The sequence below is a fragment of the Photobacterium sp. CCB-ST2H9 genome, assembly GCF_023151555.2.
GTDB lineage: Bacteria > Pseudomonadota > Gammaproteobacteria > Enterobacterales > Vibrionaceae > Photobacterium.
In genome coordinates, this window is sequence record NZ_CP100425.1 from 2,418,369 (window position 1) to 2,476,039 (window position 57,671).

50 protein-coding genes (2 of these 50 cut by a window edge) are annotated in these 57,671 nt (G+C 51.3%); 26 read left to right on the forward strand and 24 right to left on the reverse strand.

Translation table 11 applies throughout. From position 1 onward, the window contains the following. The 3 genes in view from plsX to yceD are tightly spaced (at most 9 nt apart) and all read right to left on the reverse strand, a layout consistent with a single transcriptional unit that may run on beyond the window. A protein-coding gene (gene plsX / locus L4174_RS11260) for a phosphate acyltransferase PlsX (protein ID WP_248140944.1) crosses the window boundary here: on the reverse strand, positions 1 to 487 show its start. It extends 542 nt beyond the left edge of the window; 487 of the gene's 1,029 nt are visible here — the first part of the coding sequence; the start codon lies at positions 485 to 487; the stop codon falls past the left edge of the window. 9 nt (positions 488 to 496) lie between these two features. Further along, positions 497 to 667, reverse strand: coding sequence for a 50S ribosomal protein L32 (rpmF, locus tag L4174_RS11265; protein ID WP_248140945.1), 171 nt, complete (start codon positions 665 to 667; stop codon positions 497 to 499). 5 nt (positions 668 to 672) lie between these two features. Next, positions 673 to 1,203 carry a 23S rRNA accumulation protein YceD gene (yceD, locus tag L4174_RS11270; RefSeq protein WP_248140946.1) on the reverse strand — a complete coding sequence of 177 codons (531 nt, stop codon included), beginning with the start codon at positions 1,201 to 1,203 and terminating at the stop codon, positions 673 to 675. A 213-nt stretch (positions 1,204 to 1,416) separates the two neighbouring features. Between yceD and L4174_RS11275 the strand changes: the two genes are divergently transcribed. From L4174_RS11275 to L4174_RS11285, 3 genes are all read left to right on the forward strand, one after another. Continuing rightward, entirely contained in the window at positions 1,417 to 1,998 is a 582-nt protein-coding gene (locus tag L4174_RS11275; protein WP_248140947.1) for a nucleoside triphosphate pyrophosphatase, read from the forward strand. A gap of 224 nt (positions 1,999 to 2,222) precedes the next feature. Then, positions 2,223 to 2,396 carry a hypothetical protein gene (locus L4174_RS11280; protein WP_248140948.1) on the forward strand — a complete coding sequence of 58 codons (174 nt, stop codon included), beginning with the start codon at positions 2,223 to 2,225 and terminating at the stop codon, positions 2,394 to 2,396. Between the two features lie 193 nt (positions 2,397 to 2,589). Beyond that, positions 2,590 to 2,829, forward strand: a complete 240-nt coding sequence (locus L4174_RS11285; protein WP_248140949.1) for a ribonuclease E/G — start codon at positions 2,590 to 2,592, stop codon at positions 2,827 to 2,829. Positions 2,830 to 2,937: 108 nt separating this feature from the next. Here the strand turns inward: L4174_RS11285 and rluC are convergent, their stop codons facing one another. Continuing rightward, positions 2,938 to 3,882, reverse strand: coding sequence for a 23S rRNA pseudouridine(955/2504/2580) synthase RluC (rluC, locus tag L4174_RS11290; protein ID WP_248140950.1), 945 nt, complete (start codon positions 3,880 to 3,882; stop codon positions 2,938 to 2,940). A gap of 441 nt (positions 3,883 to 4,323) precedes the next feature. Here rluC and rne point away from each other — a divergent pair, with 441 nt between their 5' ends. Together rne and L4174_RS11300 are read left to right on the forward strand one after the other, a co-directional pair. Next, positions 4,324 to 7,524 (forward strand): ribonuclease E, encoded by a 3,201-nt coding sequence (gene rne, locus L4174_RS11295; protein WP_248140951.1) that lies wholly within the window; start codon positions 4,324 to 4,326, stop codon positions 7,522 to 7,524. A gap of 169 nt (positions 7,525 to 7,693) precedes the next feature. Beyond that, positions 7,694 to 9,250 (forward strand): SulP family inorganic anion transporter, encoded by a 1,557-nt coding sequence (locus tag L4174_RS11300; protein WP_248140953.1) that lies wholly within the window; start codon positions 7,694 to 7,696, stop codon positions 9,248 to 9,250. An 80-nt stretch (positions 9,251 to 9,330) separates the two neighbouring features. Here L4174_RS11300 and L4174_RS11305 read toward each other — a convergent pair whose 3' ends face one another. Then, positions 9,331 to 9,789, reverse strand: coding sequence for a low molecular weight protein-tyrosine-phosphatase (locus L4174_RS11305; RefSeq protein WP_248141692.1), 459 nt, complete (start codon positions 9,787 to 9,789; stop codon positions 9,331 to 9,333). Between the two features lie 252 nt (positions 9,790 to 10,041). Between L4174_RS11305 and L4174_RS11310 the strand changes: the two genes are divergently transcribed. Both L4174_RS11310 and L4174_RS11315 read left to right on the forward strand, forming a co-directional pair. Beyond that, positions 10,042 to 10,353 carry a hypothetical protein gene (locus L4174_RS11310; RefSeq protein ID WP_248140955.1) on the forward strand — a complete coding sequence of 104 codons (312 nt, stop codon included), beginning with the start codon at positions 10,042 to 10,044 and terminating at the stop codon, positions 10,351 to 10,353. Positions 10,354 to 10,367: 14 nt separating this feature from the next. Next, entirely contained in the window at positions 10,368 to 10,574 is a 207-nt protein-coding gene (locus L4174_RS11315) for a hypothetical protein (protein WP_248140957.1), read from the forward strand. A 77-nt stretch (positions 10,575 to 10,651) separates the two neighbouring features. Here the strand turns inward: L4174_RS11315 and L4174_RS11320 are convergent, their stop codons facing one another. Continuing rightward, positions 10,652 to 11,113, reverse strand: a complete 462-nt coding sequence (locus L4174_RS11320) for a hypothetical protein (RefSeq protein ID WP_248140959.1) — start codon at positions 11,111 to 11,113, stop codon at positions 10,652 to 10,654. 5 nt (positions 11,114 to 11,118) lie between these two features. After that, positions 11,119 to 11,523, reverse strand: coding sequence for a hypothetical protein (locus L4174_RS11325; RefSeq protein ID WP_248140960.1), 405 nt, complete (start codon positions 11,521 to 11,523; stop codon positions 11,119 to 11,121). A 344-nt stretch (positions 11,524 to 11,867) separates the two neighbouring features. On the opposite strand from L4174_RS11325, the gene L4174_RS11330 reads away from it, so the two are divergent. Beyond that, positions 11,868 to 12,428, forward strand: coding sequence for an NADPH-dependent FMN reductase (locus L4174_RS11330; RefSeq protein WP_248140961.1), 561 nt, complete (start codon positions 11,868 to 11,870; stop codon positions 12,426 to 12,428). A 40-nt stretch (positions 12,429 to 12,468) separates the two neighbouring features. On the opposite strand, the gene L4174_RS11335 is transcribed toward L4174_RS11330, so the two are convergent. After that, the gene (locus tag L4174_RS11335) at positions 12,469 to 12,900 is read right to left on the reverse strand and encodes a glycine zipper 2TM domain-containing protein (protein WP_248141693.1); all 432 of its coding nucleotides are present in this window, start codon (positions 12,898 to 12,900) and stop codon (positions 12,469 to 12,471) included. Between the two features lie 336 nt (positions 12,901 to 13,236). On the opposite strand from L4174_RS11335, the gene L4174_RS11340 reads away from it, so the two are divergent. Both L4174_RS11340 and cobO read left to right on the forward strand, forming a co-directional pair. Beyond that, positions 13,237 to 15,675 (forward strand): arylsulfatase, encoded by a 2,439-nt coding sequence (locus L4174_RS11340; protein ID WP_248140963.1) that lies wholly within the window; start codon positions 13,237 to 13,239, stop codon positions 15,673 to 15,675. 197 nt (positions 15,676 to 15,872) lie between these two features. Beyond that, positions 15,873 to 16,478, forward strand: a complete 606-nt coding sequence (gene cobO, locus L4174_RS11345) for a cob(I)yrinic acid a,c-diamide adenosyltransferase (protein WP_248140966.1) — start codon at positions 15,873 to 15,875, stop codon at positions 16,476 to 16,478. Here cobO and L4174_RS11350 read toward each other — a convergent pair whose 3' ends face one another. From L4174_RS11350 to apbC, 5 genes are all read right to left on the reverse strand, one after another. Continuing rightward, a complete protein-coding gene (locus L4174_RS11350) occupies positions 16,479 to 17,531 on the reverse strand; it encodes a metal-dependent hydrolase (protein WP_248140967.1) in 1,053 nt (350 codons plus the stop codon). It lies immediately after the preceding gene. 133 nt (positions 17,532 to 17,664) lie between these two features. Continuing rightward, on the reverse strand, positions 17,665 to 19,902 hold the full coding sequence (locus L4174_RS11355) for an AsmA family protein (protein WP_248140968.1): 2,238 nt from the start codon (positions 19,900 to 19,902) through the stop codon (positions 17,665 to 17,667). A gap of 166 nt (positions 19,903 to 20,068) precedes the next feature. Further along, entirely contained in the window at positions 20,069 to 20,665 is a 597-nt protein-coding gene (gene dcd / locus L4174_RS11360; RefSeq protein WP_248140970.1) for a dCTP deaminase, read from the reverse strand. 213 nt (positions 20,666 to 20,878) lie between these two features. Beyond that, a complete protein-coding gene (udk, locus tag L4174_RS11365; RefSeq protein WP_248140971.1) occupies positions 20,879 to 21,523 on the reverse strand; it encodes a uridine kinase in 645 nt (214 codons plus the stop codon). A 213-nt stretch (positions 21,524 to 21,736) separates the two neighbouring features. Beyond that, positions 21,737 to 22,825: an iron-sulfur cluster carrier protein ApbC gene (apbC, locus tag L4174_RS11370; RefSeq protein ID WP_248140973.1), complete on the reverse strand. Its 1,089-nt coding sequence runs from the start codon at positions 22,823 to 22,825 to the stop codon at positions 21,737 to 21,739. Positions 22,826 to 22,979: 154 nt separating this feature from the next. On the opposite strand from apbC, the gene metG reads away from it, so the two are divergent. Then, a complete protein-coding gene (gene metG, locus L4174_RS11375; protein ID WP_248140975.1) occupies positions 22,980 to 25,019 on the forward strand; it encodes a methionine--tRNA ligase in 2,040 nt (679 codons plus the stop codon). 405 nt (positions 25,020 to 25,424) lie between these two features. Beyond that, the gene (locus L4174_RS11380; RefSeq protein ID WP_248140977.1) at positions 25,425 to 26,726 is read left to right on the forward strand and encodes a dicarboxylate/amino acid:cation symporter; all 1,302 of its coding nucleotides are present in this window, start codon (positions 25,425 to 25,427) and stop codon (positions 26,724 to 26,726) included. Positions 26,727 to 26,850: 124 nt separating this feature from the next. Here L4174_RS11380 and L4174_RS11385 read toward each other — a convergent pair whose 3' ends face one another. Continuing rightward, on the reverse strand, positions 26,851 to 29,118 hold the full coding sequence (locus L4174_RS11385; protein ID WP_248140979.1) for a tetratricopeptide repeat protein: 2,268 nt from the start codon (positions 29,116 to 29,118) through the stop codon (positions 26,851 to 26,853). Positions 29,119 to 29,637: 519 nt separating this feature from the next. On the opposite strand from L4174_RS11385, the gene L4174_RS11390 reads away from it, so the two are divergent. Further along, positions 29,638 to 30,525 (forward strand): hypothetical protein, encoded by an 888-nt coding sequence (locus tag L4174_RS11390; RefSeq protein WP_248140980.1) that lies wholly within the window; start codon positions 29,638 to 29,640, stop codon positions 30,523 to 30,525. 65 nt (positions 30,526 to 30,590) lie between these two features. Here L4174_RS11390 and serS read toward each other — a convergent pair whose 3' ends face one another. From serS to lrp, 5 genes are all read right to left on the reverse strand, one after another. Then, positions 30,591 to 31,883, reverse strand: a complete 1,293-nt coding sequence (serS, locus tag L4174_RS11395; protein WP_248140981.1) for a serine--tRNA ligase — start codon at positions 31,881 to 31,883, stop codon at positions 30,591 to 30,593. Between the two features lie 124 nt (positions 31,884 to 32,007). Then, entirely contained in the window at positions 32,008 to 33,345 is a 1,338-nt protein-coding gene (locus L4174_RS11400; RefSeq protein ID WP_248140982.1) for a replication-associated recombination protein A, read from the reverse strand. Between the two features lie 70 nt (positions 33,346 to 33,415). Further along, a complete protein-coding gene (lolA, locus tag L4174_RS11405) occupies positions 33,416 to 34,012 on the reverse strand; it encodes an outer membrane lipoprotein chaperone LolA (RefSeq protein ID WP_371929407.1) in 597 nt (198 codons plus the stop codon). A 33-nt stretch (positions 34,013 to 34,045) separates the two neighbouring features. After that, positions 34,046 to 37,048 carry a DNA translocase FtsK gene (locus L4174_RS11410; protein WP_248140983.1) on the reverse strand — a complete coding sequence of 1,001 codons (3,003 nt, stop codon included), beginning with the start codon at positions 37,046 to 37,048 and terminating at the stop codon, positions 34,046 to 34,048. A gap of 384 nt (positions 37,049 to 37,432) precedes the next feature. Beyond that, a complete protein-coding gene (gene lrp, locus L4174_RS11415; protein WP_027252761.1) occupies positions 37,433 to 37,927 on the reverse strand; it encodes a leucine-responsive transcriptional regulator Lrp in 495 nt (164 codons plus the stop codon). A gap of 156 nt (positions 37,928 to 38,083) precedes the next feature. On the opposite strand from lrp, the gene ald reads away from it, so the two are divergent. The 4 genes from ald (at position 38,084) to cydC (ending at position 43,911) form a co-directional block, all read left to right on the forward strand. Next, positions 38,084 to 39,205 (forward strand): alanine dehydrogenase, encoded by a 1,122-nt coding sequence (ald, locus tag L4174_RS11420; protein WP_248140984.1) that lies wholly within the window; start codon positions 38,084 to 38,086, stop codon positions 39,203 to 39,205. A gap of 166 nt (positions 39,206 to 39,371) precedes the next feature. After that, positions 39,372 to 40,328 carry a thioredoxin-disulfide reductase gene (gene trxB, locus L4174_RS11425; protein WP_248140985.1) on the forward strand — a complete coding sequence of 319 codons (957 nt, stop codon included), beginning with the start codon at positions 39,372 to 39,374 and terminating at the stop codon, positions 40,326 to 40,328. 96 nt (positions 40,329 to 40,424) lie between these two features. After that, positions 40,425 to 42,197 (forward strand): cysteine/glutathione ABC transporter permease/ATP-binding protein CydD, encoded by a 1,773-nt coding sequence (cydD, locus tag L4174_RS11430; protein WP_248140986.1) that lies wholly within the window; start codon positions 40,425 to 40,427, stop codon positions 42,195 to 42,197. Next, entirely contained in the window at positions 42,190 to 43,911 is a 1,722-nt protein-coding gene (gene cydC / locus L4174_RS11435) for a cysteine/glutathione ABC transporter ATP-binding protein/permease CydC (RefSeq protein WP_248140988.1), read from the forward strand. Before cydD ends, cydC begins: the two co-directional genes overlap by 8 nt. Before the next feature lie 60 nt (positions 43,912 to 43,971). On the opposite strand, the gene L4174_RS11440 is transcribed toward cydC, so the two are convergent. After that, the gene (locus L4174_RS11440) at positions 43,972 to 44,436 is read right to left on the reverse strand and encodes a glycine zipper 2TM domain-containing protein (RefSeq protein WP_248140990.1); all 465 of its coding nucleotides are present in this window, start codon (positions 44,434 to 44,436) and stop codon (positions 43,972 to 43,974) included. 30 nt (positions 44,437 to 44,466) lie between these two features. Between L4174_RS11440 and aat the strand changes: the two genes are divergently transcribed. The 3 genes from aat to infA all read left to right on the forward strand — a co-directional run bounded on the left by aat (position 44,467) and on the right by infA (position 46,262). After that, positions 44,467 to 45,171 carry a leucyl/phenylalanyl-tRNA--protein transferase gene (gene aat, locus L4174_RS11445; protein WP_248140993.1) on the forward strand — a complete coding sequence of 235 codons (705 nt, stop codon included), beginning with the start codon at positions 44,467 to 44,469 and terminating at the stop codon, positions 45,169 to 45,171. Between the two features lie 7 nt (positions 45,172 to 45,178). Beyond that, positions 45,179 to 45,868: an arginyltransferase gene (locus tag L4174_RS11450; protein WP_248140994.1), complete on the forward strand. Its 690-nt coding sequence runs from the start codon at positions 45,179 to 45,181 to the stop codon at positions 45,866 to 45,868. 175 nt (positions 45,869 to 46,043) lie between these two features. Next, the gene (gene infA, locus L4174_RS11455) at positions 46,044 to 46,262 is read left to right on the forward strand and encodes a translation initiation factor IF-1 (protein WP_027252769.1); all 219 of its coding nucleotides are present in this window, start codon (positions 46,044 to 46,046) and stop codon (positions 46,260 to 46,262) included. Positions 46,263 to 46,405: 143 nt separating this feature from the next. On the opposite strand, the gene clpA is transcribed toward infA, so the two are convergent. Continuing rightward, positions 46,406 to 48,670, reverse strand: a complete 2,265-nt coding sequence (clpA, locus tag L4174_RS11460) for an ATP-dependent Clp protease ATP-binding subunit ClpA (RefSeq protein WP_248140995.1) — start codon at positions 48,668 to 48,670, stop codon at positions 46,406 to 46,408. 46 nt (positions 48,671 to 48,716) lie between these two features. Next, complete coding sequence (gene clpS, locus L4174_RS11465) at positions 48,717 to 49,037, reverse strand: ATP-dependent Clp protease adapter ClpS (protein WP_248140997.1); 321 nt, start codon at positions 49,035 to 49,037, stop codon at positions 48,717 to 48,719. Positions 49,038 to 49,262: 225 nt separating this feature from the next. On the opposite strand from clpS, the gene cspD reads away from it, so the two are divergent. After that, positions 49,263 to 49,487, forward strand: a complete 225-nt coding sequence (gene cspD, locus L4174_RS11470; RefSeq protein WP_248140998.1) for a cold shock domain-containing protein CspD — start codon at positions 49,263 to 49,265, stop codon at positions 49,485 to 49,487. 387 nt (positions 49,488 to 49,874) lie between these two features. Here the strand turns inward: cspD and icd are convergent, their stop codons facing one another. Next, positions 49,875 to 51,125: an NADP-dependent isocitrate dehydrogenase gene (gene icd / locus L4174_RS11475; RefSeq protein ID WP_248140999.1), complete on the reverse strand. Its 1,251-nt coding sequence runs from the start codon at positions 51,123 to 51,125 to the stop codon at positions 49,875 to 49,877. Positions 51,126 to 51,363: 238 nt separating this feature from the next. Between icd and L4174_RS11480 the strand changes: the two genes are divergently transcribed. The 5 genes from L4174_RS11480 to L4174_RS11500 all read left to right on the forward strand — a co-directional run bounded on the left by L4174_RS11480 (position 51,364) and on the right by L4174_RS11500 (position 56,615). Further along, positions 51,364 to 51,933 (forward strand): pseudouridine synthase, encoded by a 570-nt coding sequence (locus L4174_RS11480; RefSeq protein WP_371929340.1) that lies wholly within the window; start codon positions 51,364 to 51,366, stop codon positions 51,931 to 51,933. Positions 51,934 to 52,187: 254 nt separating this feature from the next. Then, the gene (gene mnmA, locus L4174_RS11485; RefSeq protein ID WP_248141001.1) at positions 52,188 to 53,297 is read left to right on the forward strand and encodes a tRNA 2-thiouridine(34) synthase MnmA; all 1,110 of its coding nucleotides are present in this window, start codon (positions 52,188 to 52,190) and stop codon (positions 53,295 to 53,297) included. 8 nt (positions 53,298 to 53,305) lie between these two features. Then, complete coding sequence (gene hflD, locus L4174_RS11490) at positions 53,306 to 53,923, forward strand: high frequency lysogenization protein HflD (protein WP_248141002.1); 618 nt, start codon at positions 53,306 to 53,308, stop codon at positions 53,921 to 53,923. A gap of 73 nt (positions 53,924 to 53,996) precedes the next feature. Further along, complete coding sequence (purB, locus tag L4174_RS11495) at positions 53,997 to 55,364, forward strand: adenylosuccinate lyase (protein WP_248141003.1); 1,368 nt, start codon at positions 53,997 to 53,999, stop codon at positions 55,362 to 55,364. Positions 55,365 to 55,481: 117 nt separating this feature from the next. Then, positions 55,482 to 56,615, forward strand: a complete 1,134-nt coding sequence (locus L4174_RS11500; RefSeq protein WP_248141004.1) for a cupin domain-containing protein — start codon at positions 55,482 to 55,484, stop codon at positions 56,613 to 56,615. Between the two features lie 59 nt (positions 56,616 to 56,674). On the opposite strand, the gene L4174_RS11505 is transcribed toward L4174_RS11500, so the two are convergent. Next, positions 56,675 to 57,671, reverse strand: partial view of a methyl-accepting chemotaxis protein gene (locus L4174_RS11505; RefSeq protein ID WP_248141006.1) — the final stretch only. Its footprint extends 1,118 nt past the window's final position; 997 of the gene's 2,115 nt are visible here — the last part of the coding sequence; its start codon lies beyond the right edge, outside the window — the gene reads right to left on this strand; the stop codon is at positions 56,675 to 56,677.

Below are 57,671 nucleotides of genomic sequence, written 5' to 3' on the forward strand. Positions count from 1 at the left end.
CGGCGAATTGAAACAAAGTATCAGCATCACAGGACACATTCGCCCCTAAGTCGAGCAACCAGGTTTTACCGCCGTTACGGCTTGGAATGGCTGAAACCAGCGCCGGGCGCTCGACGCCGGGTAATTGCTTCAAGGTATAGCGCGCTAATGCCATCAGTGCGCCGGTATTGCCTGCACTGACACAAGCATCGGCTTCACCTTCCGCCACGGCATCCAGTGCGCGACGCATCGATGAGCCCTGACTTTGACGTAATGCATGTGACGGACGTGTGTGATCCGCGATAGCACGATCGCAGTGAATGATACTTAAACGGGGATGATGGGTATGATCGAGCGATGAGAGTTGGGCGGTGATTGCACTTTGATCACCAAATAGCAGCAGTTTTAGCGACGGGTATTGCAACAGTGCCTGCACGGCGGCAGGCACTGTTACCTGGGGACCGAAGTCCCCACCCATTGCATCAAGTGCAACGGTTAGACCAGTCAAGGTTCAACCTTATTTGTTGATAACCTTGCGGCCACGGTAGAAACCGTCAGCAGTCACATGGTGACGCAGATGGGTTTCACCGCTAGTCTGATCGACAGAAACAGCAGCGGTAGTCAGGGCATCGTGTGAACGACGCATACCACGTGCTGAACGTGATTTTTTGCTCTTTTGTACGGCCATTAACCCTACTCCTTATTACTTTTACTCAAGTTTTTCAATACTGCAAACGGATTCGGACGCTCATCAGCAACAGGGATCTCACCGAAGCTCATACCTGACGCAGAGACCGGACAGTCTGCTTCGTCATGCATTGGCACTTGCGGTAACTCCAGAATCAACTCATCTTCGATGATCTGAAGCAAATTGATCTCACCATTTTCGTCGACTTCAGCCGGCTCATAAGCTTCCGGAAATTCATCTGCTTCCTCGGGTCTGAGGAGCGGACTGTAACAGAAATCCACACCATAATGGTGTTGGAATTCTTCCTGGCATCGCTGACAGGTTAACATCACATCGACTTCTGCATGCCCACGCATGTACGCCATGTGACGCTGGTCAAAGTCAAATGATAAGGTGACGTTTGCATCACTTAATACGCTGGAAGCCGATTCAGCCAGACGCTCTAAAAGCCCGGTTTTGATGATGCCATCATAGTCGAGCTTTTTCTGAGCGGCGCGGACCGGATCAACCGTCAGCGGCAATTTTACCTTTTGCATAGGGCGCGAATATTAGCCTTCTAATTGGTTTGAGTCAAAGGAAATGTGTCCGAAATCCCAGCTTTTGGCCATTTCATCTTCAGTGGTTTTACTTCACCGTTTGGGTCAATGGCACCAAGGGTATAATAAGGTTGGTTCTGAGTTAAAACTAGCGTAGATTTCACTCGCACGCCCGTTCGATTACCTCACAACCAAACAAGACAGAGTCACCTCATGAAACAAGCTTTACTTCTGGCCTCCACATCGCCGTTTCGCCGCAGCCTGCTGGAAAAATTCGGCTTACCGTTTTCCTGTGCCGCGCCAGATATCGACGAAAGCCCGCTTCCTGGTGAAAATGCCGAAGCGCTGGTCAAACGACTGGCTGAAGCCAAAGCCAGAGCCTGCCGTCCCGGACACCCGAATCATCTGATCATCGGCTCGGATCAGGTCTGTGTCATCAACGGGAGCATCGTAGGTAAACCCCACACCACGGAAAATGCCTGCACACAACTCATGGCAGCAAGCGGACAAACCGTCACTTTCTATACAGGTTTATGTCTGTATAACGCCGCAAATGATACAGCTGAAGTCATCTGTGAACCCTTCCATGTGCATTTCCGTGAACTCACCGAGAATGAAATCCGGCAATATGTCCTGCGCGAACAGCCATTACAGTGTGCCGGCAGCTTTAAAAGTGAAGGACTGGGGATTACCCTGTTTGATCGCCTGGATGGCCGGGATCCCAATACACTGGTTGGGTTACCGCTCATCACACTGAGAGAGATGCTTTCCCGACAAGGTGTCAGCGTTCTCTGAGCCCGCCTGAACCACCCTTGCTTTCGTCATGGGTGGTCTCTGCTTTTGCATTTACCCTCCCTTCGGATCTCTCACGATTCTGAAAAGATATGTTTTTTATGACCTCTCTCCACAGAACATATTCAACAGATCACTTAGTGCGTCGCCTGTTACAGTCAAAACATATATTGCTATAAGCAGACCCGTGACAGCCTTCTGACTGTCAAAAACACTGAGTTAATGGAATGATTGGACAAATATTATCGCTGCTGAAAACTTATACCAGCGGATTAAAACGCAAGCCCTTGTACGCAGCTTTCCGGGAAGACCATGTATTTTGTCTGACCGAAATGAAAGAACAGTCCCACAGCCCCCAACAGCACAGCATCTACAAAGGAAAAGTCGTCCAACAGCTTTGAAGCCGCTTTTATCGACATCGGTGCACTGGAACCTGGTTTCCTTCCCCTTCGAAAAATTGCGCTTCATTATTATCCCCAAAGTTATGCTTATCAGGGGCGTCCACAGATTCGCGATGTCGTTCGAATCGGGCAGGAAGTTCTGATTCAGGTTGAAAAGCTGGATCAGAGGTATTGTCACGCCCATCTCACAACATTGATTGCCATTCCAGGTCAGTATCTGACCTTAAGACCCAATACGCCAGGGGGCGTTGATGTGTCTCATCCGCTGGATACCGATGCCATGTCGGCACTGACAACATTGTTACGCACGCAATCGGAACAAGAAGAGATGAGCGTGGTGGTGTCTTTGGCGGCTTCCAAGCAGCCCGTTGAAACACTCACCGCGGACCTGCAATCATTGCTCAATATCTGGGATTCCGTGAAAGCAATGTAAGCCAAGCAATGTAAATTAATGACTGACTCAATTAATAATTAGTCCGGTTTCACTCAACGGCTGGCGAGTTGAATCACCTGTGCCAGCCGCTGAGTGTCTGAAAATGCTTCAGCCTTTTCTCAAAGATTCCAGCGTGCGATTCAGCATCGCATCCATTGGGGCATTGATCTCCATCCGCTCTTCTGTCCCCGGATGTTCAAAGCAGATGTTGGCCGCGTGCAGGAACAAGCGGTTGAGACCTGCTTTTTTCGTGTAGGCATCAAACCGCGGATCACCGTATCTGTCATCCCAGGCAATAGGATGGCCTGTATACTGACAATGCACGCGGATCTGGTGTGTCCGCCCGGTCACCGGGCTCGCCTGCACCAGTGTTGCCTCTTTGAAACACTCAAGGACCTTAAAGCGTGTATCTGAAGGCTTCCCGTTCGGGTTCACCCGCACAATACTGTTCACTTCATTTTTCAGCAGTGGCGCGGTGACCTTATTGCAACCTTTTGGCCACTGCCCCATGACCAGTGCGAAATAGTATTTATGAACCGTCTTCTGCCTGAACTGCTCCTGGAGTTTACGCAGTGCTGAACGTTTCTTCGCTACCAGCAAGATTCCTGAGGTATCCCGGTCAATCCGGTGAACCAGCTCCAGAAAACGAGCATCCGGACGCAAAGCCCGCAGAGCTTCGATTGCACCAAACTTCAGACCGCTGCCGCCGTGGACCGCAGTACCCGAAGGTTTATTCAGGATCAGCATATGCTCATCTTCATAAATAATGCAGTTTTCCAGCTCTGCCACTTTGTCCAGTTTGGTACTGACTGGCGCCGCAGTTTCCTTTTCAGGAACAACGACAGGCGGCACCCGGACCAGATCGCCTTCTTGCAGCTTGTATTCAGGTTTTATCCTTTTTTTGTTTACTCGCACCTCTCCCTTACGCAAAATGCGGTAAATCATACTTTTGGGAACGTTTTTCAATCGGGCACGGAGAAAATTATCAATCCTTTGCCCGGCAAAATCATCAGCAATAGCGATGAATTGCACTTTCGGTTTGTCATCTTTCATGGTCCAAGATTCTATCATGGCTATAAAGCAGATTGCCGCAAAAAAGTCACCCTGCTATGATTGCAGTCTGGAATCAGGGAAAATCCCAATTTCCATGCCATGGCGGACAATTTTACGCCATGATGAATGTTTTTTATCCTGCTCTGCCTGTCATCGCAGCAAAAGGCGTAAGACGACAAGTCATGCAGAGTCAATCTTAGTGTTCCGATCGCAGATTTTTTTATCGGTGTTAGAGATACAACCGCGACAACGCGGTGTTACCGGCTGTATATCCCGGATCTAACCATCTTAAGTACAGCTGGCAGATATGTGTAGCCAAAGAGCACTCCTGAAACATCCAACCGTGAGGTTGCAACCGTAAATCAGACTTGGAGTCAGGCAGCATCGGTAAATGATCCAACATTGGCTCACTAAAACAACGACAATAAATGAGTACACAGAATGAAAAGAATGTTGATCAACGCAACTCAGAAGGAAGAGTTGCGCGTCGCATTAGTGGACGGTCAGAAGCTGTTCGATTTGGATATCGAAAGTCCTGGCCACGAATCTAAGAAAGCTAACATCTACAAAGGACGCATCACCCGTATCGAGCCAAGTCTTGAAGCTGCTTTCGTAGACTATGGTGCCGAGCGACACGGTTTCCTCCCTCTGAAAGAAATTGCCCGCGATTACTTCCCAGCAAGTTACACCTACCAAGGCCGCCCGAACATCAAGGAAGTGCTGAAAGAAGGTCAGGAAGTCATCGTTCAGGTTGATAAAGAAGAGCGTGGTAACAAAGGTGCGGCCCTGACAACCTTCATCTCACTGGCTGGTAGTTATCTGGTCCTGATGCCAAATAACCCGCGTGCCGGTGGTATTTCACGTCGTATCGAAGGTGAAGAACGCACCCAGCTCAAAGCCGCACTGAGCACCCTTCAGTTGCCGGACGGCATGGGCCTGATCGTTCGCACCGCAGGTGTGGGTAAATCAGCTGAAGAACTGGAATGGGACCTGAACGTCCTGCTGAATCACTGGAACGCAGTGAAAGAAGCGGCCGATTCCCATCCGGCTCCGTTCCTGATTCACCAGGAAAGTAACGTGATTGCCCGCGCGATCCGTGACTATCTGCGCCGCGACATTGGTGAAATCCTGATCGACAGCCCGAAAATTTTCGAGCGTGCACGCGATCATATCAAACTGGTTCGTCCTGACTTTGAACCTAAAGTGAAGCCGTATGACGGCGAAGTACCGCTGTTCAGTCACTATCAGATTGAAAGTCAGATTGAATCTGCATTCCAGCGTGAAGTGCGTTTGCCTTCCGGTGGTTCGATTGTGATCGATCCGACCGAAGCCCTGACTTCGATTGACATCAACTCCGCCCGTGCAACCAAAGGCGGCGACATCGAAGAAACGGCACTGCAAACCAACCTGGAAGCAGCCGATGAAATTGCCCGCCAGTTGCGTCTGCGTGACCTGGGTGGTCTGGTCGTTATCGACTTTATCGATATGACACCGGTTCGCCACCAGCGCGAAGTTGAGAACCGACTGCGCGAAGCCGTCCGCATGGACCGTGCCCGCGTACAGATCGGCCGAATTTCCCGCTTTGGTCTGCTGGAAATGTCCCGTCAGCGTCTGAGCCCTTCTCTGGCTGAAGCCAGCCACCACGTTTGCCCACGCTGTAAGGGAACGGGTGTGATTCGTGATAACGAATCGCTTTCTCTGTCGATTCTGCGTCTGATCGAAGAAGAAGCCCTGAAAGATAACAGTGCTCAGGTACAAGCCATTGTGCCAGTCGCTGTTGCATCTTACCTGCTGAACGAAAAACGCCGTTCGGTACAACACATCGAGAAATACCACGATGTGAAAGTAATTATTGTCCCGAATGCAGACATGGAAACACCGCACTTTGATGTGCATCGTGTCCGCACCGGTGATGAAAAAGACACACTGTCATACCATATTCCGCAGCTGATTGAAGCCGCTCGTGAAAGCGAAGCGTCAGAAAGCCCGGCAGAACGTGTTGTGAAGAAACGTGAAGAACCTGTACTGCAAGGCTTCACAGCACCAAAAACACCAGCGCCAGTGGCGAAGCCAGCACCAGTGATAGCAAAACCTGAAGCGGCTGCTGAATCTAAACCAGGTTTATTCCAGCGTTTGTTCCAGAAGATTGCCAGCCTGTTTGGCGGCAGCAAAACTGAAGCACAACCTGCGGAAACAGAGCAGAAGCAGGCACCACGCCGTGACAACCGCCGCGATGATCGTCGCGACAACCGCCGTGATAACCGCCGGGGCAAAGACGGTAGCCGTCCGAGCCGCAACCGTCAGGACGAAGAACGCGAGTCTCGCGATGCTAAATCTCGTGACTCGAAGTCCGGCGAAAAAAGCCAGCGTCAGCAACGCCGTCGCAGTGATCGTCCGAAGCAAGACCGCCAGGCACAGGTAGAAAAACCAACCAAGGCAGCGGCTTCCCGTACTGTCGCAGATGAAGAAATCAAAGAGCAGAAACGCCAGCGCCGCGACGAAGTTCAGAAACAGCGTCGTAAAGAGAAGCAGCAACTGGCACAAACTGAAGCAACTGAACAGCTGCAGGAAACGCAAGACACTCCTGAACAGCAGAAGACAGAGAAGGTGAAGCAACGCCGTCAACGTCGTCAGTTGCAGAAGAAAATCCGCATTGAAGATACTGAACTGCAATCGGCAGAAGTCGCTTCAGACGAACCAGCAAGCCAGCTGCAATCCATCGGTACGGCTGTCGCGAAAGAAGCCAGTCAGGTTGCTCAAGCGTCTGTCAAAGGCGCTGTTCAGGATGCTGTGGATGACACAGAAGCAGAGCTTCAGGGTGACACGGAAAATGGTGCTCAGGAAGGTCAGCGTCGTAACCGTCGTTCACCACGTCACCTGCGTGCCAGCGGACAGCGTCGCCGCCGCATGCGTGACACGCGTCCGAATCAGGAAGAAGAAGTTGATCAGGTCGTCTCTGACGCCATTACCCATGCGGTAGAAGAAGCTTCTGAAAGCCTGAGCGAGCTGGAAAACGTGGTCACGATTGTTGAGCGTCCGAAACGACGCCCGACAACAGGTGTTGCTTCACCGGAAATGGCTATGGGTAAAGTATGGCCGCGCGCTGACAAACCAGCAGTTCATGCCGAAGACGTCGTTGAAACGGCGGCTGAAGCAGCGCCGGTGGTTACAGAGACAGCCGCAGAGCAACAGGTGTCCCAGGCACCGACGCTGAGTGGTGTGGCTATGCCGGAAATGGCTATGGGTAAAGTGATGCCGCTTCGTCAACCTGTACCGCAAGCTGAAGAGCCAGTGGCCGTTGCTGAACCTCAGCCTGAGCCAGTGAAAGCGACAGAAGCACCTGTTGCGGACGTAGTGGCTGAACCTGCTGAAATTCAGGTGACTGAAGCACCGGAAGCCGTCGTGAAACAGCCTGCACCATCTGCAGTGAAAATTGCTCAGGTGACGGCAAGCTCGCCGCGTGGATTCCACAGCGTTTCGCCGATGGCGAAAGCACCTGCACCAGAGCAGGTTCTGGATACCACTCCGGTCGCTGTTGCGCCGAAACGTGAAGTACTGGCACAAACGCGTCAGGCCGGCAGTCAAACCGCAACCAATGTTGCCTCTGCTCCGATGACGAAAGCCGTTTTTGAACAACACTAAGTTCCGGCTTCGCTCAATCTCAAAAAGCCATGCATTTGCATGGCTTTTTGTTGTCTTCAGCGATGGGCCCGCCACATTGATAACCTGATTAAAAGTTGAACCAGCTCACGGTTATCGGTAGCATTTGCCCGCTAAACCCAATCTATTCAGAAAAAAGACAGAAACGACAATGTTTGAATTTCCCAAGTTTACACACCAGTCTGTCAAAAATGACATGCTCTCGGGGCTGACAGTCGCCCTGGCACTGGTGCCGGAAGCTGTAGCTTTCGCCTTTGTTGCCGGTGTCGACCCGATGGTCGGCCTTTATGCCGCTTTCATCGTGGGCCTGGTAACAGCAACCTTAGGTGGCCGTCCGGGGATGATCTCCGGCGCAACCGGCGCCATGGCCGTCGTCATGGTCAGTCTGGTGGCCGAACACGGTATCCAGTACCTTTTTGCCGCCATTCTGCTGGCTGGTTTACTGCAAATTCTTGCCGGGATACTCAAGCTCGGTAAATTTATCCGCATCGTCCCACACCCGGTCATGATTGGCTTCGTGAACGGTCTGGCAATTGTGATTTTCCTGGCACAGCTGGGACAATTTAAAGTTCCGGATGCATCCGGCATGCTGGAGTGGATGCAAGGCACACAACTTTACATCATGGGTGGGCTGGTCCTGCTGACCATGATGATTATTCATTTTCTGCCAAAGCTGACGACAGCCGTTCCATCCTCTCTGGTTGCGATTCTGGTGGTCACCGGTCTGGTCCATGGTCTGGATCTGGAAACCCGTACCGTGATCGACTTTGTCCGCAGTATGAGCGGTAATGCCGAAGCCACACTGGCAGGTTCCCTGCCAACCTTCTCGGTGCCAACTGTCCCGCTGACACTGGAAACTCTGTATATCATTCTGCCTTATGCTGTGGTTCTGGCAGCTGTAGGTCTGATTGAATCACTGCTGACCCTGACGGTCCTGGATGAAATGACAGGGACCCGTGGTCAGAGCAACCGTGAATGTGTCGGTCAGGGCCTGGCCAACGTCACCTGTTCCGTCTTCGGGGCGATGGGTGGCTGTGCGATGATTGGTCAGTCAATGATCAACATTAACTCTGGTGGCCGTGGTCGTCTGTCGGGAATCACGGCTGCCATTGGTCTGCTGCTGTTCATCCTGTTCGGATCCGACCTGATCGAAATGATCCCGCTGGCTGCGCTGGTTGGTGTGATGTTTATGGTCGTGATTGGTACCTTCGAATGGGCCAGCTTCAAGATGGCGCGCAAAGTACCGAAACACGACTTCTTCACCATTATTCTGGTGACCTGTGTAACGGTTGCGGCTGATCTGGCCATTGCTGTCTTTGTGGGTGTCATCTACTCTGCACTGGTATTCGCGTGGGAACATGCCAAGCACATCAATGCAGAAAGCAAAACAGATAAAAGCGGCAGCAAGGTGTATCACCTGAACGGCCCGCTGTTCTTCGGTTCCGTCTCGCATTTCCTGGAACTGTTTGATGCCGCCAAAGATCCGAAAGATGTGATCATCGACTTCGCCGATTCCCGGGTTGCAGACCATTCTGCCATTGAAGCGATCGATACCATTGCAGAGCGTTATGCCAAAGAAGGCAAAACCCTGCACCTGCGCCACCTGAGTCCGGAATGCCGCAGCCTGCTGCGCAAGGCGGGTGATCTGGTGGAAGTCAATGTGATGGAAGACCCGACCTATAAAGTCGCTACAGATACGCTGGGTTAATCCCCCTGTGCTCTGAATCAAACAAGCCCGCATTCAATGCGGGCTTTTTTATGCCGGGCGTTTCTGCCCTAACGTGAATGTCATCGGTTTTTCAGACTCGCCAGCACACCCTCTGCAGCCAGCTCGACCAGATCCAGCACATATTCGAAACCCTGATCGCCGCCATAATAAGGGTCTGGCACCTCATCTTCCGCAACATCGGCATAATCCAGAAACAAGGCCAGTTTCGACAGATGTTCATCAGGGCATATCGCCATCAGATCCGACAGATTTTGCCGGTCCGCCGCCAGGATCAGGTCAAACCGTTCAAAATCCTCCGCTATCACCTGCCGGGCGCGCATGCCTTTGAAACTGTATCCCCTCGCCTCTCCCGCAGCACGGGCACGGTTGTCCGGCGGGTTTCCCTGGTGATAACCAATCGTGCCTGCCGAATCAATTTCGATTGCCATACTCGCCGCCTGTGCCCGGGCTCTCAGCACCGCCTCACCGGTGGGCGAACGACAAATGTTGCCCATACAAACAACTAACACAGAAGGCATCTTTCCTGTTGCCATGCTTTCCTCATTCATATCATTCAATGAACCTGATAGAAAGACTATGCCTTGATTGAGCTGGATTGCAAGGCGGGGAAACATATGCCCGTGATTCCTTTCAAGAGGCAATACCATCCCTCACACTTACAAATCTCTGTATGAATTTCGTTTCCTTTGAAACCCATTCATGCCACGATGTGCACACTATTGCGCATTATGTCAATCAATGTGTCGATTCAGACCAGGTGAGGGAAAACCATGTTCACGTGCTTGAAAGTGCTTCTCAGTATTCCGGTGGGTATCGGGCTGTTGTACCCGTTCTTTTATCCCGACAATCCGGGCGGTATTCTCGGCGAGTTCAGAATGCTGGGGAATGCAGGCTTCGTCATCACGGCGGCACTCTTCTTTTTTCTGGTCTACCTGTATGCGAAAGATTTGATGCGATCACTGGAATTGGTCTCGCCATCCTCACAACAAGCCAGTCCCCGGAGTGTGTGGCTGATGTTTCTGCTTCCGTATAATTTCATTGAAGATTTTTTCATTATCAGAAATGTGTCCCGCTCTCCCTAGCCGCCGAGGCACAGGTGAACTCCGCGCTTTCCGGAATTCAGTCGTTCGGTTTTTCGATTGGCATGGTCTGGTGCGGCGCACAAATCCTGTCTTTGCTCCCCAACCAGATCGGCTCGGTTGCAGGTTTCATCGCCATTGTATTCTGGATCTGGCACTGGGTCTTGATTCGTCGGATAAACGCGACACTGGCAAAATCTCTTGCCGTGAACGGGGCATCTTAACCCGCTGAATCCCAGATAAAAATGGAGACATCGCCTCCATTTTTATTCGACAGAAAAGCATCAGCTTCTGGATTTCATCAGTTAGAATCAGACCCGGCATACTGAATGCTTTCAGTCAGCAATTTTTCCAGCTGATTGCTCGATGCGTAGACCCGAATGCCTTTCAGGTCACTCGGAACACTCTGCATAATGAAGTTCGCTTCCACAGGCATGATGGCCTCAGCGGCAAAGCCTTCCGGAGGCGTAGCGACAAAATCAAACTCATAGATGCCGTCAAGCGGCGCGACCACATACACAAACGGGTTCAGCCGGACGTTGTCCCACCCCAGTGTCGAAGCAAATCCGGCAACCTTGATCTCCAGCTGCGGCGGATTGGTTTTCAGATAAAGCATTTCGATATCATTCACCTGCAACAACTTCGTTTCCGTATCCATTGTCTTGTCCTTCTTATTGTCGGCGTTATCGGCCTGACGATCGAGACTGGCATAGACTGAAACAGCGCCCAGCAAAATGAGCAATACAGTAAGAACGTATTTCATAGATATCATACCGATGGCTTGAGCGAGGCCTGTCTGATTGCTTCCGGGCTGATTTCATGTAATGGACAGCGTGATATCAGCCCCCATTTACCCGGAAAATGCTCTGATCCCCGAGCATGGATTTGAATCAGATGTGTTTTTGTCTGCTCTTCGTTGCAACCAATGACGGCAGCCAGAGCAGACAGATCGCACCAACCCGATTCGGACTGCTCCAAAATCGTTTGCAGCGTCAGCTGGCGGGCCTGGTCAATCTTTCGCTGATCCCGGTTTTTATACCATTCCAGCGACATGTTCCCCAATATCGCAACGATAGAGCCGATGATTGCACCGACAACCCCCACCAGCGCAATCCAGAACTTGGTATTGCTGACAACCTGGCTGGCAATATGCGTAAGCTCTAAATCTGTCATGCTATGTCCCCATTGTTCAATCCGTGAACGACCCAAAATATCGATGTGTGATGCTTTTCACGCGCAATCACTCATCAGACAACCAACATATGCTTCCTTCCGGAATATGCTTCTTTCCGAGAATAGACGTCCCGTGCAAGCCCCAAAGATTTTTCTGCTCATTATGTGTTCATGGTCATATTCTGTGCAACCGGTCGCTGGACAGCCATCAACTACCCGTTTCCCCTCAATTCGGATGGCGCCGATACATCCAACCCGGCGGTACCTCATTCCCGGCGTCAAAAGCGTCTGAAATAGACTACATTTCAAATCACACAGCTCATCAGCATGCATGAAGGAAGGATATGCTTAAGTTATTGATCATTTTCGGAAGCACCCGTCCCAAGCGGGGTGGCCTGCCCGTCGCACACTGGGTATTGGAGGAAGCCAGGCAAGCGGGCACCTTTGACGTGATGTTCGCGGATCTGAAAACCGTGAATCTGCCATTGCTCGATGAACCTGAGCACCCGGCTCAGCAGAAATACACCAAAGATCACACCCAAGCCTGGAGCCAGACAGTCAGTGCCGCAGATGCGGTTGTCTTTGTCACCCCGGAGTACGATTATTTCCCGCCGGCCGCTCTGGTCAATGCCATTCAGTTTCTGGCAAAAGAATGGGCCGGAAAGCCGATTGGGATTGTCAGTTACGGCGGGGTCTCAGGCGGACTGCGTTCTACACAGGCTCTGCGGCTGCTACTGTCCGCAGTCAATAACATGACGCTGTCCGGATCCGTTCCGATTGCTTTTTATCAGCAATACATCAAAGAAGATGGCGTTCTGGAAGCCAATGAACCGATGAAAAAAGGACTACATGGTCTGCTCACAGAATTACATCGTATGGCTGTGCTGGTCCGTCAGAATCAATAGACAGTTCTGAGAAGCAGAAAAGTCGAAAGGCGGGTACCGCTTAGTTCGGTACCACTCTTGCGGTACTGCCTGAGATATTCACCCGGACTTTCTGACCGACACGGAAAACCATATTGGGATCGGCAGCCTGAACGATGGCAATGGTGTCGCCGGAATCGAGTTTGATGGTCAGGTTTACCCCGTTGCTTTCAGACATACTTTGTGAGGCTTTGTTACCGGCGTAACCACCCAGCAGACCACCACCAATTGCGGCGATATCAGAACCTTTACCGCCCCCGACCGTCGAACCAATCAGACCACCAATGGCTGCCCCTGCAATCGTACCGGCGACATTTTGCTCGCCCTGAATCGTCACAGGGTCAATCTGGACAATGGTGCCGTATTTCACTTGCTGAATATGCTGAGCCTGAGATCGGCCATAGCTGTTCCCGTAGGGATTGCTGGCACACCCGCTCAGTATCAGCACGGCCATACACAAGATTAAGAGTAAGTACTTCACAACATCACCTGCCCGTTTTACTTCACCTGGACGCTAAAAGTATAGCAAGACCCGGATGTTGCCAGTGACTAATCCTTGAGAGCCTGCGCCTGTTCAGCACGGGGATTATCCCGGCCGCTGAAACGAAGTCCAGGACAGTTTCATCACTGATTATTGACTCAATGTTCTGAAAAGCGATACAGCGTCCTGTCGCCTGACTCCTAAAATTTCAGACAGTATTTGATGCGTGTCTCTTTCACGGGCTCTGGTCACAACGCCCGTGACAGCTTCCAACAGGAACCTGCCATCAATTCAACATGGAGCTCACACATGAAACCAAAACAGCTTTTACTGAGCCTGGCCTGCTCACTTTGTGTGTTCATGGCACATGCTTCCGAAGAAAGCCCGGCCCCGGCTGTCGATGACATGGGGATCCCTGTCAATGCAGGGTTTCAGGGAACAATGGAGCTTGACGTCAGAGATTCGAAAGCAGACTGGACACCTTTCACCCCGAAAAAGGCCAAAGAAGGTTCTCCCAATATTTTATTTGTCCTCTACGACGATACCGGCTTGGGTGCCTGGTCACCTTATGGTGGCAGAATCAATATGCCGACGCTTGACCGAATCGCGCAAAACGGCCTCACTTATACCCAATGGCATACAACGGCCCTGTGCTCACCAACCCGTTCTACCCTTCTAACCGGTCGAAATCACCACTTAAACGGGATGGCAGCCATTACGGAAGCCGCAAATGGATTTCCCGGTGCCAGTGGCCGCTTCCCGGATCAGGTCACAACCATTGCCGAAGTCTTAAGAAACAATGGATACAGTACCTTTTGGATCGGTAAGAACCATAATGTTCCGGAGCAGGATGTTGCACCGGGCGCCACCCGCAAAGAGTGGCCGACTCAACAGGGATTCGATCGCTTTTACGGATTTCTGGGCGGCGAGACCAATAACTGGTATCCGGATTTAGTTGAAGATAACCGCTTTATTGATGCACCTTACAGTCCGGAAGATGGCTACCATCTGTCAAAAGATCTGGCTGATCAGGCAATAAAAATGCTGCGAAACCAGAATGCAACCAACCCATCCAAACCCTGGTATATGTGGTTTAACCCGGGCGCCAACCATGCACCGCATCATGTCGCGAAAGAATGGTCAGACAAATACAAAGGTAAATTTGACGATGGCTATGATGCATACAGGGAATGGGTGACCCAAAAAATGATCGAAAAAGGCATCTTGCCTGAAGGCACCGTCAACACGCCCATGAACCCCATGCCCAAAGATCAGGCAAACCCAGCTGATCATGTCCGCCCCTGGAATACCTTGAGTGATGATGAGAAAAAACTCTTCGCCAGAATGGCTGAGGTCTATGCCGGTTTTTCAGAATACACCGATGCTCAGGTGGGCCGTATCATTGACTACCTTGAAGAGACGAAACAGCTGGAAAATACCATCATCATTTATGCTGCCGACAATGGTGCTTCTGGCGAAGGGACTGAAAACGGCTCAGTGAATGAAAACAAATTCTTTAATAACTACCCCGATGACATCAAAGAAAACCTGAAGTATCTGGACAGCCTCGGCTCACCGGATACCTACAACCACTATCCGACCGGCTGGGCTGCAGCGTTTTCAGCACCATTTAAAATGTTCAAACGCTACTCACAATTTGCGGGCGGGACCGCTGACCCCCTCATCATTTCGTGGCCCAAAGGCATCAAGGCGAGAGGGGAAATACGGCATCAGTACCACCATTCGGTCGATATCGTCCCGACCATTCTGGAAATTACCGGGAATGAAATGCCCAAAGTGAATCATGGCGTTGAGCAGTATCCGCTCTCAGGCGTTTCAATGGTTTACACCTTTGATGCGAAGCCGGATGATCCAACCCAGAAAAAAGTTCAATACTATTCAATGCTCGGTACACGCGGTATCTGGAAGGATGGCTGGAAAGCTTCTGCGATCCATTCGCCACTGACGGGTCACGGTCAATTTGATAAAGACGAATGGGAGCTTTATCACGTGGCAGTAGATCGCTCTGAATCTAAAAACTTAGCCAAAGAAAATCCGGAGAAATTGAAAGAACTGGTCGACACCTGGTTTGAAGAAGCCAAGAAAAACAATGTGCTTCCCTTAGATGACCGCAGTGCTGCTGAAGTTCTCGGCATTGAACGGCCATCTGAAGAAGCCCCCAGAGACACTTACGTGTACTACCCCGATACAGCACCGGTCCCGGAAGGGGTCGCCGTGAACATTCGGGGCCGTTCTTATAAAATTCTTGCCAATGTGGAAATCAAAGATGAAAACGCCTCAGGGGTCATCTTTGCCCATGGTTCCCGTTTCGGAGGCCATTCATTGTTCCTGAAAGATAAAAAACTGTATTACGTCTATAACTTCCTGGGCATTCAGCCTGAGCAGGTCTTTGAATCGTCAGAAGAACTGAAACCCGGTAAGTACACGCTGGGCATGGCGTTTGAAAAAACAGGCACAGGTGAGAATGGTGAGATTCTGGGTAAAACCCAGCTCTACATCAATGACAAAGAAGTAGCTTCTGGTGAAATGAAAACGCAACCCGCGAAATTTACCCTGTCGGGCGACGGCCTATGTGTCGGCTATGACAGCGGCGATGCGGTCAGCGCCCTCTATAAATCACCGGGTGATTTCAAAGGCGGTGTCATACAGGCCGTTGGCGTGTCTGTTTCTGGGCAGCCGTATAAAAACCTGGAATTGGAAGCCAAACGGATGTTAATGCAACACTAATCCCATCGTTCAAGCTTCCTCCGGCGCTCGCTGTTTACATCCCCTGCAAGCGAGCGCCGGATCGCTTCGGTCGCCCCTCTCACAACATCCCCCTCGCAATACGAGCTGCTGAAATCAATGAGGTTAATCCTTGCACCTCAAAACTGCCTCCCTCAGAATGATGGTTTTCCAAATCAAACGGCAACGAAGAGAAACTCATGGCAGACGAACAGAACAAGCAGGATCGCTACAAAGCCAGACAACAGAAAGTAAAAGATGAAGTGGATGCCCGTGTCGCCGCCGCCCAGACAGAAAAAGGCATCCTGCTGGTGATTACCGGAAACGGTAAGGGGAAATCGACATCCGGATTCGGCACTATTGCCCGTGCAGTCGGGCATGACCAGAAATGTGGTGTAGGCCAGTTCATCAAAGGCACCTGGGATAATGGCGAGCGGAATCTGCTGGAAAAACTCGGGGTCACATTTGCAGTCATGGGTACCGGCTTCACCTGGGACACTCAGGACAAAACTGCTGATACGCTGGCCGCAGAAAAAACCTGGGCTGAATGTAAAAAGATGCTCACCGATGACAGCTATGATGTGGTGCTGCTGGATGAACTCACCTATATGCTGACCTATGGATATCTGGATATTGAAGACGTCCTGGAGACGATTGCACGCCGACCGCCAGAACAATCGGTCGTCGTCACCGGTCGCGGGGCCCACCGCCGTTTGACGGATATGGCGGACACCGTGTCTGAAGTGCGGAATGTCAAACACGCCTTTGAGAGCGGTATCAAAGCCCGCAAAGGCGTGGACTGGTAATTACCCGGATAACGGACGGGCTGCTGTGGCCTGGCAGGTCTCTGAAACATGGCAGAGATCGGCATTGATATCCTGACTTCCCAGCAGCCTCAGCCAGAGCGATGGCAGATGCTTCATTCGAACGGACGGGCTCTCCAGCTGAACCGGACGTTGCAACTGCCAGTCCTGGTGCTCATCTTTGCTGGCAAAAACAAAGCGAAAAGGCAGATAGTCGACCATGCCCAGACGCAGATCTGTGGCAATCAACTGCTCGTCCTGCGTTTCATAGCGCACAAAACGATCCGTAAAGGTTTCCAGCGCCTGTAAGGTTGTCGGTTTTGCAACGTCTTCCGGCCAGTGACCGCGGGGTTTGACGATAAAAGCCACGTCGTGGCTGCCATCCAGTAAAGAAGACAGCCCTTCCCAGTACTGTTCGTTATCCAGCACAACGATACGCCACAACACCGTATTGAATGGCGTGGGAGTCACCAATACCGGCTGTCCCTCCAGTGCCGTCCCGGCAAGCTGTTTCTCGACCTTGTGCTCAATCAGATGAAGCGCCGCGACCGACCAGGCCAGATAAATCCCGGACAGAATGATCCCCGCCCGGCAAAGGCTGGCTATCCGTTCACGCCAGATCAGCGCCGCCAGCAACGTCAGTAGTAAGGGCAGCGTATAGAGCGGGTCAATGATAAAAATACTGGAGATCGCCACACTGACAGGCATAGGCCAGAACAATTGGGTTCCGTAGGCCGTAAAAGCATCGAGTAACGGATGCGTGATCAAACAGGCTGCCACCAGACACCACAGATGGCCAAAACCAAACTGTGTTGGCCGCCACCGCTGCCAGCAGAGCGTCAGCAGAAAAGAAAACGGAAAAAGTACAAACAATGAATGACTGAAGCCCCGGTGTTTTACCATGTCTGAAACAGGATCACCGTAATCAATCAGAACATCTAAATCCGGAATGGTGCCGAGCATCGCGCCGGCCACCAGCACTTTCGGCGATGCTTTCCGTCCGGCAATCATGCCGGCAACCGCAGCGCCCAAAGCGGCTTGAGTGACTGAATCCACCAACTGTTCTCCACAAATTTTTTCCCGATTGTATCAGAACAGTGCGCCAATGAAGGACACAGGTAACGTCCCGTCACAAAAAAACGGCCAGCCGCATAAGCAACTGACCGTTTTCATCAGACAAATCAGATAATTAGTTAAACAAACCTTTTAGCAATTTATCTGCGGCTTTCTGGACTTTGTCATCTTTGGATTTATCGCCCAGCAGTTTATCCAGACCCCGCTGAACTTCCTTATTGGCTTTTTCTTCCAGCCGGTCTGCTTCTTTCTTCGCTTTGGCTTCCAGCTCTTTCGCGCGCTTATCCAGCTCACTGTTCCGCTTCACCAGTTCCTTGAAATTCACCTTATAGTCGGGTGCAAGCCAGGTTCCGGTAATATCCAGCGGGACGGTAATATCTGCCACCTCATCAACCGATTTACCGCCCTGTCCTTTGCTGGTGGCAACCAGTGAGGTATCAATCTGGAAATCCAACGTCTGTTCGATCAGATCAGTATTTCCGCGGCCATCCACACGCAACAGCGGCGAAGCCAGATACATATTGTTGGTGGAAGCTTTCCCGTCTTTCAGGACGAAAGTCGCCGTCATCGCAGAGAAGTCGGTTTTCTTCGCTTCATCACCTGCAGAATCAGACTTGCCTTTTAACTTCGCTTTGGCATCACGAATCATCTTCGGAATATTAATGCCGTTCACTGCACCATCCGCAAAGTTGATGGCAACAGTACCGTCGAGGTTTTTCTTCAGACGAGATTCCGCCAGGCCTTTGCCTTTCACTTCGACTTCAATATTTCCTGTACCCGCCAGAATATCGTTATCCGCAACATCCTTCAGGAGCGGCTGAACCTGAACCCCTTTGATAGTTTTAGTGACCTGATAAACCGGCAGCTTACCCGTCGCATCCAGACGGGCTTTAGCAGCAATCGTGCCGTCATACAGCTCCGCCGCAAATTGATTCAGATCCAGTACACCGTTCTTGATTGCAACAGACAGATCCACATGGCTGAGTTTGGCATTTGCCGCCACAAACCGGCCAACTTTCACGGTTCCGGCAACGTCGAACTGTTTCAGTGCCGAGAGATCCGGCTCCTGATCACTGGCAGTTGCCGGTGCTGCAGGTGAAGCTGGTTGCTCCGCCGAAGCCGACTGCTTTTGTCCGGACTCCGCCTGTCCTGATTCCGCAGACGCTTCTTCCGGGCTGCCAATCCAGTTATCCACGTTGATTTCGTCGCTGTTCAGATCAAACCGGATCACCGGGATCGCAGCCTGTTTGAAAGACGCATCCCCTTTCAGAGCCAGCTCGTCTGCTTTCAGGATAAACTGACTCAGCTTCGCCAGACTGGCTTTCAGATCATATTCAGCATCACCGGCAATACCGACCGTCATGCTCGGACGCGGCAGCGTTGCCCCTTCCAGCGAGGAATTCAGATCAAGCCCCTGAACCGAAACTTTGTTCTTGTCCTGATTCACCATCAGACGCATTTTACCGGAGGCATCAAAAGCCAGATCCGGTACCTGCCCTTTGGCAGCCAGAGACACTTCACCCCAGTCACCCAGCGTGAATTTGTCCAGTTTCACCGTGACGTTTTCCAGCTTCGTCCCGGCTTCCGTCATACTGGCAGACAATTCCGTATTGCGCAGTGACGCATCATCCAGGGTTTCCGCAATTTGTAAGCCCGTTTTACCCTGAGCGGTAAAGCGCATCGCACCATTTTGTCCGGCCAGATCAAAACTCAAATCAGCCCATTCACCCGGCGCAAACTGACTCAGATTCAGGTTCAGCGAATCCAGTGCCGTCATCGTACCGGCTTTGTCATCACGAATACTGACACTGGCATTCTCCAGCGCAATACCTGCCAGACGAATCACCCACTTCTCGCCGGTTGCGGTTTCCCCTTCAACCACCGGTTCACCGTCACCGGCTGGCTGCGGTTGCGGTTCTGTCTGACTACTTTCCGGTGCCGGCTGGGCGGTTGAACCCGATTCGCCAGTCAGACCATCCAGGTTACTGACACTGTCTTTGCGTGTCTGAATAAAGACACGGGCATCTTTTAAAGTGACCTTGCCCACTTCCAGCTGATGTGAGAACAATGGCAATACATAGACGGACACACCGGCTTCATTAAACTGCACCAGATTTGGCTCGGCGAACCCTTCCGGGTTCCGGAATTCCGTGCGGCCAATATCAAAACCAATACTCGGGAAGAAACGCCAGCTGATGTCACCTTCCATCACCAGATCCCGACCCGTGGCTTTCTTCACCTGTTCTGCAATCAGGGGTTTGAACTGATTCGGATCGATCAGCGTTACTAAAACGCCGATACCCACGACGACCACCACGACAATCGCCAGTAGCAAATAGAGAATTTTCTTCATTTTGTCCTCAGGAACCTGTGCCAGGGGAGTTAGATTTTTTGCTCACAGCACAAAAAAATGCCAACAAAAAATGTCAAAATACCGGCTTCATTAAAGCAAAAAATAAGGCCACCGTTAAGGTGACCTTATCAAACAGAATGCAATTTAATGAACTTGAGACCAAAAATCAGCCGTGTTTTTTCTCGTCTTCACTGATCCGGCTGGCCACCGCACCCTGCTGATTCTTGTACTTGGCGTTGGCCCTTTTGTTATAAGGCTTTTCTGCCGAGCCCGACAGTATCTCAAAACTCAGGGCACCAATCGGCATGTGCGGGCGCAGCGCCAGCGGCAGACGGCCACTGTTATAAAATTCCAGCACGATTCGGCCTTCCCAGCCCGGATCAATCCGGTGTGCAGTCACGTGCACCATCAGACCCAGTCGCGCCAGCGAAGAACGGCCATCCAGCCAGCCGACAATATTGTCCGGCAATGTGACGGATTCATGCGTCACGGCCAGCGCCAGCTGTCCCGGATGCAGAAAAAAAGCATCGCCGTTTTCCACGACAATCTCATCGCTCATCACTTTGTCCATCTGAGCCGCAACATCTTCTTTCTTCCCGGACAGGTCGATATAAGGTGCGCCGTGGTCATTGAAAATACGGAACTTGTTGCCAAGTGTCACATCCACGGTCAGGCCACTGATCACATCGTTTGACGGGCGTGGCTCAATACTGATTTTACCTTCATCAAGATAAGTCTTAATGTCCTTGTCACAGAGTCTCATGTTGCGGGGTCTCTCCAGGGCAAAAATTCAAAAACAGTCAGAAATATACCCAAATCACCTCTGAAAAAACATTCAGGTCACTTGGGTATATTCACGTGCCGACACTATAACGAGCGTGCTGCATCAGGTCTATCTTTGCTTGACTCAGCCGCTTGTGATTTGCCTCCGGGGCCAGAGACAAAAAAGGCTGACCTGCGTCAGCCTTTCTGCTTTTTACGCTTTCAGCAAGCGGGCAATGTGTGCTTTCAGCACATCGATTGCAATCCGGTTTTTACCGCCACGCGGAACGATAATATCCGCATATTGCTTTGAGGGTTCAATGAACTGCATGAACATTGGGCGAACCGTTTTCTGGTACTGCTGCAGAACTGATTCCATGGTCCGGCCGCGCTCAGCCACATCACGCTGCAAACGGCGCAGCAGACAGATATCCAGCGGCGTATCCATAAAGACGGTTGCATGCATCAGATCACGCAGACGCGGATCCGTCAGCAGCAGAATCCCTTCCAGAATGATCACTTTCTTCGGTGTCAGCGTGGTGGTTTCCTGCGTACGCGTGTGTTCACTGTAACTGTACTGAGGAACTTCAACTGCATCACCGCGAATCAGGGTTTCCAGATGCTCACACAGCAAATCATGGTCCAGCGCATTCGGATGGTCATAGTTGGTTTTGACCCGCTCATCCATGCTCAGGTGACTTTGATCGTTGTAGTAACAATCTTCCGTAATAACACCGATCTGTTGATCGCCTACTTTTTCTTTCAACTCATTGTAAACGGTTCTGGCGATCAAACTTTTACCGGATGCAGACGCGCCTGCAATCCCGATAATAACGCACTGGTGTGAATGTTCAGACATATCAGAAAGCACCTGTAAGATAATCTAGCGGGTCTTTTACTCAAAGGCAGCAAATCGCTGACAAAATGTGTCAGCACTATACTGGAGGTAAAAAATAAACCGCACGATTATAAGGAGTTGGTGCCTGGGATGCCAGAGCAAATGCGATCTTAATCGCAAAGCATGATGCAAATGCAACGACAACCCAGGTGAAAATAGTTACATCATCTACAATTACAGCGTTTTGATACTGATTTGCTCTGCCACTGGTTGCCCATGCCAATAGAGTCGGCTGGCAACCCGACCGGCCAGTTCAACATAAGCTTTCGCCTGCTCGCTGTCCGGAGAAGCGGCAACTGTCGGCAACCCCTGATCGATATCCTGACGGATCTGAATATGCAGCGGCAATTGTGCCAGCAACGGAATCGCATAATCACGTGCCATCTTCTCTGCGCCGCCGGTTCCGAAAATCGGTTCATGATGACCACAGGCACTGCAGACGTGGTAACTCATGTTCTCGACCACTCCCAGCACAGGAATATTCACCTTATGGAACATGTTGACCCCTTTAATGGCATCGGCCAACGCCAGATCCTGCGGCGTAGTAATCACGACAGCACCGGTCACCGGCATCTGTTGAGCCATTGTCAGCTGGATGTCCCCGGTCCCCGGCGGCATGTCCACCACCAGATAATCGAGGTCCGGCCACAAGGTTTCATTCACGATTTGCGACAGTGCTTTTGATGCCATCGGACCGCGCCAGACTGTGGCATTTTCGGCTGGCACCAGATAACCGACGGAATTGGTGTACAGGCCATGTGCTTCGACCGGAGACATCATTTTGCCATCGGGTGAAGATGGTTTTTCATCGGCAGCCCCCAGCATCATCGGTACTGAAGGCCCGTAGATATCCGCATCCAGCAACCCGACTCTGGCTCCGAGCGCCTTCAAACCCAGCGCCAGATTCACTGCGGTGGTCGATTTACCGACACCACCTTTAGCGGAACTGACTACCAGCAGGTTTTTCACACCTTTGAGTGGCGACTTCCCGCCAGCTGCGAGCGGAGCCACTCTGACCGAAATCGTCACGTTCAGATTGCTCACCCGCTGTTTTGCCTGTTGATCGCCAATCCAGTCGGCCAGTGCACCGGCCACACTCGAAGCTGCAAAAGGCAACGTAATGCTGAGCTGCCCGCCGCCCTGCCATTGAACGATTCCCGGTGTGTCTGCCCATTCATGCTGCAGCCAAGGGTGGGTGAACTGATTCAGCCAGGTACATAAGCTTGATTTATCCGCAAATGGACCCACGGGATGATTCGACATTGGAATTACCTGCTCCGTTGTAGAAATACGCTGTTGTTATCCTACCACTTTCCATCGCAGACAGCTGCAATTGTCAGACTATGAATCACGCCTGCCTTGGGGTAGTATTCAAGGCTTAATATCTTTTTTACCCATCATGAGCGAATAGAGAAATATGGCTGCAAACCCAAGAAAAATTCTGGTGACCTGCGCCCTGCCGTACGCTAACGGTTCTATCCACCTTGGCCACATGCTTGAGCATATCCAGGCGGATATCTGGGTGCGCTATCAGCGCCTTCGCGGCAACGAAGTTCATTTCATCTGTGCAGACGACGCACACGGCACACCAATCATGCTCAAGGCCCAACAGATGGGGATGGAGCCAGAGCAGATGATTGCCGAAGTGAGCAAAGAGCACCAGGCGGATTTTGCTGGCTTCGATATCAGTTTTGATAACTATCACAGTACGCATTCTGAAGAGAACCGCGAGCTGTCTTCTTTCATCTATACCGAACTGAAGAAAAACGGCTTTATTACCAGCCGCACCATTTCTCAGCTGTTCGACCCAGAGAAAGAAATGTTCCTGCCGGACCGTTTCGTGAAAGGCACCTGCCCGAAATGTAAAGCAGAAGACCAGTACGGTGATAACTGCGATAACTGCGGCGAAACTTACAGCCCGACCGATCTGATTAACCCGAAATCAGCGGTTTCCGGTGCGACGCCGGTGATGAAAGACTCCGTCCACTTCTTCTTCGATCTGCCGCAGTTTGAATCCATGCTGAAAGAATGGACCAAGTCGGGCGCGCTGCAGGAAGAAACAGCCAATAAAATGCAGGAATGGTTCGACGGTGGTCTGCAGCAGTGGGACATTTCCCGTGATGCGCCCTACTTCGGCTTTGAGATCCCGGGTGAAACCGGCAAATACTTCTACGTCTGGCTGGACGCACCCATTGGTTACATGGGTTCATTCAAAAACCTGTGCGACAAACGTGACGACCTGAACTTCGACGAGTTCTGGAACAAAGACAGTTCCACTGAGCTGTACCACTTCATCGGTAAAGACATTGTGTATTTCCACAGCCTGTTCTGGCCGGCAATGCTGGACGGTGCCGGTCTGCGCAAGCCGAACAATGTCTTCGTTCACGGGTATGTCACAGTGAACGGCGCGAAAATGTCCAAATCAAAAGGGACTTTCGTGAAAGCCGGCACTTATCTGAATCACCTGGATCCTGAGTGCCTGCGTTACTACTACGCTGCCAAGCTGAACAACCGGATTGATGATCTGGACCTGAACCTGGAAGATTTCACCCAGCGCGTAAACAGCGATGTGGTGAACAAGATCGTCAACCTGGCTTCCCGTAACGCTGGCTTTATTACCAAGCGTTTCGACGGCAAGCTGGCTGACAGCTTTGCAGAACCGGCACTGTATCAGGAATTCGCTGCTGCTGCCGATCGCATTGCAGAACTGTACGAAAACCGTGAGTTTGGCCGTGCCATCCGGGAAGTGACTGCGCTGGCGGATAAAGCCAACCAGTATGTGGATGAGAAAGCCCCATGGGTTGTCGCGAAAGAAGAAGGCAAAGATGCTGAGCTGCAGGCAATCTGCTCTGTCGGTATCAACCTGTTCAGGGTTCTGATGACTTACCTGAAGCCTGTCATGCCAAAACTGGCTGAGCGTGTTGAAGCATTCCTGAACGAAACGCTGACCTGGGAAGGGATTGCACAGCCACTGACCGGCCATGAAATCTCCAAGTTCAAAGCACTGTTCAACCGCATTGACAGTAAGCACGTGGAAGCGATGATCGAAGCATCAAAAGAAGATGCTGCTGCAGAAAAAGCCGCTGCAACCCCACCGGCTGCCGGCCCGCTGATTGATGAGCCCATTGCAGATGAAATCGACTTTAACGACTTTGCCAAAGTGGATCTGCGCATTGCTAAAATCATCAGCTGTGAGTCTGTACCGAAAGCAGACAAACTTCTGAAATTCCAGCTGGATATCGGCGGTGAAACCCGTCAGGTCTTCTCTGGCATCAAATCAGCGTACAATCCGGAAGATCTGGTCGGTAAGCTGACCGTGGTGGTTGCAAACCTCAAACCACGGAAGATGAAGTTTGGCATGTCTGAAGGCATGATCCTGGCTGCTGGCCCTGGCGGTAAAGACCTGTGGCTGCTGGAACCCCATGATGGTGCCCAGCCTGGGATGCGAGTGATGTAATTTATCGCCGCACAAATTGAACACAAAAAAGGAGCGAAAGCTCCTTTTTTATTCTGTTCGATCTCCCTTTCACATCAACCCTGCCCGTTTCATATCTTCCGTTCCAGAGCAAGGAACAGATACCCGACAGAAATTGCTTTTGATTTATTCGCAAAGAACAGACGATCGAACCAAAAAATGCTTGCTATATCAGTATACAAAGCAACCAAAAGGTTTTTGTTTTGTTAAAAGATATGAGCATTAAGTAACAAACAGCTCAATAAAGTGTGATCTCAAACAAGCTTTAAATCATGACATTGATTTTACACCACGACTTCGTAACCGGAACTGGTAATCTGCTCCGCGCTCTGAAGCTCAAAGAATAGAGCAGTAAACAGAGCAACTTATAATAAGGAGTGTTCTTTCATGAAAACCCAAAACAAAAAAATGTCCCTGACCACCCGCATTATTATCGGCATGGTTGCGGGTATTTTGACTGGATTTGTTATCCGCTCGCTTTTCGCGGACGTCCCTTTTGTACACGACTATATCGTCAATGGTTTGTTTGAAGTCGGTGGCTCTATCTTCATTGCCAGCCTGAAAATGCTGGTTGTGCCACTGGTCTTTGTTTCTCTGGTGTGCGGTACCAGCACCCTGAGCGACATCAGCACCCTGGGCCGTCTGGGCGGAAAAACCCTTGCCTTTTACCTGACCACAACAGCGGTCGCTATCACACTCGCCCTGACCATGGGTACGCTGTTCAAACCAGGTGAAGGGGCTGACCTTGCCGCTGCAACCTCTTTTGCTGCCAAAGAAGCGCCATCTCTGGGCCAAGTTATTATCGGTATGTTCCCGACGAACCCGATTAACTCCATGGCACAAGGTAATACACTGCAAATCATTGTCTTTGCCCTGCTGTTTGGTATTGCAATCAGCGCTGCCGGAAAAGCGGGTGAACGCATTGCCGGTATCTTTGCCGATCTGAACGAAGTGATCATGAAGCTGGTTGCTTTGCTGATGCACATTGCCCCTTATGGTGTGTTCTTCCTGATGGCGAAGCTGTTCACAGGTCTGGGGCTGGATGCTATCAAGAACCTGATCAGCTATTTCATGGTTCTGAGCGGCACCCTGATGCTGCACGCTCTGGTGACTTATGGCCTGATGCTGAAAGTGTTCTCCGGCTTGAGCCCGTTCACTTTCTTCAAGAAGATGGAAGATGCGGTCATGTTCGCTTTCTCCACCGCCTCTTCTAATGCGACCATTCCTGTAACGATGGAAACGGCAACCAAACGTCTGGGTGTCAGCAACAAAGTTGCTTCATTCACCGTGCCACTGGGTGCAACCATCAATATGGATGGCACCGCAATTATGCAGGGTGTTGCGACCGCATTCATTGCGCAGGCATTCAACGTCGATCTGACCATGGGTGACTACATGGCCGTGATCCTGACAGCCACCCTGGCCTCTATCGGCACAGCCGGTGTACCGGGTGTGGGTCTGATCATGCTGGCCATGGTTCTGAACCAGGTGGGTCTGCCTGTTGAAGGTATTGCCATCATTATGGGTGTGGACCGACTGCTGGATATGATCCGTACTGCGGTCAACATTACCGGTGACAGTGTCGTGACCTGTATTGTCGGCAAGTCAGAGAACGAGATGGACATCAAACGCTTTAACGACCCGAAAGCGGGTGAGAAAGACGAAGAAGTTCATCTGCATAAAGCCTGATCCTGCTGACGACAACGCAACTCCCCTACACGCCAGTCTTCCGGGACTGGCGTTTTTGTTCTGCAGGAAAACCTTTACCGGGGCTCAACCTAGTTTCAATCCTGTTTCATCGCACAGCCCGAGATTACCCCTCAGTACGAGGTTGTACTGAGCGCATCAATTGAATCTGTTGGATCAATTGCTGAATCTGCGCATTTCCGGGAACCATCAGAGCCAGCTTCTGCGCATAAAACAACGCCTGATCAAAGTCTTTCAGCTGAAGATAACTCTGCACCACGGTGTAGTAAATCTCTGGGTTTTGGGGAGCGACTTTCATCGCCTGATGCATATACCCCACCCCCTGGCGCGTTTGTCCCTGTTCCTGCAGTAATAATCCATAAGCATAGAGATAATCAGCGTTCCCTTCCGAGTATTCCACCGCCCGTTTCAGGAACGGGGCTGCGTTTACTTTCTCCCCGCTTCGTACCCAGCTCATCGCTTTGGCATACAACACGCTCGGTTCGTTCGGATGAACCTTCAGCGCCTGATCCAACACAGCTCGCGCTTTCAATTCATCCCCTTTCACCCGGTATACATCAGCCAGATTGACATAAGCCGGTATAAAAATCGGTTCCACTTCAATGGCTGCCAGAAAATGCGACTCAGCTTCGTCCATCTCCCCAAGCGCCAAAGCCAGATTTCCCAGATTTGCATACGAAAAGCCACGATCCGACTGATAGCGCTGCATATCGCGATAAGTCGCCAATCCCTGCTCCAGCACAGATTTCTGTGCCTCGGTCAGTTGTATCACATGCGGCATGGTCAGCATTGGGGCCAGCGCTTGCGCCGCACTGGCTCTGATGGGTGCGCGATTATCCTCCAGCAATGGCGCCAGTAAACGATAGCGCTCAGCAACGGGATACAAAGCCGTCGCACTGATCGCGGCTTGTCTTTTCAGAGGCTCATCTTCACGGACAGCGCGTGCAATCGCGACCTGTGAATTTCTGTCGGGATAAGCGGCCATCCGGACAATCGCAGATGCCCGGACAATCTCAGGATACTGACTGCTCTGGGCGATCCGCGTCAGCGACTCCGAAGCAGAGAGCGCCCCCTGATCCGCGGCCTGAAATGTGAGTGAAAAATGATCGGGAGACCGGTGCGTGCTATGGGGAAACCATGCTTTGATTTGCTGGCTAGCCCACTGTGCGGATTGATCAGCATGGCACTGCTGGCACGCATTCGGCGCCTGGGTTTTGACGGTCAGATCGGGGCGCGGAATCCGAAAACTATGGTCACGCCTAGAATCGATCTGCATGTAAGTCGTGGCTGGCATATGACAGTCAACACACTGACTCCCGGCACGACCTGCGGCATGCCGGTGATGCGTGGTATTGTCATAGGTTGTTTCACTGTGGCACTGGATACAGGTTTGATTGCCGGGCAGGACCGTTTCTCCGGAATGGGGATTGTGGCAATTGGTGCAAGTCACCCCAGCCTGATACATCTTGCTTTGCAGAAACGAGCCCCAGACATAGTCTTCCTGCCATATCTGACCATCGACATGATAAATGTCTGAGGTCAGCAAAGCGCCCTGATAGTCTTGCGAAAAATGATGCGGTGCTGTTCTGTCTGACAGTTGGGTCCGGCGTGCATGACAAGTGGCACACACGGCAACCTGCCGGCTCTCTTTCAACTCTGTCATTGCTTTCATCTGACCATTGGGCTGAGAAACAAATAGTAGCGTTCGTTTTCCGATCGATTGAGGATAACCTTTTTGTGAAATTTCAGAGTTGCCCCCCGTCCATTCCAAATGTTGCTGGCTACGGCCATGGCATGCTTCGCAGCTGACATTTACTGCACTGTAAGTGGACTGATAGTGCTGGGTTTTCGGATCGAAATTTTTCTGAAAATCAGTTGTGTGGCAATCGGCACACATTTGATTCCAGTTTTGCCCCATTTGAGTCCAGTGAAATAAATCATGTGTTTTTTGATCCGGATATAACTCAAACCATCGTGTTCCACCTTCAGATTCTGACCGGCTGTCCCAGGCAAAAGGGATGAATTGAATTTTTCCCTTCCCCACAGAAATTGCATATTGCTGCAAAGGATAGTACCCAAAGGTATAGCGCACCGGATACCGGACCACCTCGCCAGAATCACTCTTCATTTCAACCAGATACTCACCATCATCAATGCGAAGCTGAAACTGTAAATTGTCTTTTTGAAGTTTGATGTTTTGAAAATTACCAAGAACCGTCTTTTCAGAAGCATGCGACATGGCATGAAAATGATGGGAACCCTGCCATTGCTGTACTTCTTTTTCATGGCAAGATGCACAACGGCTGACCTCAAATTTTTCCGCAGCGGCCAGCGTGGACAAGGACATCAGGCTGAGGAAAATCAATAAATTCATAAGATAACAATGCGGCATAACACAATTTGTTCTTCATTAAGATTTGATTGATATATCAATGATAATTGAGATTCACAAAAATACCCTGAAACAGAAGTTTCCCCGCCCCGCCCTTCCCAATCCAACCCGGCGCGGTTCAATTCAAGATTTTCCGAATCCTGACTGCACTATAAGAAAGCATTCCAGACCACAAAACGCACTTAAATAGTGCAACAAAAAACTCTCGTTTTCTTTTGGGGCTTCTTCTCACCCGTATCCACCTGAGTTTTTCTCAATTTCAACCCCGTTGAAAAGCTGGCTCAGTTTTTGCGTTATTCAGTTATCAGCAGGCTTTTTCTATCTCCCACAGGCAGTTGGAAAGGCATGCTTTTTGCCCATACACATGATTGAAATGCTGGGGTAAAACGTCGTTAAGAAACTGCACACAAGCTTCAAGAAGCTGACTTCAAAACAGAATCAAAACGTCAAAGAGGAACAACAAAGTATTGATGCCACTCATCTGGCAGATAAGGAGTCGATATGTGGATTATTCTCGGTTTAACGCTGACGGTACTGGCACTGACAGCCTGGTATTTCTACAACAAACAACAACAGGCACAAACCGAAGCCCACTTTGAGCAGATTCTCGGATTACGACAGCTGATTCAGCTGCTGCGCCAGCACAGACGTTTATCGCACAGCCATCTGATGAAAAGTTCAGGTCATACAATCCCGGTCTTTCATGAACAGGACGTGATCCTGCAAATGAGCAGCCAGCTGGTCAGTCAGGTCAGCCTGGAACAAAAGCCAATGTACCGTATTCTTGACCAGAACCTGCAGCAGCTGTGTCATGAGTGGCCTGCACATTCATTGTCCCGAAATCAGGCAATGCACGGGAAAAGCATCCGTCATGCGATGTATCTGATTGATGACCACTTAACCACCAGCATGCTGATCGCCGACAATGACAGTCTTTTTGATCAATACCAGCAATTCTGGCCGGTCACTCTGAATGCGCTGGATACTTTGGCTCAGTTTCGGGCAACGGTGGCCTCGTTTCGTCCCGGGAAGATCAAAACTGAAGTGCTGCTGCGCCGCCACCTGAATTTGCTGCAACGCCGTTTAGGTCAGATGAACCTGATGTTGTCTGTACCGGGGCCATCCCTGATGGCCGATCAGCTGGAACAGGATCTGGACACACTGTTGCAATCCGCCAGTGCTACCTATGCATGCCGGCTGGCACTGTACAAATTATCGCTCAGCTTGTCGGACAATATATTCTGCTTGTTTGACGCCAAACTGCTTGAAATTGCCCACGCGCTGGCAATTGATGACTTTCCCACCGACATCCCTGCCAGTCTGGTGCCGCTGCTGGAAAAGTCGAAGGCTGACACCGCAGACGCTGAACAGCTCAAGCTACAGGCCTGAAATAAAAAACCCAGCCGAAAGGCTGGGTTTTCATTCAAATCAGGTTCAGAACAAATCTGACCAACTTAACCGATGTGTGTCAGGCCGCCCATGTACTGGCGCAGTACTTCTGGGATCTCGATACGGCCGTCAGCCTGCTGGTAGTTCTCCAGAATGGCAACCATGGTACGGCCCACAGCCAGACCAGAACCGTTCAGGGTATGAACCAGCTCAGGCTTTTTCTCACCTTTACGGCGGAAACGTGCCTGCATACGACGCGCCTGGAAATCACCAACATTTGAGCAAGAAGAGATTTCACGGTACGTGTTCTGAGCCGGCAGCCAGACTTCCAGATCGTAAGTCTTCATTGCGCCGAAGCCCATATCACCGGTACACAGAATCACTTTACGGTATGGCAGGTTCAGCAATTGCAGTACTTTTTCTGCCTGACCGGTCAGTTCTTCCAGTGCAGCCATTGAATCTTCCGGACGGGTGATCTGAACCAGCTCAACCTTATCGAACTGGTGCATACGGATCAGGCCACGGGTATCACGACCATAAGAACCGGCTTCTGAACGGAAACATGGCGTATGTGCTGTCATCTTGATTGGCAGATCTGCTTCTTCAACGATGGTATCGCGAACCATATTGGTCAGCGGTACTTCAGCTGTCGGGATCAGTGACATACCAACGCCTTCTTCAGTCGCAGGCTTGGTATTGAACAGATCTTCACCAAACTTCGGCAACTGACCCGTACCGTACAGACTGTCCTGGTTCACCAGGTAAGGGACATACATTTCTGTATAACCATGCTGTTCGGTGTGCAGATCCAGCATAAACTGTGCGATCGCGCGATGCAGACGGGCAAACTGGCCTTTCATCACGATGAAACGAGAGCCGGACAATTTCACAGCACTGGCAAAATCAAGACCTTCGCCCATTTCACCCAGATCGACGTGGTCTCTCACTTCGAAATCAAAAGACTTCGGCTCACCCCAGCGAGAAATTTCGACATTCTGTTCTTCGTCTTTACCAAAAGGTGCCGACTCATCCGGGATATTCGGAATCGACAGTTCAATATCGCTCAGCTGCGACTGGATTTCTGCCAGCGCTTTTTTTGCTTCGTCCAGTTCAGATCCCAGACCCGCAACTTCAGCCATGACTTTTTCGGCTTCTTCGTGCTCGCCCTTGCCTTTCAGCTGACCAATCAACTTCGAGCGGGAGTTACGCTGGGACTGCAGTTCTTCCGTTTTTACCTGGATCGACTTACGTTGCTCTTCCAGGGAACGAAGTGTTTCTACATCAAGGGTAAACCCACGTTGCGCTAATTTTTCTGCTGTCGCGTCCAGCTCAGTTCGAAGAAGTTTAGAATCTAGCATGCTAATCCTGTGCTCGTCATAGAATGTTGCACAAAGTTTAATCCGAATGCGGATTAAATCAGTTGAAATCTGAATACGTTAGAACCCCTAACGTACGTCCACAAACCATACCCAAAAAACCCGGTTATTGATAGCGTTTCTGCGGGCTTTTTGCATCCAAAGAAGCCAGATAATCCAGCTTCTCACGAATTTTACCCTCTAAGCCTCGTTCAGAAGGCTGATAATACCGTTTCCCCTGCATTTCAGGCGGGAGATAACACTCACCCGCCGCATACGCGCCGGGTTCATCATGGGCATAACGGTACTCTGCCCCATACCCCAGCTCTTTCATCAGTTTGGTGGGGGCATTTCTCAGGTGCGACGGCACTTCAAAGTCCGGTAAATTCGACGCATCGGCTTTGGCCTGATTGAACGCCGTATAAACCGCATTACTTTTCGGAGCACAGGCCAGATACACGATCGCTTGTGCAATCGCCCGCTCACCTTCATAAGCGCCCACCCGGGTGAAACAGTCCCAGGCCGCAATCGCGACCTGCATCCCGCGCGGATCGGCGTTGCCGACATCTTCCGAAGCAATTGCCAGCAAACGGCGGGCAACATAGAGCGGGTCACAACCGGCCTGCAGCATCCGGGCATACCAATAGAGCGCACCATCCGGACTGGAACCCCGAATCGATTTATGCACGGCAGAAATCATGTCGTACCAGAGATCACCTTTGTTATCGAACCGGGTCACTTTCTCACCCGCAACTTCTGCCAGCAAATCCAGTGTGATGAGTTTCTGTCCCTCCTGCTCTTCGGCCATATCAGCCAGCAGTTCAAGGTAATTCAGTGACATCCGGGCATCGCCGTTCACCAGTTGTGCCAGACTTTCTTTCACTTCCGGTGCAAAGGCCAGGCTGAGATCCTGAACCCCGCGGGATTTATCCGCCAAAGCCTGATCGATGACGGTCAGAATATCGTCCCGGGTCAGGGATTTCAGCTTATAAACCCGGGCACGGGACAACAATGCGTTATTCAGTTCGAATGACGGATTTTCCGTTGTCGCCCCGATGAAGGTCACGGTGCCGTCTTCAATATGGGGCAGAAAAGCGTCCTGCTGGCTTTTGTTGAAGCGGTGCACCTCATCTACGAAGAGAATGGTTCGACGGCCAGCCTGTTGGTTCTGATGCGCTTTATCAATGGCCGCGCGAATATCTTTCACTCCGGAGGTCACTGCAGATACCCGTTCGACTTCAGCATTAGCATAGTGAGCAGCCACTTCCGCCAGTGTGGTCTTTCCGGTGCCCGGTGGTCCCCACAGAATCATGGAATGGAGATGCCCGGCTTCCAGTGCTCTTCGCAGCGGTTTTCCAGGCCCCAGGATATGCTGCTGCCCGATATACTCTTCAACAGTACGTGGCCGCATACGAGCGGCTAGCGGACGAAAATCCGAGGCAAAGTTAAGACTGAAGTTATCCACACTGACCATCCAAAACTGAAAAAGGCGGTATTTCTACCGCCTGTATATGAATCTCTTGTTTTTAGCGCAATCAGCGCTTGTCGTCCAGCTCAACCCCTGCAGGTGGGGTGAAACTATACTGCTTTCTGTCCTGTTTGCCCTTGGCAAACTGAGCAAAACGGAACTGACTGAGCTGACCGTCCTGTTCTTCCACCGAAAAGCCGCGAACCTGGCCATCTTTACCGACGGTCACGACAAACTTACCGGTCACAGCGGCACGGTCTTTCGGGGTCAGCGTGAATGTATCAGCAGTTTGCACGACGTTATATTTTGCCCAATCCTGATTCTGATTCCGGATCAGCAGAACAAAAGGCGTCTGCTCAGTTGCATCCTCCAGCTTCATCGCCGTCACCTGTTCAACCATCGGGGTGTAATACCACAAGGTCCGGCCATCAGAAACCAGCAGGTTTTCATCCGGCGTATCTGCATGCCAGCGGAACAGATTCGGACGTTGCACCGATACTTTCCCCTGACCTTCAACCAGCAGGTCGCCTTCCGGGCTGGTAACTTTCTGAGTAAAACTCGCACTGAACGCATCCACTTTATTCAGACGCTGGCTCAGCTCCTGCTGCGCACTGGCAAAAGCCAGACCAGGCAGGAGCGCCGCAGCCAAAAGAATTCGCTGCACTGTCTTTATCATTTTCGGGTGTTTCTTCATTCATTAATCTCCTGTTGGAGCGGGAGCCAGAACCTCACGGTTGCCGTTATGCCCGGGCGGACTGACGATACCGTGTGCTTCCAGCTGTTCTACAATCCGGGCAGCCCGGTTGTAGCCAATTTTAAAGCGGCGCTGCACACCAGAGACTGACCCGCGACGACTTTCAGCGACAAACGCTGCAACCTGATCAAACAGCTGATCCAAATCGTCATCTCCACCGGCCGGACTCTCTCCGGGCAACATGCCTTCAGTCCCCTGATCGGCATTCAGAATGCCGTCAATGTACTGAGGTTTACCTCTGGCTTTCCAGTCATTGACCACGTTATGCACGTCATCATCAGAGGCAAATGCCCCGTGAACACGCACTGTATGACTCTGACCCGCCGGCAGGTACAACATGTCACCCATACCCAGCAGTGATTCGGCCCCCCCCTGATCCAGAATGGTCCGTGAGTCGGTCTTGGTGGATACCGTAAACGCCATCCGGCTTGGAATATTGGCCTTGATCAGACCGGTAATCACATCCACCGACGGACGCTGAGTTGCCAGAACCAGATGGATCCCTGAAGCCCGCGCTTTCTGGGCCAGACGCGCAATCAGTTCCTCAACTTTCTTGCCGACGACCATCATCAGATCAGCAAACTCATCCACTATGACCACAATACTCGGCATTTTCTCCAACAGCGGCGGGTGTTCGTCTAAAGAATCGCCAGGTCGCCATAACGGATCGTGAATCGGATGACCGGCTGCAGCAGCTTCTTTCAGCTTGGCATTAAAGCCGGCCAGATTACGAACCCCAACTGCGGCCATCAGTTTATAACGGCGCTCCATCTCGCCCACACACCAGCGCAAGGCGTTTCCGGCATCTTTCATGTCAGTGACCACTTCGGTCAGCAGGTGCGGAATTCCTTCATAAATCGACAATTCCAGCATTTTCGGGTCGATCATGATAAAGCGGCAGTCTTCAGGCTTACACTTGTAAAGCAGACTGAGGATCATCACGTTCACACCGACCGATTTACCGGAACCTGTGGTACCGGCCACCAGCAGGTGAGGCATTTTACTCAGGTCAGCAACCACAGCCTCCCCGGCAATGTCATAACCCAGCACAATCGGCAGCGCGCTGCGCATATTCTGGAACCGGTCGCTGGCCAGCACCTCAGACATATACACAGTTTCGCGATGTTCATTGGGCAATTCCAGACCAATGTACGGTTTGCCCGGAATCACTTCGACCACACGCACGGCATAAGCCGACAGGGCCCGGGCCAAATCTTTCGCCAGCCCGGAAATCCGGCTGACTTTCACGCCTGGTGCCAGATCCAGTTCGTATCGGGTAATCACCGGGCCCGGATAAATCCCAACCACTTTGGCTTTAATTTTGTAATCCGCCAGCTTAGATTCCACCAGCCTTGCCGTGTGCTTCAGCTCTTCCTCACTGGTTGGCTGCACATTCTGTTGTGCCGGCTGAAGTAAATCCAGCGTCGGCATCGGGGACGTCGGCTTCGGTAAATCCACGTCTTTCTTCATCAGGAAAGGATTGTCGAGACCGGCAGCATAAGCCTGTTGCTGCTGGGCCTGCTGCGCTTCACGGATTTTACGCTGGAAAGCCTCTTCGTCCGATTCTTCGGCATCGATGTCCTCAGCGTCTTCTGCATCATCCGCTTCATCTGCAGCGGCAGCGCGTTCCAGCTCAGACATCCCATCATGAACACCGATTTCAATCTCGTGTTCACTCTCGAACGCATCCTCATAGGCTGAAGCTGCTTCAGGTTCCACCTCATCCTGCTCTTCCCACGGAAGGTCATCCTCTTCCGGCGCTTCAGATGCCTGCACCGGGTCCTGCTGAGTCAATTCAGGCGCGTCTTCAATCAACGACAGATCCCCCAGAGACGGCTCTTCATCAAAATCATCTCCGGCCAGTTCTGCAGTATGCTCTTGCTGATGTTCCTGGGCCCTGCCTGCCTCTGGCGCATACACACTATAGTCTTCGTCCTGAGCCAGCTGAGACTGCAAGGCTTCAATCGTCAGGTCCGCAGCATCCGGGTTCGTACCCAGTGGCTGGTTCACCTGCACAGCAGTCGGTCTGCTGCGCTCCGGCATCACAATGGCCGGTTCCGCAGGCGGCGGAGTACTCACCGCGACGTCAGACTCAGGTTTCGCTGCCGGAATTGCAGAACCGGCAGACGTGAGACCAGGCTTCGGCGCTTCGTTCAGTACAGTGTCTGCAAACGAAGTTGGGGTGTAAGCCACCCGGACCGCTGGCTTTTTCAGTAAGACGTCATCGTCGTCAATCTCAGACCCATTCGGCTTGTCGAGCAAAGTCGCAGCATAAGGCGTCTGGCTTTCGTCAGGAATTTCAGAGGCAAAAGGTGTCAGGGTTTGCGACGATTCGCCCCGGATTTTATTCAGCAGCCAGCTGAACATCCCCAGCGTCGATTCTCCAATTCCGTCGACAACCCGCAACCAGGAAATCCCCGTCAGCAGAGTGAAACCAACCGCCCATAAAAACATCAGCACCAGCGTGGTGCCCAGCAGGTTGAACAGCGGCAACGTCAGGTTGGCAACCACATCACCAATGACTCCGCCGGAAGAAAAGTACCAGATATCATCAAAGTTCAGATCGGCAAGACCGCAACTGGTCAGGAACAAAACCAGCAGCCCGAGCAGCCGGGTGCCATAAATCATATAATCCGGTGCTGTCCGCTCACCACGACGGCGAAACATGATCCAGGTCGCGCCGAGAATCACGGCGGGTAAGGGATATGCCAGAGAACCGAAAGTGAAAAAGAATGTATCCGCCACCAGTGCACCAAAAGCACCAGCCTTGTTCTGAACCGGTCCCTGCCAGGCCGTTTGTGACCAGGACGGATCCGCCGGATCAAAGCTGACCAGCGCCACCATAAGATACACTGCGGCAAGAATGCCGATGATCAGGAAACTTTCCAATAAGCGCTGCCCACCTGACAAACGCACAGGCTGAAATTTGCCTTTTACCTTCCTCAAAAATTCTCTCCGGTCTTGCTAAAACTGGCTGTAAGCCGGGGGTAAGTAACAGTAACCCAGCTGAGCGGATCAGCATGATGCGCTGTGATATCCAAGTGACCCATTTTATACCACTTCACTGGTATTGTTACCCGCCTGAAAAAATGTGGGAGCAAAGTAGGAAAAAGTGCGCCTACTTACGCCACGACCTGGATACTTCAGTCATCAGGCTTTTATTGTAGTTGCTTGATAACACAAATAATTCATCTGAATGTCAATTCAATGATGAGTTGCAGACTTTTTCAGCAATCAAGACCGAATGTTTTTCTGCATTCCCAGAAACAATTCAAGCGGCACAAAGGCCGCTTGAATTCACGAGAGAAGCAGGTTCAGCAATCCGACCAATTAACGGGTCTTAATCACCAGATTGTTGGTCTGCTTCACTTCTTCCATCACCACATATGTACGCGTGTCATTCACACCCGGCAGACGCAGCAGGGTTTCCCCCAGCAACTTACGGTATGCCGACATGTCTGATACGCGGGTTTTGAGCAGGTAGTCGAAATCACCGGAGACCAGATGACATTCCTGAATATCTTCCAGTTCCTGAACTGAGCGGTTAAATTGCTCAAAGACATCCGGCGCACCACGATTCAGCGTAATCTCTACGAAAACCAGCAGAGAGGCATCCAGATACTGGGGATTCAGAAGCGCAGTATAGCCACTGATGTAGCCTTGACGCTCCAGACGACGTACACGCTCGAGACAAGGGGTTGGGGACAAACCTACACGTTTAGACAACTCAACGTTTGAAATTCGACCGTCTTTCTGAAGTTCATTCAGAATGTTACGGTCTATTCGATCCAACTCCTTGGAGGGTTTCTTTTTGGTATCTACCATTTTTTATTCCACCTTCTTACTTCCTTGCAATAAAATATATTACATCTACGAGTTTTTTAGTATCAAATACTCTTTTAGTCAAACTATACTGCCATTAGCTCTGTCATTTCAACCTTGTCCATAGCCTACCCTGCTAAATCGATCAAGGAGCACAGCATGATCATCGGTGTGCCTAAAGAAATCAAAGACCATGAATACCGCGTTGGCCTTGTCACCAGTAGTGTCAGAGAGCTGGTTTCACTCGGCCATGAGGTTCTCATTGAAACCCAGGCCGGAGCTGGTATAGGGTTGTCCGATGCAGATTATCAATCTGCCGGAGCAACCATTCTTTCGACTGCTTCAGAAGTTTTTACCAGATCAGAGCTGATTATTAAAGTAAAAGAACCTCAAGCCGTCGAAAGAGCCATGCTTCGTGAAGGGCAAATCCTCTTCACTTATTTGCATCTTGCCCCTGATTATGAGCAAACAAAGGATCTGATTCAGAGCAAATCTATTTGTATTGCTTATGAGACGGTCAAAAACCATAAAGGCCAGTTGCCTTTACTGGCTCCGATGTCCGAAGTTGCGGGCAGAATGTCGGTACAGGCTGCGGCTCAGACACTGGAAAACCCCCGGGGCGGCAGAGGATTGCTGCTCAGCGGTGTGCCAGGTGTGGAACCGGCCAAAGTCCTGATCCTCGGAGGGGGCGTCGTCGGCTCAAACGCGGCCCGGATGGCCATGGGCATGCGGGCTGATGTCACCGTACTCGATCGCAACCTGGATACCCTCCGGGCATTGGATTGTGAGTTTCAGGGTAAAGTGAAGCTGCTTTACTCAACCGACGACCTGATCGATCGGATGGTTCCCGAAGCCGACGTCATTATTGGTGCAGTCCTGATCCCCGGAGCCGCCGCTCCGAAACTGATCACGGCGGAACACGTGAAGCAGATGAAACCGGGCTCTTGTCTGGTGGACGTCGCCATCGATCAGGGGGGCTGCTTTGAAACCTCGCACCCGACAACGCATACAGATCCGACCTATATCGTGGATCAGGTCGTTCATTACTGTGTGGCAAATATGCCGGGTGCCGTGGCCAGAACCTCAGCTTTCGCACTGAACAACGCCACACTCCCCTATATCATTCAACTGGCCGGCAAGGGCTATAAGCAAGCTCTGCTGGATGACCCCGGTTTCCTTGCCGGGCTGAACGTGATTCACGGTAAAGTTACCTACCGCGAAGTCGCCGAAGCCTTTAATCTGCACTATACAGACCCGACCGTGGCCCTGAGTATGCACTAATGTGAATTTCAGAGCCCGAACTTCCCTTTCAGCGCTGAAAACTTTGTTTTTAGCGCTTTTTCATTGAGTTTGTAACAGAGCTATGGTCTGCTCTTTCCTTACACCTGCAATTTCCCTACAATCGATGCCTTACTGATACGTGACGCTGACTAAGTCTGGAGAAACAATGAGTAACGTAAAACACAGTAAACTACTCATCCTCGGTTCTGGCCCAGCCGGCTATACCGCAGCGGTTTATGCGGCCCGCGCCAATTTAAATCCAGTCATGATTACTGGCATGCAGCAAGGTGGTCAACTGACAACCACAACAGAAGTAGAGAACTGGCCAGGCGATGCAGAAGGCCTGACAGGTCCTGCACTGATGGAACGCATGAAAACTCATGCCGAAAAATTCAATACGGAAATTATTTTCGATCATATCAACGAAACAGACTTCAGCCAGCGGCCTTTCCTCCTCAAAGGAGACAATGGCGAGTACACCTGTGATGCGCTGATTATCGCAACAGGCGCTTCCGCCAAATATATTGGCCTGGAATCCGAGCAGGCATTTCAGGGACGCGGCGTATCTGCCTGTGCAACCTGCGATGGTTTCTTCTACCGCAATCAGAAAGTCGCGGTTGTTGGCGGTGGTAATACAGCGGTTGAAGAAGCACTGTATCTAGCCAATATCGCTTCAGAGGTTCACCTGGTTCACCGCCGTGATACCTTCCGCTCAGAGAAGATTCTGATCGATCGTCTGATGGACAAAGTGAACAACGGCAACATCATCCTGCATACCGATCGTACGCTGGATGAAGTGCTGGGCGACGACATGGGTGTAACCGGCGTACGCCTGAGAGACACCAAGTCAGACGCCACCGAAAACCTCGACGTGATGGGTGTTTTCATTGCGATTGGTCACCAGCCGAACACAGATATTTTCACCGGTCAGCTGGCCATGGAAAACGGTTATCTCAAGGTACAGTCCGGGCTGGAAGGAAATGCGACCCAGACCAGCGTTGCCGGTGTCTTTGCCGCGGGTGATGTTATGGATCATGTTTATCGTCAGGCCATCACATCTGCCGGAACAGGCTGTATGGCAGCTCTGGATGCAGAACGCTATCTGGATGCCCTAAGCAAGTAATACCGATGACTACGGCCGCGGCAATCGACTGCGGCCTGTTTACCTTCCCCCAATTGGGAAACCAGAATTCAACCAACCATACAGCGCTATTTCAACATGGATAAACAATTACAGCGCGAGTTGACCAAGTGGTTAAAATCGCAAAGCAAGCTGGCCAAACCCTGGCTGATGCTGAGTGTGGGCCTGGGATTTCTGTCGGGTCTTCTCCTTATTGCCCAGGCAGGCCTACTCGCCACTATCCTGCAGCAACTCATTATCGAACAGACCGACAAACATCAGTTGCTTCCTCATTTTGCGGGATTAATTGCTGTTGTTGCCCTGCGTGCTGCCTGCAGCTGGGGACGGGAAGTCGCAGGTTACCGCTGTGGCGAACAAATCCGCCTGCATATCCGGGAACTGATTATCAACCGGCTGCATCAGTTGGGTCCGGCGTTCATTAAAGGACGTCCGGCTGGCTCCTGGGCAAGTCTGATCCTGGAGCAGGTTGAAGAAATGCAGGATTTCTTTGCCCGTTATCTCCCGCAAATGGCGCTGTCCGTTCTGATCCCGCTGGTGATTTTAGTCGCCGTGTTCCCGTTCAACTGGGCCGCCGGACTGATTTTCCTGGTCACCGCACCACTGGTTCCCTTTTTTATGGCCTTGGTTGGTATTGGTGCCGCAGATGCCAGCCGACGTAACTTTACAGCGATGCAGCGTCTGTCCGGGCACTTTTATGACCGCCTGCAGGGACTGGCGACACTGCGCCTGTTTAACCGTGCTGAAGCAGAAGCAGAAAACCTGCATGACGCCGCAGATACGCTGCGCAAACGTACGATGGAAGTATTGCGTCTTGCATTCCTTTCTTCTGCGGTTCTGGAGTTTTTTACGGCAATTTCGATTGCTCTGGTCGCCGTGTACTTCGGCTTCTCATTCATCGGTGAGTTAGATTTCGGCCACTACGGCCTGCCAATCACCCTGTTTACCGGCTTCTTTATCCTGCTGCTGGCGCCGGAGTTCTACCAGCCGTTGCGTGATCTCGGCACCTATTATCATGCCAAAGCACAGGCCATTGGCGCTGCAGAATCTATCGTGACTTTCCTGAATACAAAAGCGGATAACATGAGCCAGGGCGAGCAGCCGCTCGAAGCGCCTGAAACCATCAGTATCCGCCTGAACGATGTCAAAGTACTGAGTCCGCAAGGCCAGATACTGGCAGGGCCGCTGAGTTTTGACATTGAAGCGCACCAGCAGGTCGCGCTCGTCGGACCGAGTGGTGCCGGAAAAACCAGCCTGCTGAACGCCCTGCTCGGCTTCCTGCCTTATGAAGGCAGCATCCGGGTGAACGGTACAGAGCTGCGAGAAATCGATCCGGTTCAATGGCGTCAGGCCATCAGTTGGGTCGGACAGAATCCGCTGCTGATCCATGGCAGTGTCCGCGACAACATTGTTTTAGGGAACCCGCAGGCCACGGACGAGCATATTCAGCAAGTCGCCGAAAGAGCCTTTGCCAGCGAATTTATCCAGCGCCTTGAACGTGGATATGATCACCCGGTGGGTGACCGCTCTGCCGGCTTATCCGTCGGACAAGCGCAGCGTCTGGCTGTCGCGCGTGCATTGCTGCAAAACGGCAGCTTCTGGCTGCTTGACGAGCCCACAGCCAGTCTGGATGCCAACAGTGAACAACTGGTTCAGCAGAGTCTGAATCAGGCGACTCAGGGACAGACAGCGCTGATGATCAGTCACCGTCTGGACCAGCTCACCGAAATGGATAAAGTCCTGGTACTGGAAAATGGCCAGATCGTCCAGCAAGGCCATTTCAGCCAGATCAGCCGGGAAGGTTTGTTAGCCGACATGTTATCGCACACTGATAAGAGGGATCTCGATGCGTGATTTAATCCCTTACCTGAAACTGTACCGCCGGCACTGGTTCGGTCTGACACTGGGAATGCTGCTGGGCCTGGCGACCTTACTTGCCGCCATGAGCCTGCTGACCTTATCCGGCTGGTTTCTGGCCGCATCTGCGGTCGCCGGTTTGAGCATCGCCCGCGAAACGTTCAATTACATGCTCCCGGCGGCTGGCGTGCGTGGTTTCTCCATTGCACGAACCGCAGGTCGCTGGGGAGAGCGCGTCATCAGCCACAATGCAACGTTCAAGTTGCTGGCGGATTTACGAATCTTCTTCTTCCGCAAACTGACCCCGCTGATCCCGGGCCGTCAAACCAATCTGCGGGATGCAGATTTGCTGAACCGCCTGGTCGCTGATGTCGATGCGATGGATCATGTGTATCTTCGCCTGATCAGTCCGTTAGTAATTGGGGTGATAGCACTGCTGGCAATCAGCGGATTTCTGGCCTGGTTTGATCCGACGCTGGGTCTTGTCCTTGGCTGTATCTTACTGACGCTGATGTTCACCCTGCCGGTAATTTTCTACAAATTAGGGCAAAAACACGGCGAAACCCTGACGCTGGCGAAAGCCGGATTCCGAATCCGTCTGCTTGACTGGATTCAGGGTCAGGCCGAGCTGCTTCTGTTCAATGCAGAACCGGATTACCGTGAACAGACACTCAATGAACAGAAGTCCCTGCTGCTGGCGCAACGCCGCATGGCCGGCCTGACCGGCATGGCAAGCGCGATGCTGATGCTGGCGACTGGCTGGACCCTGGTCCTGATGCTCTGGCTGGCTGCCGATGGTGTCGGCGGGACAACGCCAGATCCAATGATTGCCCTTGCCGCCTTCGCCACGATGGCCAGCTTTGAACTGATGATGCCTGTCGCCGGCGCATTCCAGTATCTGGGACAAACCCTGACATCGGCCAGACGTCTGAACGAAATCATCCATGCTGAACCGGACACCCCGTTTGATCCCAACGGCCACCAGGCCAATGTGAAAGGTGATATCCGGGTCGAGAGCATTCACTTCACTTATCACGGCAGTGAAAAAAGCGTCCTCAATCAGGTTTCCTTCACCATGACAGCCGGTGAAAAACTGGCGCTGCTGGGCCGTACCGGCTGTGGTAAATCCACGCTGCTGCAGTTACTGACCCGGAACTGGGACCCTCAGCAAGGACAGATTCTGCTGGATAATGTGCCTTTGGCTCAATGGCAGGAAGCATCGCTGCGCAACGCGATCAGTGTGGTCAGCCAGCGGGTGGATATCTTTAACGGCACGGTTCGTGAGAACCTGCTGCTGGCCAAACCTGAGGCCAATGATGAAGAACTTGCACAAACCCTGACTCAGGTCGGACTGCAAAAACTGCTGGAAGGCAATGGGCTGGATACCTGGCTGGGCGACGGTGGCCGCCAGATTTCCGGCGGTGAACGCCGTCGGCTGGGGATTGCCCGTGCCCTGCTGCACGATGCTCCGGTCATGCTGCTGGATGAACCGACAGAGGGACTGGATCGCCGCACGGAACAACAAATCCTGTCACTGCTGTTTGAACATATGGCGGAGAAAACCGTGGTCTTTATCACCCACCGCCTGGTCGGGCTGGAACAGATGGATCAGGTTTGTCTGATGGATGAGGGAGCCATCATAGAACGAGGCAATCACGCCTCACTGATGGCCCAGCAAGGCCGGTACAGCGAACTCTGGCAACGTATCTGACCTGCATATCAAAAGGCTCTGATGATTTCAGAGCCTTTTTCGTTGTGAGACGGGCAGAGATTACGGATAGGTACGATCAACCCGAACGCCATCATCAAAATACAGGATACGGACATTATCGCCTGACTGGAAAAGCATATCCGGATCCACATCCTGGATCACATCCACCAGCTTCCCTTCTTCTGTTTTGATCAGCAGCTCGACCAGTTTATAGTGCCGGATTGCCTGTCCGATGTCCTGCTGGCGGTACGCAACCCCAGCGCCAGCCATCGCGCCAATGGCGGTTGCAACTTCACGCCCGTGACCGCCACCAAACTGATTCCCGATCAAGCCCCCGACCACAGCCCCCAAAAGTGTTTCCCAGCCGTTATGACTGGAGTTGACCACTTCCTGCTGGGTAATATAACGTACAGTTTCCAACTGGCCGAACACGACCTGATTCACTGGCCGGGCCTGATTGCGGTGATAAGGTGCAGCTTGCAACACCAGTGGAAACAGCAACACGAACAGTAACCACTTTTTCATACGGATTTTCTCCAACTAGATTGTATTTATATGGCTATATACTTGCCTGAGCTTGATCAGGTTGATTTAGAGTTTCCCCATCCCAATACCGCACTGGAAGATCCGAATGGTCTGCTGGCCTTTGGCGGCGACCTCAGTTCCCAGCGGCTCATCCATGCCTATCAGCAGGGGATTTTTCCCTGGTATGCCGAAGGGGAGCCCCTGTTATGGTGGAGCCCTTCTCCCCGTGCAGTCATTCTGCCCGATGTTTTCCAGCCCAGCAAAAGCCTGAAAAAATTTTTTCGCAAATCAGGCTATCAGGTGACACTGAACCATGCCTGTCATCAGGTGATTGAGCAGTGTGCATACAGTCGTGGTCCGGATGCCACCTGGATCACGCCAGCCATGATTCAGGCTTACAAAAATCTCCATCAACTGGGCCACTGCCACTCCGTAGAAGTCTGGTTGCAAGGCCAGCTGATTGGCGGTTTGTACGGAATCAGCGTCGGTGCAGTTTTTTGCGGTGAATCGATGTTTTCTCTGGCTGATAATGCCTCAAAAATTGCGCTTTGGCATTTTTGCCGCCACTTCAGTGCCCACGGCGGCAAACTCATTGATTGTCAGATCATGAACCCGCACCTGAACTCTCTGGGCGCACGAGAAATCGATCGTGACGCATTTTTGCAAAGCCTGGCCCAACTGAGATGCGCCATACTTACAGCAGACTGTTACTCACCTCAGGTTATTACGTTGTAGGAACATCATGAGCCTTCCCAGTATTCGCTTAGGTTTTACGCCCGTCATCAATTGCAGTTACCTGCCTGAACAGCAAGAACAGTTGGGTGTCGTCGTTGACCACCGCTGGCTGACGACGTCCGGTTACGGCGCATTACTCGGCTGCGGTTTCCGCCGCAGCGGACAGGCTATCTATAAGCCGATGTGTGAACACTGTCAGGCCTGCACGCCATTACGGGTTGATTGTCAGAACTTTAGCCCGAGTAAAAGCCAGAAACGTCAGCTCAAACAACTGGATAGCTTTCACGCTGAGTTCAAATCCAAACTGGATGACAACTGGTTTCCGCTCTATGAAAACTATATCCGGAAACGGCACGTCCACGGGGCGATGTATCCGGCAAACAGACAACAGTTTTTTGAGTTTTGCCAGGCGAACTGGATGGATACACGCTTTCTGCACCTGTATCAGGCGGGCCGACTGGTTGCGGTTGCTGTAACAGATTTTCTTGATCAAGCCCTGAGTGCAGTCTATACGTTTTTTGACCCCGAACATCCGCTCTCTCTGGGCACTTTATGCGTTCTGAAACAGATTGATTTCTGCCGGGAAACGGAACGGCGCTGGTTGTATCCAGGTTATCAGATTGATGACTGCCCTGCGATGAACTATAAAACCCGGTTCAAGCCCTACCAGAAGCTGGTCAAGGGGCAATGGCAGTAAAGCATTCGGCCGGTATATCTCGATCGCTTCTCTGCGAAAAGAAATGAAGTTTGCAACAAAAGCTGACAAAGAGAAGCTGCGAGGGTAAAATTGCGGGCCTAACTTTACACTTAAACAGTTTCAAGGCATTATCCGGCCCAATCAGAAGCATGGCACGGTAGCCTAAGAGGATTCAATGGCAAAAGAAGACGTAATTGAAATGCAAGGTACTGTACTAGATACACTACCTAATACTATGTTCCGCGTTGAGCTGGAAAACGGTCACGTTGTGACTGCACACATCTCCGGCAAAATGCGTAAAAACTACATCCGTATTCTGACGGGCGACAAGGTAACAGTAGAGCTGACTCCTTACGATCTGTCTAAAGGCCGCATCGTCTTCCGTTCGCGCTAATAGTACTGAGCCAGAGACCAGTCATTCTGGCTTTTCTGCTGCAAACAACGCAGAACTCTCATTCCCTGTTGAAACAGGATGAATAAAAACGGGACCTGAAGGTCCCGTTTCTTTATTCAGCGAATATGTCTTTCAGTGGAACACTAGTGAGCCGGTTCCATTTCACTGCTGAAGTGGAAGTCCAGCGTACCGTCATCCCGCAGACCAACCCGTACAGACCCACCATTGACCAGACTGCCAAAGAGCAATTCGTTCGCCATTGGTTTTTTCAGGTTTTCCTGAATAACACGGGCCATCGGACGAGCCCCCATCGACTTGTCATAACCTTTGTTCGCCAGCCATTCACGTGCTTCGTTAGACACTTCCATGGATACGCCTCTTGCATCCAGTTGTGCCTGCAACTCAACAATGAACTTATCGACGACCTGATTAATGACTTCTTTTTCAAGATGGTTAAACCAGATGATGTTATCCAGACGGTTGCGGAACTCCGGTGCAAACACACGCTTAATTTCTGACATCGCGTCATGGCTGTGATCTTGCTGAACCAGACCAATCGATTTACGCACCGTTTCCTGCACACCCGCATTGGTGGTCATCACCAGAATGACATTTCGGAAATCCGCTTTGCGGCCATTGTTATCCGTCAGCGTCCCGTTATCCATCACTTGCAACAACAGGTTAAACACATCCGGATGGGCTTTTTCAATTTCATCCAGCAGCACCACTGAATGCGGATGCTTGATGACAGCATCCGTCAGCAAACCGCCCTGATCAAACCCGACATAGCCCGGAGGCGCACCAATCAGGCGGCTGACCGTATGGCGTTCCATATACTCGGACATATCGAAACGCAGCAGCTCAATGCCAAGAATCTTCGCCAGCTGAACGGTCACTTCCGTTTTACCTACCCCGGTCGGGCCGGCAAACAGGAAAGAACCGACAGGCTTGTTATCAGCCCCCAGACCAGCACGACTCAGCTTGATGACCTCTGTCAGTGCATCGATGGCAGGATCCTGACCAAACACCAGCATTTTCAGCTTGCCGTCGAGTTTTTGCAGCACTTCTTTGTCACTGGATGACACCGATTTCTCAGGAATACGGGCAATCCGGGCAATCATGGCTTCAATGTCGCTGACATTGATAGTTTTCTTACGCTTACTGGCAGGGGCCAGACGGCAACGTGCGCCCGCCTCATCAATCACATCAATTGCCTTATCCGGTAAATGACGCTCATTGATATATTTTGCCGACAGCTCTACCGCTGCACGAATGGCTTTGTTGGTATAGCGCACTTCATGGTGTGCTTCATATTTGGGTTTCAGTCCCATCAGGATCTTCGTCGTGTCATCCAGAGACGGCTCAACAATATCAATTTTCTGGAAGCGACGAGCCAGTGCCCGCTCTTTCTCGAAAATATTGCTGTATTCCTGATAAGTGGTTGAACCCATACAGCGGATTTTACCGCTGCTCAGCAATGGCTTAATCAGATTGGCGGCGTCGACCTGACCACCGGAAGCAGCACCTGCACCAATAATGGTGTGGATTTCGTCAATGAAGAGAACCGCTTTCTCTTCTTTTTCCAGCTGTTTCAGAATCGCTTTGAAGCGTTTTTCGAAGTCGCCACGATACTTGGTGCCCGCCAGCAGAGAACCAATATCCAGAGAATAAATCACACACTCTTTAATAATGTCGGGAACCTGGCCTTCCACAATCCGCCATGCCAGACCTTCCGCGATTGCCGTTTTACCAACACCAGCCTCACCCACCAGAAGCGGGTTGTTTTTACGGCGGCGGCACAGCACCTGAACAGTACGTTCCAGTTCATGTTCGCGGCCAATCAACGGGTCAATCGCTCCCGCACGAGCCAGCTGGTTCAGGTTCGTTGCGAAGTTTTCCAGACGGTCTTCCCCGTTTTCTGCACGAGGGTCGTCTGAACTGACATCCGATTGGTTTAAATCATCATTGTCGCTGTCTTTGACCGTACCGTGAGAAATGAAATTCACCACATCCAGTCGGCTGATATCGCTTTTCTTCAGCAGATAAGCCGCATGAGATTCCTGCTCACTGAAAATAGCAACCAGTACGTTTGCGCCGGTCACTTCGCTGCGACCAGAAGACTGAACATGAAAAACGGCCCGTTGTAAGACACGCTGGAAGCTCAGCGTCGGTTGGGTTTCCCGGCTCTCATCATCCGCTGGGATCAATGGTGTTGTTTGCTCGATGAATGCATCCAGTTCTTTACGAAGGGTGTCCAGATTAGCCCGGCAGGCTAATAAGGCTTCCTGAGCAGCAGGATTCTCCAAAAGCGCCAGCAGCAGATGCTCAACTGTCATGAACTCATGGCGCTTTTCCCTTGCTCGTGCAAAAGCCCCATTGAGACTGGTTTCAAGTTCTTTGTTTAGCATAAGGCACCTCCCCTAAATACCACTCGAATTGGCGTGCCGGAAAAAGTCAGGCTTTTTCCATCGTACACAGTAGCGGATGTTCATGCTCTCTTGCATACATCATGACTTGAGCCACTTTGGTTTCAGCGACTTCGGCAGTAAAAATGCCGCATACTGCCTTCCCCTCATAATGCACAGTCAGCATCAACTGTGTTGCTCTCTCCAAGTCCATGGAGAAGAACTTCTGTAACACTTCTATCACAAAATCCATCGGTGTGTAATCATCATTATTCAAAATCACTTTGTACATCGATGGCGGCTTAACCTGAGTGTCCTCCTCGTTCAGTACGTCTGACTCAGGGTTAATCCATTCACTTAACTTACTCATAATCTCATCTTAGTCATATGTTCAATCGGTTGCTAGATTGCGACGGACAAAAAAGATTTCATCCAAATGTTACAAGTCGTGCTTGACTGTCTAGGTCTTTTTACTAAAGTGTACCTTGTAGTAGATACTATCTGCATCAAAATAGCATTTATATTCAACTCATGATAAAACTGTATTGTTATATAAATGCTAAATGGAAATTGAATGCAAAGAGGGATGTAAAGCATGGCAACAGGTACAGTTAAGTGGTTCAACAACGCAAAAGGTTTCGGTTTCATTTGCCCTGAAAACGGCGAAGGCGATATCTTTGCACACTATTCAACTATCCAGATGGAAGGATATCGCACACTCAAGGCAGGTCAACAAGTTAACTACACCGTTCAGACTGGCCCGAAAGGCTACCACGCCAGTGAAATTGTCCCCATCGATGCTGAAAGCGCCAGTAAATAACATTTGCTGACACGTTTACATCACTTGATTAGGTGGGCACATGCTCACCTTTTAGTTCCCACTCCCCGCCAACCTTATTACTGACAAATTCATTTTTATTTTTTATTCCTTTTTCCAGGCTCAGCAATATTCTTACTGACCGATAAGTGAATAAAAGATGAATACAGCCATAAATCACAGAAAATTAACAAAGAAAAAACAACTTCACTGATTCATATTCTTTTACAGCAGTTATCCGGATGACGGCTGAAGTAATTATGGCTGATCTGTATAAAACAACACAATCCCTTCACCAGACTTTGATGCCATTTGTGAGCACGTTTTCCCAACAAAATAAAAAGGCCCAGCCTTAAGCTGAGCCCTTCTGAAATCGAACTTTCAGTTTAATTACATTTGCTCGATCATATCGTTCGCAAACTCTGAACACTTACGCAGTGTCGCACCGTCCATCAGACGCTCGAAATCGTAAGTCACAGTTTTGTTGCGAATAGCCGCTTCCATTGACTTGATGATCAGGTCAGCAGCTTCAGTCCAGCCCATATGACGCAGCATCATCTCAGCAGACAGGATCAGAGAACCTGGGTTTACTTTGTCCTGACCTGCATACTTCGGTGCTGTACCGTGAGTCGCTTCGAACAGTGCAACGCCATCACCGATGTTGGCACCCGGTGCAATACCGATACCACCCACCTGTGCAGCCAGTGCATCAGAGATGTAGTCGCCGTTCAGGTTCAGTGTTGCAATCACATCGTACTCAGCCGGACGCAGCAGGATTTGCTGCAGGAAGGCATCTGCGATGCTGTCTTTGATGGTGATTTCTTTACCGGTGTTTGGATTCTTCAGCGTCATCCATGGGCCACCGTCCAGCAGCTCAGCACCAAACTCTTTCGCAACTTCGTAACCCCAGTCTTTGAAGGCACCTTCGGTGAACTTCATGATGTTACCTTTGTGCACCAGAGTCAGTGAATCACGATCGTTGTCGATAGTGTATTGCAGCGCAGCACGAACCAGACGCTTGGTACCTTCTTCAGAAACAGGCTTGATACCGATACCACATTGTTGTGGGAAACGGATTTTGGTTGCGCCCATTTCTTCACGCAGGAACTTGATGACTTTGTCCGCTTCTTCAGTACCGGCTTTGTACTCAATACCCGCGTAGATATCTTCCGAGTTTTCACGGTAGATAACCATATCAGTCAGTTCAGGCTGTTTCAGCGGGCTTGGCACGCCGTCAAAGTAACGAACCGGACGAGCACAGATATACAGATCCAGTTCCTGACGCAGAGCAACGTTCAGAGAGCGGATACCGCCGCCTACAGGCGTGGTCAGCGGGCCTTTAATCGCAACTTTGTAGTCACGAATAAAATCGAGGGTTTCTTGAGGCAGCCAGGCGTCTTCACCGTAAACCTGAGTTGATTTCTCACCGGTGTAGATTTCCATCCAAGAAATTTTACGGTCGCCGCCGTAAGCTTTCTCAACCGCTGCATCAACAACTTTCAGCATTGCAGGGCTTACATCAACACCAATACCGTCGCCTTCGATGAAAGGGATGATTGGGTTGTTAGGAACGACCAGCTTACCATGAGCATCGAGGGTAATCTTCTGACCTTCAGCTGGTACAACTACTTTACTATCCATTAAATTCTCCTAGCGTCCGTTTGTTATCTTTTTGTAAGATGCCGGGGCATCATACTTGAAAATTTGCCAACACGCCATGGGCGGATTTTTAGGATATAATCATCCGCTCACAAAACGCTTATCCCCCTGAAATCTTATCAGCATGAAAACAATGAAACCTCGTCAGCTATCCAGCAAACCCTCTCAAAAAAGTTCGCCGAACCATGGACATAGAAGCACAAACCGGCGTCCATCGCGCATGGCGAACAAGCCTCGCCGACCTCAGGGCCCTCGGAAGATTATCCTTTTCAATAAGCCATTTAACGTTCTGACCCAGTTCAGTGGCGAACCCGGTGATATCACACTCGCAGATTACATTTCTGTTAAAGACGTGTATCCGGCGGGACGACTGGATAAAGACAGTGAAGGACTGCTGGTCCTGACAAATGACGGCATTTTGCAGGCCCGCCTGACCCAACCCGGCTCCAAGAAACCCAAAACATACTGGGTCCAGGTTGAGGGAATACCAGCCGATGACACACTGGAGCAATTACGCCATGGTGTTGAACTGAAAGACGGGATGACTTTGCCGGCAACGGTCGAAGTGATGCCTGCGCCTGAAGTCTGGGAAAGGACACCACCAATCCGTGAACGAAAGAACATACCGACAACCTGGCTGAGTATCACGCTGATTGAAGGCAGAAACCGGCAGGTCCGCCGGATGACCGCCCATATTGGCCATCCGACACTCAGGCTGATCCGTTATCAGATGGCCGACTGGACAGTCGACGGCCTCGCTCCGGGAGAATGGCGGGAAGTCACGCTCTGACTTCCCCGGCAGGTATGCAACGCCGACTCGGTTAATTGAACGAAAGCACTACACTTTCATCACCACTTCAACTATCATTGCCGGCAAATAGCAAACGATTGCGCAGCGGTAAAACATGCACGTTCTGCTGTATGTTCAGCAGCTCGTTTGCAGCAGAAGTATGAATAAAGTGTGAAGGCGCTCCCGATCTGTTTCAGCAGACCACTTTCTGTTAGAATCACGCTCTTATCACTTATTCAAGATTGAAGAGAAAAATGTCAGATAACAGCCAGAAAAAAGTTATTGTCGGCATGTCCGGCGGCGTCGATTCCTCGGTTTCTGCTTACCTGCTCCTTCAACAGGGTTATCAGGTAGAAGGCCTGTTCATGAAAAACTGGGAAGAGGACGATAACGACGAGTACTGCTCTGCCGCAGAAGATCTTGCGGACGCGCAGGCCGTATGCGACAAGCTGGGCATTCATCTTCATACGATCAACTTTGCGGCTGAGTACTGGGATAACGTTTTCGAGTATTTCCTGGCCGAATACAAAGCAGGACGTACTCCGAACCCGGACATCCTGTGTAATAAAGAAATCAAGTTCAAGGCGTTTCTGGAGTTTGCCGACGAAGTGCTGGATGCTGATTATATCGCCATGGGTCATTATACCCGGCGCAGCTTCCCGACTCAGCCGGGTGAAAAACCACAGATGCTGCGTGGTCTGGATAACAACAAAGACCAGAGCTACTTCCTGTATACTCTGAGCCATGACCAGATTGCCCGCAGCCTGTTCCCGGTCGGCGAACTGGAAAAACCTGAAGTGCGCCGTATCGCAGAAGAGCAAGATCTGATCACCGCCAAGAAAAAAGATTCAACCGGTATCTGCTTTATCGGTGAGCGCAAGTTCACCGAGTTTCTGAGTAAGTATCTGCCTGCACAACCGGGCGATATCGTCACCGCAGATGAAGGCAAAGTCATTGGTCAGCACCAGGGCCTGATGTACCACACACTGGGTCAGCGCAAAGGTCTGCTGATCGGTGGTATGAAAGACAGCTCGGATGACCCTTGGTATGTCGTTGATAAAGATATTGAAAAAAATCAGCTGATTGTCGGCCAGGGCAAAGACCACCCTCGCCTGCAGTCGAACGGACTGATCGCCGCTCAGCTTCATTGGGTCGACCGCGAACCTGTCCGTGAACCACTGCAGTGTACCGTGAAAACCCGCTACCGCCAGCAGGATATCCCGTGCACCATCATTCCGGTTGACGATAACAGTATTAAGGTCATTTTTGATGAGCCGCAAATCGCGGTCACACCAGGCCAGTCTGCCGTCTTCTATCAGGGTGAAGTGTGCCTGGGCGGCGGTATCATTGAAGAAAGGATCTGAGGACGGACATGGCATATTCAATTTATGACAGGACGGTCGCTTTCGCTGGAATCTGCCAGGCTGTCAAACTGGTTCAGACCATTGCCCGGACCGGTACCTGTGACAATGATGCACTCGCGACCTGCCTTCGCAGCCTGACGGCGACCGACCCGAAAAATGTCATTGAAATTTACGGGGATGAATCCGATCTGCAACTCGGGCTCAGCACCATGATCCACGAAATCGATAACACACCGGCCGGCAGCGAAATTACCCGCTATCTGGTCAGTGTCATGGCACTGGAGCGGAAACTGGCCAGCCGCCGGGACAGCATGGCTCAGCTGGGCGATCGCATTGATATGGTCAAACGCCAGCTGACACATTTTGACCTGCTGGATGACCAGATGATCAGTAATTTAGCCAGTGTTTATCTCGACATTATCAGTCCGCTCGGTCCAAGAATTCAGGTCACAGGCACTCCGGCCCAGCTTCAGCAACAACACGTTCAGCACAAAGTCCGGGCGCTGCTGCTGGCAGCGGTCCGCAGTGCCGTGCTCTGGCGTCAGGTTGGTGGCAAACGCCGTCACCTGCTGTTTGGCCGTAAACAAATGCTGGAACAGGCCCGGATTATTCAAGCCAGAAGCTAAACCTATTTCATTGAGCATCTGAGACGGATGCTCTGTAAATCAGCTATAACCCCTTAATCAGGAGAAAGACAACATGGAACTGTCAGCATTGACTGCTGTTTCCCCGGTAGACGGCCGCTATGGTAGCAAGACCAGCGCCCTGCGCAGTATCTTCAGTGAATTCGGTCTGCTGAAATATCGCACCATCGTAGAAATTCGCTGGCTGCAAAAACTGGCAGCAACTGACGCTATCGCGGAAGTTCCAGCGTTCAGCGCTGAAGCCAATGCCTTCCTGGATCGCATTGCCGCTGAGTTCAGTGAAGAAGATGCGCAGCGTATCAAAACCATTGAGCGCACCACCAACCACGACGTGAAAGCCGTGGAATATTTCCTGAAGGAAAAAGTGGCTGAACTGCCAGAGCTGCATGCAGTTAACGAATTCATTCACTTTGCCTGCACATCAGAAGACATCAATAATCTGTCTCACGCCCTGATGCTGAAAGAAGCGCGTGAACAAGTGATGCTGCCTGAAGTACGCGGTCTGATTGATGCCATCAAAGCACTGGCAGCTGAATACCGCGAAGTGCCGCTGCTGTCCCGCACACATGGCCAGCCAGCTTCCCCGAGTACCATGGGTAAAGAAATGGCAAACGTGGCGTACCGTATGGAGCGCCAGTTCCGCCAGATTGAACAGGTCGAACTGCTGGGTAAAATCAACGGTGCCGTAGGTAACTACAACGCACACCTGTCTGCTTATCCGAACATCGACTGGCACCAGTACAGCGAAGAATTCGTCACTTCTCTGGGTCTGACCTGGAACCCGTACACCACACAGATCGAGCCGCATGATTACATTGCGGAACTGTTTGACGCCTTTGCCCGTTTTAACACGATTCTGATCGACTTCGACCGTGATGTGTGGGGTTATATCGCACTGGGCCACTTCAAGCAGAAGACCATTGCCGGTGAGATCGGTTCTTCAACCATGCCGCACAAAGTGAACCCGATTGATTTCGAGAACTCGGAAGGTAATCTGGGTCTGGCCAATGCCATCTTTGGTCATCTGGCCCAGAAACTGCCAATTTCTCGCTGGCAGCGTGACCTGACGGATTCAACTGTTCTGCGCAACCTGGGCGTTGGCTGTGGCTACGCACTGATTGCATACGGTTCGACCATGAAAGGCATCAGCAAACTTCAGGTCAATCAGGCGGCGCTGGAAGCTGAGCTGGATCAGAACTGGGAAGTTCTGGCTGAGCCGGTACAGACTGTCATGCGCCGCTATGGCATTGAAAAGCCATACGAGAAGCTGAAAGAGCTGACCCGCGGTAAACGTGTTGACGGCGAAGGTATGCGTCAGTTTATCGATGGTCTGGAACTGCCGGAGCACGAGAAAGAGCGCCTGAAAGCAATGACACCTGCCAATTATATTGGTGACGCAGTCAAACTGACAGACGAGCTGTAATCAAACCGTTTTGATACAGACACTCAAGGCCAGCGCACCGCTGGCCTTTTTTGCTTTCAGACGAAAGACTCTCATTTGCTGCTATAATCCCGCAAAATTTTTTAGACATTGAAGACTATGTATCAATTTAGCTTTTCATTCAGTGAGTTCTTGTCAACTTACTGGCAAAAACAGCCAACTGTCATCAAGGGTGGTTTGACCGATTTCGTTGACCCTATCAGCCCGGATGAGCTGGCAGGACTGGCCATGGAAGCTGAGGTCGACTCACGCTATGTCGCTCGTCAGGGTGAACAGTGGCAAGTTGAACAAGGCCCGCTGACATTCGAAAATCTTCCGGAAGATCACTGGTCTTTCATGGTGCAGGCCGCCAATCACTGGCATACCGGGGCTGCCCGTCTGGTGAAACCATTCCGTCAGATGCCGGGCTGGCTGTTTGATGATCTGATGATCAGCTATTCCACTCCCGGCGGCGGTGTCGGACCGCACTTTGATCAGTACGATGTCTTCATCATTCAGGGCAGCGGCAAGCGGCGCTGGCGCGTCGGTCCGAAAAAAGACAATTATGAAGAGTGCTTCCGTCATCCGAGTCTTCGCCAGATTACTGGCTTTGATCCCATCATTGATGAAGTTCTGGAAGCCGGTGACATCCTGTATATCCCGGCAGGTTTCCCGCATGATGGCTATGCGCTGGAAAATGCGATGAGTTATTCCATGGGGTTCCGCTCACCGAAAAAACAGGAACTTCTGAGCAGCTTTGCAGACTTTGTGATTGAAAATGAGGTGGGCGATGAGCACTACCACAACCCGGATCTGCCTGCTCGCGAAAACTATGGTGAAGTCCCAGTTGCCGAAGCGGAAGATCTGATCAGTATGATGCGAAGCTTGATGGATGATCCTGAAGCCATGCAACAATGGCTGGGCGAATACCTGAGCCTGAGCCGCCATGAGATGGATATCATCTCTGCAGACCCTTTGTGGACACCAAGCGAATTGGCGGATCTGCTGCTGCAGGGAGAGACTCTGTTCAAGATTGGCGGATTACGTGCTTTCTACCATCAGGGCAAGCCCGGCACAGTGTACGTTGACGGCGAGTGCTATCACCTGCCATCGGGCTGTGAAACAGCCGCGGACTGGCTCTGCAATCAGGATAGTTTTTCCGTCGCCGACATGGGTCCGCTGATTGAACATCAGACGCTGCTTCCCCTGCTGACTAAGTTCGTCAATATGGGCTACTGGCATCCGGCCGAATAAGCCCGCTAAAAATTAAAAAAGCCCGCAATGCGGGCTTTTCAGTTCATCAGCACAGAATGTTACACTCTGAACTGCCCGGCCAGCTCTTGCTGTTTATGGGACAAGGTTGTCAGGCGCTGACCAATGGTTGCCGAATGCTCGGCCTGGCCGAGAATCGTCTCGCTGAGTTCACGGATGTTCGACACATTCCTGTTCACTTCACCCGCGACCGCCCGCTGCTCGTCGGCAGCATGCATGATTTGCTCATTCATCGACTGAATTGCACGGACCGATTCCGTGATCCGCTCCAGACTGCTGACCGCTTCTCTGACCTGCTGCGCCGTGTCACCCGCCAGCTGATTGCCCTCTTCAATGGCTTTCACCACTTCACGGGTTCCTTGCTGCAATACTTCGATCACGTTGCGGATCTGCCCGACAGAATCCTGTGTCCGGCTGGCAAGCTGGCGCACTTCATCGGCCACCACAGCAAAACCACGGCCTTGCTCACCGGCACGAGCAGCTTCAATGGCAGCATTCAGTGCCAGCAAGTTTGTCTGCTCCGAAATCCCGGCGATCACCTGAAGGATTTCATCAATATCTTCGCTGCTACTTTCAAGCTCACGCGCAACTGGCACAGCCGTTTCCATCCGTGCAACAAGGTGATTCATTGAATCGGCAGAGGCATAAATCACCCCCTGCCCTTCAACCGCTGCCGCATCGGCATCACGCGCAGCAACAACCGCAGTTTCTGTATGACTGACCACCTGTTGTGCAGTCTGCGCCATTTCTTCTGAAGCTGTCGCAACCATATCCACTTCTTTAAACTGGGCCTGACTGCCGTCCCGGGTATGGCTCGCTACCTGTGCCGCTTCATTGGCAGTTGTGCCAACCTGATCAACTGCGATAATCACCTGCGAAATCGTGTGCTGAAGTTTATCCAGAAAACGGTTGAACCAGGTTGCCAACTCACCCAGTTCATCCTGCTGATCAACCTGCAAACGCTGAGTTAAATCCCCTTCACCCGACGCAATGTCTTTCAGACGATCTGCAACCTGACGAATCGGAGCAACCAGTTTC

What these genes read in the sequence shown, in the direction of transcription:
- L4174_RS11450 (WP_248140994.1), top strand. Translation starts at nt 45,179, where the DNA reads ATGAGCCTTCCCAGTATTCGCTTAGGTTTTACGCCCGTCATCAATTGC.
- infA (WP_027252769.1), top strand. Translation starts at nt 46,044, where the DNA reads ATGGCAAAAGAAGACGTAATTGAAATGCAAGGTACTGTACTAGATACA.
- serS (WP_248140981.1), bottom strand. Translation starts at nt 31,883, where the DNA reads ATGCTAGATTCTAAACTTCTTCGAACTGAGCTGGACGCGACAGCAGAA.
- L4174_RS11390 (WP_248140980.1), top strand. Translation starts at nt 29,638, where the DNA reads ATGTGGATTATTCTCGGTTTAACGCTGACGGTACTGGCACTGACAGCC.
- ald (WP_248140984.1), top strand. Translation starts at nt 38,084, where the DNA reads ATGATCATCGGTGTGCCTAAAGAAATCAAAGACCATGAATACCGCGTT.
- dcd (WP_248140970.1), bottom strand. Translation starts at nt 20,665, where the DNA reads ATGAGACTCTGTGACAAGGACATTAAGACTTATCTTGATGAAGGTAAA.
- L4174_RS11480 (WP_371929340.1), top strand. Translation starts at nt 51,364, where the DNA reads ATGGCGAACAAGCCTCGCCGACCTCAGGGCCCTCGGAAGATTATCCTT.
- cydC (WP_248140988.1), top strand. Translation starts at nt 42,190, where the DNA reads ATGCGTGATTTAATCCCTTACCTGAAACTGTACCGCCGGCACTGGTTC.
- L4174_RS11275 (WP_248140947.1), top strand. Translation starts at nt 1,417, where the DNA reads ATGAAACAAGCTTTACTTCTGGCCTCCACATCGCCGTTTCGCCGCAGC.
- icd (WP_248140999.1), bottom strand. Translation starts at nt 51,125, where the DNA reads ATGGATAGTAAAGTAGTTGTACCAGCTGAAGGTCAGAAGATTACCCTC.
- yceD (WP_248140946.1), bottom strand. Translation starts at nt 1,203, where the DNA reads ATGCAAAAGGTAAAATTGCCGCTGACGGTTGATCCGGTCCGCGCCGCT.
- rne (WP_248140951.1), top strand. Translation starts at nt 4,324, where the DNA reads ATGAAAAGAATGTTGATCAACGCAACTCAGAAGGAAGAGTTGCGCGTC.
- L4174_RS11320 (WP_248140959.1), bottom strand. Translation starts at nt 11,113, where the DNA reads ATGAAATACGTTCTTACTGTATTGCTCATTTTGCTGGGCGCTGTTTCA.
- rpmF (WP_248140945.1), bottom strand. Translation starts at nt 667, where the DNA reads ATGGCCGTACAAAAGAGCAAAAAATCACGTTCAGCACGTGGTATGCGT.
- L4174_RS11340 (WP_248140963.1), top strand. Translation starts at nt 13,237, where the DNA reads ATGAAACCAAAACAGCTTTTACTGAGCCTGGCCTGCTCACTTTGTGTG.
- udk (WP_248140971.1), bottom strand. Translation starts at nt 21,523, where the DNA reads ATGTCTGAACATTCACACCAGTGCGTTATTATCGGGATTGCAGGCGCG.
- cspD (WP_248140998.1), top strand. Translation starts at nt 49,263, where the DNA reads ATGGCAACAGGTACAGTTAAGTGGTTCAACAACGCAAAAGGTTTCGGT.
- clpS (WP_248140997.1), bottom strand. Translation starts at nt 49,037, where the DNA reads ATGAGTAAGTTAAGTGAATGGATTAACCCTGAGTCAGACGTACTGAAC.
- L4174_RS11305 (WP_248141692.1), bottom strand. Translation starts at nt 9,789, where the DNA reads ATGCCTTCTGTGTTAGTTGTTTGTATGGGCAACATTTGTCGTTCGCCC.
- L4174_RS11310 (WP_248140955.1), top strand. Translation starts at nt 10,042, where the DNA reads ATGTTCACGTGCTTGAAAGTGCTTCTCAGTATTCCGGTGGGTATCGGG.
- L4174_RS11325 (WP_248140960.1), bottom strand. Translation starts at nt 11,523, where the DNA reads ATGACAGATTTAGAGCTTACGCATATTGCCAGCCAGGTTGTCAGCAAT.
- L4174_RS11380 (WP_248140977.1), top strand. Translation starts at nt 25,425, where the DNA reads ATGAAAACCCAAAACAAAAAAATGTCCCTGACCACCCGCATTATTATC.
- purB (WP_248141003.1), top strand. Translation starts at nt 53,997, where the DNA reads ATGGAACTGTCAGCATTGACTGCTGTTTCCCCGGTAGACGGCCGCTAT.
- clpA (WP_248140995.1), bottom strand. Translation starts at nt 48,670, where the DNA reads ATGCTAAACAAAGAACTTGAAACCAGTCTCAATGGGGCTTTTGCACGA.
- L4174_RS11440 (WP_248140990.1), bottom strand. Translation starts at nt 44,436, where the DNA reads ATGAAAAAGTGGTTACTGTTCGTGTTGCTGTTTCCACTGGTGTTGCAA.
- L4174_RS11335 (WP_248141693.1), bottom strand. Translation starts at nt 12,900, where the DNA reads ATGGCCGTGCTGATACTGAGCGGGTGTGCCAGCAATCCCTACGGGAAC.
- rluC (WP_248140950.1), bottom strand. Translation starts at nt 3,882, where the DNA reads ATGAAAGATGACAAACCGAAAGTGCAATTCATCGCTATTGCTGATGAT.
- cydD (WP_248140986.1), top strand. Translation starts at nt 40,425, where the DNA reads ATGGATAAACAATTACAGCGCGAGTTGACCAAGTGGTTAAAATCGCAA.
- trxB (WP_248140985.1), top strand. Translation starts at nt 39,372, where the DNA reads ATGAGTAACGTAAAACACAGTAAACTACTCATCCTCGGTTCTGGCCCA.
- L4174_RS11330 (WP_248140961.1), top strand. Translation starts at nt 11,868, where the DNA reads ATGCTTAAGTTATTGATCATTTTCGGAAGCACCCGTCCCAAGCGGGGT.
- L4174_RS11355 (WP_248140968.1), bottom strand. Translation starts at nt 19,902, where the DNA reads ATGAAGAAAATTCTCTATTTGCTACTGGCGATTGTCGTGGTGGTCGTC.
- L4174_RS11385 (WP_248140979.1), bottom strand. Translation starts at nt 29,118, where the DNA reads ATGAATTTATTGATTTTCCTCAGCCTGATGTCCTTGTCCACGCTGGCC.
- mnmA (WP_248141001.1), top strand. Translation starts at nt 52,188, where the DNA reads ATGTCAGATAACAGCCAGAAAAAAGTTATTGTCGGCATGTCCGGCGGC.
- metG (WP_248140975.1), top strand. Translation starts at nt 22,980, where the DNA reads ATGGCTGCAAACCCAAGAAAAATTCTGGTGACCTGCGCCCTGCCGTAC.
- lrp (WP_027252761.1), bottom strand. Translation starts at nt 37,927, where the DNA reads ATGGTAGATACCAAAAAGAAACCCTCCAAGGAGTTGGATCGAATAGAC.
- L4174_RS11300 (WP_248140953.1), top strand. Translation starts at nt 7,694, where the DNA reads ATGTTTGAATTTCCCAAGTTTACACACCAGTCTGTCAAAAATGACATG.
- cobO (WP_248140966.1), top strand. Translation starts at nt 15,873, where the DNA reads ATGGCAGACGAACAGAACAAGCAGGATCGCTACAAAGCCAGACAACAG.
- L4174_RS11500 (WP_248141004.1), top strand. Translation starts at nt 55,482, where the DNA reads ATGTATCAATTTAGCTTTTCATTCAGTGAGTTCTTGTCAACTTACTGG.
- apbC (WP_248140973.1), bottom strand. Translation starts at nt 22,825, where the DNA reads ATGTCGAATCATCCCGTGGGTCCATTTGCGGATAAATCAAGCTTATGT.
- hflD (WP_248141002.1), top strand. Translation starts at nt 53,306, where the DNA reads ATGGCATATTCAATTTATGACAGGACGGTCGCTTTCGCTGGAATCTGC.
- aat (WP_248140993.1), top strand. Translation starts at nt 44,467, where the DNA reads ATGGCTATATACTTGCCTGAGCTTGATCAGGTTGATTTAGAGTTTCCC.
- L4174_RS11280 (WP_248140948.1), top strand. Translation starts at nt 2,223, where the DNA reads ATGATTGGACAAATATTATCGCTGCTGAAAACTTATACCAGCGGATTA.